This is a genomic window from Mesorhizobium norvegicum (assembly GCF_004919685.1).
GTDB classification, from domain to species: domain Bacteria; phylum Pseudomonadota; class Alphaproteobacteria; order Rhizobiales; family Rhizobiaceae; genus Mesorhizobium; species Mesorhizobium norvegicum.
The window spans coordinates 1-50416 of record NZ_SMYZ01000149.1; the positions used below are offsets into that span (position 1 = coordinate 1).

The following is a 50416-nucleotide window of genomic DNA, read 5'->3' on the forward strand; positions in this document are numbered from 1 at the left end:
GTGACGGGGAGAAAGACGCTTTCATCGATGGTTTCGCCAATCGCCAGCGTTGCAAGAAATGCCCCGAGGGTGCGGCTCTCCCTTCTCCCCGTCACTATACGGGGAGAAGGTGCCGGCAGGCGGATGAGGGGCAGCGCCAAGGTCGACAATTGGTCCGAAGCGATTACCTTGGGGCCGAAATCGCATGCAGGACTTCTGCACTTGAAACATAGCCGGTGATCATGACCCAAACTGAAACCCACGCAGACCTCTCCCGCCGTCTCGCCGCCGGCGCCGAAAACGCTCCGGCGATTTCGGCGCCCGACAGGGCGACACTCACCCATGGCGGATTGCGCGGCCTGATTGCCGACACGGCAAAACAGCTGCATGCGCGCGGCATCGGCCGGGGCGACAGGGTGGCGATCGTGCTGCCGAACGGGCCCGAGATGGCCACCGCCTTCGTCGCGGTAGCGGCCGCCGCCTCGACGGCGCCGCTCAATCCCGCCTACCGGGCCGACGAACTCGACTTCTACCTGACCGACATCGGCGCCAAGGCGATCCTTGTCGCGGAGGGCGAGACCGGACCAGCGGTGACGGTGGCCGAACGCCTCGGCATCGGCGTGCTGCGGCTTGTCGTGCAGCCGGACACACCGGCCGGCAGCTTCACGATCGAGGGCGCGGCGATCGGACCGCCGGCAGCGCCTGATATAGCGCAGGACAGCGACATCGCGCTGTTGCTGCACACTTCGGGCACGACATCGCGGCCAAAACTGGTGCCGCTCAGCCATGCCAACATCGCGGCCTCATCAGCCCATATCGGCGCGACGCTTGGCCTGACGGCCGATGACCGCTGCCTCAACATCATGCCGCTGTTCCACATTCACGGCCTGATCGCGGCCGTGCTCTCCTCGCTGGCATCAGGCGGCAGCATCTACTGTACGCCCGGCTTCAACGCGCTGCGCTTCTTCCAGTGGCTGAGCGAGGCGCAACCAAGCTGGTACACGGCGGTGCCGACCATGCATCAGGCGATCCTGCCCAGGGCCGCGCGCAACACCGAGACGCTGGCGGCAGCGCGCCTGCGCTTCATCCGCTCGTCCTCGGCGTCGCTGCCGGCGCAGGTGATGGCCGAACTGGAGGCGACCTTCGGCTGCCCGGTGATCGAATCCTACGGGATGACCGAGGCCGCGCACCAGATGGCGTCGAACCGGCTGCCGCCGGGCCTGCGCAAGCCGGGCAGCGTCGGTGCCTCCGCCGGACCGGAGGTCGCTGTCATGGCGCCTGACGGGCGGCTGCTGACAGCCGGCGAGACCGGCGAGATCGTCATTCGCGGGCCCAACGTCACGGTGGGCTACGAAAAGAACCCGGATGCCAACGCGACGGCTTTCGCGCATGGCTGGTTCCACACCGGCGATCAGGGCGTGCTGGACGAGGACGGCTATCTCAGGGTCACCGGGCGGCTCAAGGAGATCATCAACCGCGGCGGCGAAAAGATCTCGCCGCTCGAGGTCGACGACGTGCTGATGGATCATCCGGCGGTGGCGCAGGTCGTCACCTTTGCCATGCCGCATGACAAGCTTGGCGAGGAGGTGGCGGCGGCAGTGGTGCTGCGCGAAGGCATCAGCGCCACTGAGGGCGACATCCGCCTCTATGCCGCGACGCGGCTTGCCGACTTCAAGGTGCCGCGCAAGATCCTGATCCTGGACGAGATCCCCAAGGGCGCGACCGGCAAATTGCAACGCATCGGCCTTGCCGCCAAACTCGGACTTTGACGATGAAGATCACCATCTTCGGCGCCGGCGCGATCGGCGGCTATCTCGCTGCCAAGCTGGCGATCACTGGGCGGACCGATCTTTCGATCGTCGCGCGCGGCGCGCATCTGGACGCGATCAAGGCAAATGGCCTGCGCCTGATCGAGGATGGCCAGGAAATGTCGGTCCCCGTCAGGGCCGCGGCCAAGGCCGAGGCGCTTGGCGCCCAGGATTATGTTGTGCTGGCGCTGAAGGCCCATTCCCTCACATCCGCCCTCGACCAGGTCGCGCCGCTGCTCGGGGACCACACATCAGTCGTCACCATGCAGAACGGCGTGCCGTGGTGGTATTTCCACGGCGTCGGCGGGCCGCTCGAAGGCACCAGGCTGAGCGCGGTCGATCCCGGTGGCGCCATCTGGCAGCGGATCGGGCCGCAGCGCGTCATCGGCTCGGTCGTCTATCCCGCCGTCGAAGTCGATGCGCCAGGCCTCATCCGCCATGTCGAGGGCAAGCGTTTCTCGCTCGGCGAACCCTCCGGCGAGCGCAGCGAACGGGTGACGCTTCTGGCCGAGGAAATGGTCAAGGCCGGCCTGCAGGTGCCGGTGCGCGACGACATCCGCAGCGAGATCTGGGTGAAGCTGTGGGGCAATCTCTCCTTCAACCCGATCTCGGCGCTGACCGGCAGCACTCTGGCGGGAATCGTTGCCGACGAGGGCACCCGCACGCTGGCCCGCACCATGATGCTGGAGGCGCAGGCGATCGGCGAAAGCCTCGGCGTGCGTTTTCCCATAGCGGTCGACCGGCGCATCAAGGGCGCCGGCGATGTCGGCGAACACAAGACCTCGATGCTGCAGGACCTCGAGCGCGGCCGGCCGATGGAGATCGACGCGCTGGTGAGCGCGGTGCAGGAACTTGGCCGGCTAACGGACAAGCCGACGCCCACCATCGACGCCGTGCTGGCGCTAGTGCGGCGGTTGGCTGTGGAGCGCGGGTGTTATGGGTGAAGGGGCTCAGGCGCAATCAGAGCCGTGGTATGAGGGCGCGACGTTCTTCTCGCGCCACAGTCGATGACGGGCTGCGACGCCCTACTCGTGGAGCAGGGGGCCACCTGACGCGCCCCGGTCACTTCACGGAAAAGTCGACCGCTTCCTTCACCGTGCCGTCAACGGCGATCTGCACCTGATAGGTGCCGACCGGCCAGCCGGCATCCGGCTTGCTCACCGAGGAGTCGACATGGTTGTCGATCATGCCGATTTCGAAGCTGACCTCGTCGATTTTGTAGTTCGCCGGCGCGACACCGCCCGAATCCACCGAAATCCAGCTCACGGTGAGCTTCGATCCCGAGGCCACCGCGTCGGTCAGATCGGCGGAGAGGAAGATGTTGGCCGTATCCGGCGCAAATGTCGCCTGAGTCTCTTTCGCGTCCTTGCTTGCGGACAGCACGATGTTTTCGAACCCTTCGGCCTGCGCGTACACTGCGAACGTCCCAACCGCCACCAGGGCGGCTGCCCCTATCATCATCGACCGAATGCGCATGCTCTTCCCTTTGGAATGAAACCGCCGCCCGCGTCCGACTCATGTGGTGCGTGCCCGCAGCCGCCTTCTAGGATGCGAGGGCAAGGGTTGTCCATGGAGCCACGGCGCCATGATCTGCCTTTTGACGTGATCCTCCATGTCAGTCGACAGGGATATTGAGACGAATGGCAGCCTGACTTATGCCAGGAGCCATGGGGTGCCTGGCGTCTCCTTCACGCAAAGCGTTCGCCGCGGAATGTCTCAAAGATCCGACCTCGATACGCAACAGCCACCCGGTCGCCCGCCATTGCGCATGGTTGCAGAGCCTCGCCCTCTTCGCCGGCGCCCCCGCTCAAAGCCACGGCATCAGCCGGCGGCCTTGCCGAGGCCGACAAGCTCCAGAAGATCGCCGCTGTCTCTTGCCCGCCGGAAGCCAGCCGATGGTGCTGGATCGGTTCGGCGACGATCGCATCGACGCGCATGCGCGGATTGAGCGAGGAATAGGGATCCTGGAAGATCATCTGGATCTGCCGGCGAATGGCCTGCCGCCGCGACCGGTCTTTTAGCGAAAACACCTCGGTTCCCTCGAAGGCGACGGTGCCGGACGAGGGCTCGCTTGCGCGGGCCGATCAACCGCGTCCGATCGATCTGGAGCTGATCAGTCCGGCGGGACGTGTCTCAGTCAGTTGCCGGCGGCGACGAGATGGCCGTTGCCGACATCCCTCAGCGCCAGTTTCAGCGGCGCCTCGCCGATCCTGCGGGTGGCGCTTGGGATCTCCTGGTCGAGGCGGGCGAAGCGGCTTCTTCGCTTGCCCGGATCGGGCACCGGCACGGCTTCGATCAGCCGTCTGGTGTAGGGATGGCGCGGGTTGGAAAAGACCTGGTCGCGGGTGCCCATCTCGACGATCTGGCCGAGATACATGACGGCGACTCGGTCGGAAATATTCTCGACCACCGCCATGTCGTGCGAGATGAAGAGATAGGCGACGCCGAATTCGCGCTGCAATTCCTTCAGCAGGTCAAGCACGCGCGCCTGCACCGAGACATCGAGCGCCGACACACTTTCATCGGCGATGATCAGTTTTGGCCGCAAGGCCAGCGCGCGCGCGATGCAGACGCGCTGGCGCTGGCCGCCGGAGAATTCATGCGGGTAAAGCTCCATCTGGTCGGCCGATAGGCCGACCCGCTCGAACAGTGCGGCCACACGCTCGCTGCGCTCTTCCTTCGAGGCGATGCCGTGGATGACGAGCGGCTCGGCGACGAGATCACCGACGCGCATGCGTGGGTCGAGCGAGGCGAAGGGGTCTTGGAAGATCATTTGCACGTCGCGGCGCACCGCCTTGCGCTCGTCGCGGCCAAGGCCGGACAGGTTGCGCCCGCCAATGACGATGTCGCCGCTGTAGGGCACCAGTCCGGCCAGCGCCTTGGCAGTGGTCGACTTGCCGCAGCCGGACTCGCCGACCAGCGCCAGCGTCTCGTTGGGCGCGATCGAAAAACTGACACCCTCGACGGCGTGGACGCGACGATTGACCCGGCCGAAGAAACCGCCATGCAGGTCGAAGCGGACATGCAGGTCCTTGACCTCGGCGACATTGGCCGGCGTCGTTGCCGTCTCGACATCCCTGGATTTCTGGCGGCCGACGCCGCTGCCGATACGCGGCACCGCGGCAAGCAGCTCGCGCGTGTAATCGGCTTGCGGCCGGGCGAAGATGTCCGCTGTCTTTCCCTCTTCGACCATGCGGCCATGCCGCATGATGATGACGCGGTCGGCCATTTCGGCGACGACGCCCATGTCGTGGGTGATCAGGATGACGCTGGTGCCATGCTGGCGCTGCAGGTCGCGCAGCAGCTCCAGCACCTCGCCTTGCACGGTGACGTCGAGCGCCGTCGTCGGCTCGTCGGCGATCAGCACGTCGGGCTCGAGCGCCAGGGCCATTGCGATCATCACCCGCTGGCGCATGCCGCCGGACAGCTCGTGCGGAAACTGCATTAGCCGGCTTTCAGCTTCCGAAATGCGCACCGCCTTCAACGCTTCGATGGCGCGCTGACGGGCCTGCGCTTGCGACAGGCTGGTATGCGCCTCGATGGATTCGGTCAGTTGCCGGCCGATCGACAGCACCGGGTTGAGCGAGGTCATCGGCTCCTGGAAGATCATGGCGATGCGGTCGCCGCGAATGCGCCGCATTTGGCGCTCGTCGAGCGCTGTGAGTTCGGTCTCACCAAGGCGGATCGTGCCGGCCGAAATACGGGCCGCAGGTTGCGGCAGAAGCTGCATGATCGCCAACGCCGTCATCGATTTGCCGGAGCCGGACTCGCCGGCAATGCACAGCGTCTCGCCGCGCGAAAGCGCCAGCGACAGGTTGGAGACGACCTCGCGCTCGCCGTCCTCGCCGCGCACGCTGACGGAGAGGTTGGCGATGTCTAGGATGGATTTGCTGGCAGGGGTCATTGCGCGTGTGACCCGGAGAGGGATTTACTCCGGCACACCCCCCTCTGTCCTGCCGGACATCTCCCCCGCAAGGGGGGAGATTGGCGGTTTTGCCGCAGCGTCCATTTCTCACCGTTGAAAAGTGGCGAAGCCCGTCGTGACATCCGATCTCCCCCCTTGCGGGGGAGATGCCCGGCAGGGCAGAGGGGGGTGCCTTGGCGCCTACCTCTCATTCAAACACGCAGCGCGGGAAGTAGAACGACACCACCCAGTTCGGCATGTCGACGATCTCACTGATGCGGAGATCGCCGCACACCGAGGCCAGCATATAGGCCTCGACGGGGTCTATTCTGTAACGGCCGGCGAGCAGGTCGACCATCTGGGCGACCGCCTCTTTGGCGCCGGTCATCAGGTCCGGGCCGATGCCGGTCGTCACCTCGTAGCCCTTGGCGTCGAGATGGCGTGTCACCGGACCGGAGGTGGTGAAGCGCGGCGTCTTCAGCCTGGCGTCCTTGACCAGGTCGAGCTTGAGCACGACATCCATCGGGCTTTCGATCGCCGTGCCGCAGACCTCGCCGTCACCTTGCGCGGCATGGGTGTCGCCGACCGAAAATAGCGCGCCCGCCACTTCCACCGGCAGATAGAGCGTGGTGCCGGCGGCGAGATCGCGGATGTCGAGATTGCCGCCGACGCGCCTTGGCGGCACCACAGAGTGGTGGCCCTTTTCGGCCGGCGCGTTGCCTATGGTGCCGGCAAAGGGTTTCAGCGGTACGCGGGCGTGTCTGCCGAACAGCGCCGGCTCGAGCGAGGCGGCGTCGTATTTCCAGATGTTCAGCGCCGGCTCCTTGAAATCATCGGCGAGCAGGCCGAAACCGGGAATGTTGGCCGTCCAGCCGAAGCCGGACGGTTTGAACATCTCGATCGTCACCTTCAGCGCGTCGCCCGGCTCGGCACCCTCGACGAAGATCGGCCCGGTCACCGGGTTGATCTGGCCGAAGTCGAGCTTGGCGATGTCGGCGACCGTGCTGTCGGCCTGAAGCTGACCGCCGCCGGCATCGAGGCACTGGAACTCGATGGTCGAGCCGGGCGCCACCCGCTCGACCGGGGCAAACGAATTGTCCCAGCCGAAATGATGATGGCGCCCGTGGATGGTGTAGTCGCAGTTATTGCACATCTTTTACGTACACATTGTCGTAGTTGATCGGAATATGGACCGGGTCGACATAGAGGTTGTCGGCGCCGCCCATGCGCGCCGATTTCATGGTGAAGCGCTGCTCGTTGAAGACCGGCGCCCAGGGCGCGTCTTCCATCACCTTGTCGTAGATGGCGCTCCACATCTTGTCGCGCTCGCCGGCCTTGGCTGGATCGACCACCGAGTCGGCCTCGGCCGCCTTGGCGTCGAGATCCTTGTTGCAATACCACGACCAGTTCCAGCCGCCCGGAACCGCACCGGCGCAGCCGAGGATCGGGCCGTAGAAGTTCGACGGATCAGGGAAGTCCGCGATCCAGGCCATGCCGCCGGACCAGATCATCGGCGCGCCGGCCTTGTCACCGCCGGCGGCAATCACATTGGCCTGGGCGAGCGACTGGATGCTGGCCTTGATGCCGATGGCCGCCAGGTCCTGCTGGATCGCCTGGGCGATGCGCGGGTTGGGATCGGTGTTCATGGCAAACAATTGCGTGTCGAAACCGTCGGGATGACCGGCCTCGGCGAGCAGCGCCTTGGCCTTGGCGACGTCATAGGGATAGCCCTTGTATTCCTTGTCATAGCCCGGCATCGACGGCGGCAGCGGCTGGTTGGCCGGCACGGCGCGGCCGTTGATGATCTGGATGACGCGCGCCTTGTTGATCGCCATGTTGACCGCCTGGCGCACCTTCACATTGTCGAACGGCGCCATGGTGGTGTTCATGGTGACGTAGCCGGTGTGCAGCTGGCCGCCTTCGACGACGCGCGCCTTCTGCTCGGGATCGGCCATCACCTCCTGGAATTTTGCCGGCGGAATGCCGTCGCCGGGCACGTCGATCTCGCCCTTCTGCAGGCGCAGCAGCGCCACGATCGGCTCCTGGCCGATCTCGAAGGTGATCTTGTCCAGATGCGGCAGGCCCTTGTGCCAGTAGTCCGGGTTGCGCTCGAAGACAATGCGCTGGCCGAGTGTCCACTCGGCGAGCTTGAAGGCGCCGGTGCCGACCGGATGCTTGCCGAAATCGGCGCCGTATTTCTCGACCTCTTCCTTCGGCACGACATGCGAGAAGTTGATGGCCATGACATGCAGGAAGGTGGCGTCGGGGCGGGTCAGCTCGAACTTGACGGTGTAGGGATCGACGACGGTGACGCCGGAGAGGCTTTCCGCCTTGCCGGCGGCGACATCGTCATAGCCCTTGATCGAGCCGAAGAAGCCGGCGCCGGGGCTCTGGGTCTTCGGGTTGGTGACGCGGTCGAGAGAATATTTCACGTCGTCGGCGGTCATCTCGCGGCCATTGTGGAATTTCACGCCATGGCGGAGCTTGAAGGTGAAGGTCTTGCCGTCGGGCGCGATCTCGTAGCTTTCGGCAAGGTCGGGCTTCAGGTTGGTGGTGCCCGGCTCATAGTCCATCAGACCGTCGAACAGGCTCTTGATCATCGACCAGTTCTGCCAGTCATAGCCGATCGCCGGATCGAGCGTGGCGACGTCGTCCTTGTAGGTGATGGTGATGGCGCCGCCCTGCTTGGCGTTCGGATCGACGGCGTCCTCGGCGCGAACGCTTGTCATGCCGAGCATCAGCGCCAGCGCCGATGCCGCTACCGTGGATGCGAGAAACTTTTTCATTTTTATGTTCCCTTTCTCTGTTTGTTTTCAGTCATGTCCTGATTTCATCTGAGCTTGATGCGGGGGTCGATGAAGGGCGCGATGATGTCGGCAAGCAGATTGCCCAGCACGATGGCGAAGGCCGACACCAGCGTGACGCCCATGATGATCGGGATGTCGACGCGCTGGATGGCCTGCCAGGCGAGCTGGCCGATGCCGGGCCAGCCGAACACGCTTTCGACGACGACGATGCCGCCCATGAAGATGCCGATGTCGATGCCGATCATGGCGATGACCGGCAGGATGGCGTTGGGCAGCGCGTGGCGAAAGATGATGGCGCGCCGCGCCAGACCCTTGGCACGGGCAGTGCGCACGTAATCCTGGCGCAGCACATCGATCATCGACGAGCGCATCATGCGCGCGTACCAGCCGGCGCCGAGGATGCCCATGGTCAGCGACGGCAGCACGAGATGACGCCAGGTGCCGTAGCCGCCGATCGGAAACCAGCTGAGCCGCACGGCAAAGACGTAGAGCAGCAGCAGGCCGACGACGAATTGCGGCGCCGAGACGCCGACGAAGGAGGCGACCATCAGCGTCTGGTCGGTGGCGGTACCGCGCTTGACGGCGGCGATCAGGCCCATGCTCAGGCCGAGCAACAGCTCGCACAGGATGGCGCCGACCATCAGCAGCAAGCTGGCGGGCAGCCGCGAGACGATCAGCTCGGTAACCTCGGAGCGCTGGATGTAGGAGCGGCCGAGATCGCCGCTGATGAGCTTCACCAGATAGCGCCAGTACTGGATGACGAAGGGCTGGTCGAGGCCGAGCTGCTGGCGGATGTTCTCGACCGTCTGCGGCGTCGCGCTGCGGCCGGCGATCTGGCGCACCGGGTCGGCCGGCAGGAGATAGAGCAGCGCGAAGGTGATCAGCGAGACGCCGAGCAGGATGAGCAGCGACTGGATGAGGCGGCGGCCGAGATAGGCGATCATGCCCGGCCCCTTTGCGTCGGATCGAGGATGTCGCGCAGCGCGTCGCCGATCAGGTTGAAGGCCAGCGCCAGCGCCAGGATCGCCGCACCGGGGAAGAACACCAGCCAGGGTGCGGCCTGGAAATAGGTCTGGTTCTCGAAGATGATGTTGCCCCACGACGCCGTCGGCGGCTGCACGCCGATGCCGAGGAAGGAGAGCGTCGCCTCCAACAGCACCGTAGTCGAGATGCCGAGCGTGCCCCAGACGATGATGGTCGGCAGCAGATGCGGCAAGATGTGGCGAAACAGGATGCGCGGTGCGCTGGCGCCGATGGTGCGTTCGGCATCGATGAACTCGCGTTCGGCGAGCGATGAGGTCTCGGTGTAGATGACGCGCGCGGTCTGCACCCAGTTGACCAGCGCGATGACCATGGCGACGATCCACAGGCTGGGCTCGAACACCGCCGCCAGGCAAATGGCGAGCAGCAATGCGGGAAACGCCATCATCAGGTCGGTGAAGCGCATCAGCGCGCTGCCGACCCAGCCGCGAAAATAGCCGGCAACAACGCCGACCAGCGTGCCGATCAAAAGCGCCACGCCATTGGCGACGATGCCGATGATCAGCGAGGTGCGGGCGCCATAGAGGATACGGGTCAACAGATCGCGGCCGAGCAGGTCGGTGCCCAGCCAAAATTTTGCATCCGGCGGCAAGGGCGAGCCCTCGATGGTCAGGCCGTCGAACATCTGCTCGTTGGGATCATAGCCGGTCAGCCAGGGCGCCAGCACGGCGCCGGCAACGACAATGGCGACGATCACCAGCCCGAGCAGCGCCAGACGGCGCTTGACCAGCCGGCGCCAGACGCCGGCGCGCGGCTTGACCGGCATGCGCCCTGGCGCGGTGAGATCAGGCGCGATGGGACTGGTCATCGCCGCCTTCTTCTTCCGTCATGGCCACGATCCGGCGCGCGGCATCCTCGACGCTGATCTGCCAGCTCATCGCCAGCGAGCGCAGCTGCGCATAGGCGCGGCCGTCGTCAGTGCCCTTCGAGAGTGCGGTCACCGCGCGCACGATGGTCTGGCGCTCGGCGACGCGCTGGCGAAGCGAGGCGATCTCGCTGGCCAAGTGTTTTCGCGCCTCGAAGCTCTGCCGCGCAATCAGCAGCGCGCTGTAGACGCCGGCAGTGCCGACCGGCTTCAGCAGCTGGGCATCGGCCTTGTGCGACAGTGCCCATTCGATGCGGCCCGGCGCCTCGGAGCCGATCAGCGCCACCAGCGGCATCGGCGCTTCGCCCGGCTTCCACGGGAATTGCTCGTCAAAGCCGAGATCGGCGTCGAAGAAGACGAAATCGGCGGCCAGCGCCTCGGGCGGCAGTTCCGGCCAGCAGTCCAGCGTGATCAGGCCGATGGCCGACAATTGCCTGGTGATCGCCTGCACCGTCGGATGCGGGCGATGCAGGATGAAGGCCCTGGCGCCACCGAGATTGGGGATGCGCGGCGTCCTGGTCACGACACCACCCTCAGGCGCGGCCGGCCGAATGTTTTTGCGGGGTCGTAGCGCGACAGATAGGGATCCGGCGCGACCTCGTCCTCACGGCTGACGACCTCGAAGTAGCCGTCCGCGATGCGCCCGATGATCACCGGCAACGTCGCGTGCTGGGAGTGGGCGTCGATGGCGATCGGCCCGAGCCGGGTGGAGAAGCGCCGTTCGGCGAAGGCTTTGGAGAATTCCGCCGGACCGGCGTCTGGATCGCTGGAGAGCACGTCGGCCATAACTTGCACCGACGCATAGGCGGCGGCCTCGAAGGACGAGGCGAAGGCGGCCGGGCGCGACGCGAAATACGGCCCGACCGACAAATGCCCCTTGCCGGATTCGCCGATCGCCGGCAGTTCACCCTCGGTGAGGTTGCAGGAGATGACGGGGCAGGATTCGGGGCTGAAGGCCGCATCTTCGTCGCCCAAATCGCGATAGGCCGCCAGGAAGGCGTAGGACGAGGTGCCGATCAGATTGTTGAGGATGAAGTTCGGCCGGGTGGCCCGGATTTCCGCGATCAGACGCGACACGTCGGTCTCGCCAATGCGCAGATAGCGTTCGCCCAGAACCTTGCCGCCCGCATCGGCGATCAGGTCGCGGGCGACGCGGTTCATCTCCCAGCCCCAGATGTAGTTCGAGCCGAGCAGGAAGCCGTTGGCGCCGAAGCGCGGCACGACATGGGCCATCAGCGGCACCAGATGCTGGTTGGGGCAAGCGTGCATGTAGACGACGTGCTCGTTGGCCTCGAAGCCCTCATAGGGGCAGGCGTACCAGAGCATGCCGCCCGCCTTCTCCAAAACCGGGATCGTCTCCTTGCGGCTCCAGGAGGTGACGCAGCCGACCACATGGCGCGCGCTGCTGGTCCTGAAAATATCCTCGCAAAGCGTCGCGTAGCGATCCGCATTGCTTTGCGGATCGCGCTCGACCGGCACCAGCTCGATGCCATGCTGGCGGTCGGCGTTGACGTCGGCGACCGCGCGCATCGCGCCCATGCGGCACGCATCGGAGATGAGCTGGTAGCTCCCCGAGCGGGAATAGAGGATGCCGATCTCGATACGCCGTTTCAAACACAACCCCAGAAATGACAATGCCCCGCAGCCAGCGCCGGAAGGGCGAGGCATACGAGGCATTCTTGCCGCCCGGCGATCAGAGCCGGTATTTTGCGCTAGCGTATTCGGTCCGGCGGGTCAGTCAAGCGGGAAAGTGGGGCGCTCAACTCAACCCTGTTGCAACTGCTTCCTCCGCCAGGCAGCGGGCGCGTCACCGACCCGTTCGCGAAAGAACCGTGAAAAATAGGCCGGGTCGTCGAAGCCGATCTCGTAGGCGATGTCCTCGACGGTGCGCACGGTGAACAGCAGCAGCCGCTTGGCCTCCAGCAGCCGGCGCTCGCTGACGACCCGCTTGACGCCGCTGCCCAGCACCGCGCGGCTGGCCTTGTCGAGAAGATGCGACGTCGTGGCCAGCGCCTCGACGTAGCGGTCGACCGGCCAGTTGTCGCGGAAATGCGCATCGACGAGACGGCGCAGGCCCAACGCCAGCGAAGCATCGGAAGAGAAGGTGGCGTCCTTTGTCTCAGGACTGAGGCGCGCGATGTGGGAGAGCGCGACGGCGATCAGCGCCGGCAGGACCCTGTCATTACCGGCCTGTGCCTCGGCATATTCGGCGGCGATCATCTCCAGCACCGCCGCCAGCCTCGCCCATGCTGCGTGTTGCGGCAAACCGTCGGCAAAGACCGGCCTGTCCAGCGGCAGCAGGCTGTGACCTGCGATTGCCGCGAGCGCGCCGTCGGCGACCGAGATGACGATGGCGTCGGTGCCGGGACCGATCGAGAAGCCATGCACGACAGTGCTCGGCACGAAGCTGACGGCGGGTGCCGAAAAGTCCCAGGACCGGTCTTCTATGCGGTAGGTGCCGGAGCCGCTGGTCCAGAAGGTGATCTGGCCCATCTGCGGGTGTTTGTGCGCCGCGACTTGACCAAGATGGATGTTGCTGCGGGCGAGCACCGTCTCGACATGCAGGAAACCGACATCGAGCGGCCGCACCGGCTCGCCATAGACGAAGAAATCGGGGATGGAACTCTGGCTCATGGCGCCGGAAAAAGTCCAATCGGTTTTGCCGTTCCGTCCATAACCGATCCCTGGTCCAAGCGCTACACTTGTCGCCGCAAGAGGAGGACCATCATGCGATCAGAAGACTTCCGCGCCGACAAGGGACGCCCGTTCACCGGTGCCGAGTATCTGGAGAGCCTGCGCGACGGCCGCGAGGTCTATATCAACGGCGAACGCATTGCCGACGTCACCACGCACCCTTCGATGCGCAATTCGGCGCGGTCGCTGGCGCGCCTCTACGACGCCCTGCATGACGCCAAGCGGCGAGACACGCTGACCTCGCCGACGGACACCGGCTCAGGCGGCTACACGCACAAATATTTCCGCGTTGCCAAGTCTTCCGCCGAGCTTGTCGCCCAGCAGACGGCGATCGCCGACTGGTCGCGCATGTCCTATGGCTGGATGGGGCGCACGCCCGACTACAAGGCGGCGCTGATGAACACGCTCGGCGCCAATGCCGACTGGTACGGGCCGTTCAAGGACAATGCCCTGTCCTGGCACAGACGTGCCCAGGAAGCCGCGCTATTCATGAACCATGCCATCGTCAACCCGCCGATCGACCGCCACAAGCCGGCCGAGCAGGTGAAGGACGTCTTCGTCCACATCACCAAAGAGACCGACGCCGGCATCTACGTCTCCGGCGCCAAGGTGGTGGCGACGTCCTCGGCGCTGACCCACTACAATTTCCTCGCACAGGGATCAGCGACGGTGACCGAGGATCCGTCGCTGTCGGTGATGTTCATCGTGCCGATGAATGCGCCTGGGATAAAGATGTTCTGCCGCGTCTCCTACGAGCAGACGGCCAATACGGTGGCGGCGCCCTTCGACTATCCGCTGTCGTCGCGCTTCGACGAGAACGACGCGATCCTGGTGCTCGACAATGTCTTCATCCCCTGGGAGGACGTGCTGGTGCTGCGCGATGCGCAGAAAATCCTTTCCTTCCACCCGGCGTCCGGCTTCATGCACGGCTACTGTTTTCAGGGCTGCACGCGCTTCGCCGTCAAGCTCGACTTCCTCGCCGGCCTGCTGGCCAAGGCGCTGCGCGCCACAGGGGGCGATGCCTTTCGCGGCAACCAGGCGGCACTTGGCGAGGTCATCGCACTGCGGCACATGTTCTGGAGCTTTTCCAACGCCATGGCCTACAACCCGATCCCGTGGGCGAATGGCGCGGTGCTGCCCAATCTGGAAGCCGCACTCGCCTACCGGACCTTCATGTCGGAAGCCTATCCGCGCGTCATCGACACCGTGCGCCGGGTGATCGCCTCGGGGCTGATCTACCTGCCGTCGTCGGTGCGCGACTTCAACAATCCCGAGATCGACAGGTACCTAGCGCAATATGTGCGCGGCTCCAACGACATGGGCCATATCGAGCGCATCAAGATCATGAAGCTGTTGTGGGACGCGACCGGCACCGAGTTCGGCGGCCGCCACGCGCTCTATGAGCTCAACTATGCCGGCGCACCGGAAGAGGTGCGGCTGCAGGTGCTGAAGGGGGCCGAGCGCGGCGGACGGCTGAAGGCGATGGAAGAGCTCGTCGACACCTGCATGGCCGACTATGACGAGAACGGCTGGACGGGCGACACCTGGCTCAATCCGCTTGCCTCAATGGCTGAGTGAAATCAAATGGCCACGCAGATTTCGAAAGCCGATTTCCGCGACGCCATGGCGAGGGTCTGCGCGCCGGTCAACATAGTCACCACCGACGGGCCGGCAGGACGCGGCGGCTTCACCGCCACCGCCATGTGCAGCGTCTCCGACGAGCCGCCAACGCTGCTCGTCTGCATGAACGGGCGCTCGACGCAGGCTGCCATGTTCCTGTCCAACCGGCGCTTCTGCGTCAACGTGCTGACGCATGACCATATGCACCTGGCGGGAAAGTTCGCCGGCGCGACCAGGGACATGGAAGCGCGCTACTCGGCGGCGCGCTGGCAGACGCTGACCTCCGGCACGCCGGCGCTGTCGGATGCGATCGTCAACTTCGATTGCGAAATCGAGACTGTGCATGTCGTCGGCACGCACAATGTCATGATCGGCCGCGTCATCGATGTCCGGCACGGCAGCGGTGGCTCGGCCCTGCTTTACGTCGACCGCAATTACACGCAGCCGACGCGGCTTGGCAGCTTTGGCGGGTAAGGGCAATTGATGGCGCTGACAGGGTATGGAGGCGAAGCCTTCCCAACGTCGTCATCCACGGGCGAAGCAGGAGCGAAGCTCCGTCGCGGAGACCCGAGGATCCATGCCGCGACCTCCGTCATAGAGCGCAGCGGTGCAGAATTCCGAACCGTGGCGGCGCTCAGGAGTCCCGGCATGGATCCTATGGTCTGCGCCGCGTCGCTTCGCTCCTTGCTCCGCCATAGGATGACGAAGTGATCGATGTTTCCGCCAATCTCCAAGGCATGCGGTCAGTCAACGCAGACAACCAGTCAAAACCTTCGCGCCGAGGATCGAAAAGCCTCAGCTCTCGCCATCAATCAGCGTCTCCAGGAGATCGAGCAACTGCTCAAGCTTCTCGTGGCCAAAACGCTGTTCGATGTCGTCATAAATCACGCGACGCTCTGGCGAAAGCGCGTCGATCAGGGCGGAACCGGCAGGCGCAATGGTCAGCACGACGCGGCGGCCGTCGCCTTCCGCCTTGTTGCGGGTGATGAACTTGCGTCCCTCGAGCGCCTTGATGATGCGCGTCAGGCTGGGCGGCAAAACCGAGGCGCGATCGGCAAGTTCGGTCGCCTCGACCGGGCCGGCTTCGCTCAGCACACGCAGCACGCGCCATTGCTGCTCGGTGACGTCATGCGCCGCAAGCATCGGGCGAAACCGCGCCATCACCACTTCGCGGGCATGAAGAAGCGCCATTGGCAGGGAACGACGGGTGTTTTCAGGCAGCAAGAAAAAGAGCCTCCCACGCTGGCTTGCGATCGAAACCAGGCCTTCCCTCAGCTGAATCCACCTGCCAAAGCCCGTTCCTGCCATCCCGTATCGTTGCGCCAAGCCCGATGCAAGACTTGACTTCGCGGGTACTGCATGTAATTAACGCGTTAACTACAACAAAGCAATAACCCAGGGAACGAAGCGCCGTGCCTCACTTCTCCATCGAGTATTCGGCCAATCTCGATGCCAAGGTCGATATGGGCGAATTGTGCGCGCTGGTGTTGCGCACCGTGCTGGACACCGGGCTGTTCGAGACCGGCGCCGTGCGGGTGCGGGCCTTTCGCGCCGAGGCCTATGCCATGGCCGACAGACTGCCGGAAAACGCCTTTCTCGACATGTCGTTTCGCATCGGGACCGGCCGCAGCCCTGACGAAAAGAAGCGGACCGGCGAGGCCGTCTTCGCGGCGGTGAGCGACTATCTGGCCACCCTGTTCGAGACCCCGCATTTCGCTTTGTCGCTCGAGATCCGGGAAATCGACCCGGTGCTGAGCTGGAAGAAAAACGCAATCCACCCGCGACTGCGCGGCAAGTGACGGAAGCTGATATGTCCGACCTGCAAGGCAATCTGAACAAGGCCGAGGCCTATCTGGCCCGCTTCAAGCGCGACGGCGTGTTGAACCAGATCGGCGGCGAGGCGGTGCCGGCGCTCGACGGCGCGACCTTCGAAACGCTGTCGCCGGTCGACCTCAAGCCGCTGGCACGCGTCGCGCGCGGCGGAGCCGCCGACATCGACCGCGCCGCCAAGGCGGCCAAGGCAGCGTTCCCGGCCTGGGCAGCCATGCCAGGCGAAGCACGCAAGAAGCTGCTGCACAAAATCGCCGACGCGATCGAAGCGCGCGCCGAGGAGATCGCCTTCGTCGAATGCATGGACACCGGCCAGGCGCTGAAATTCATGGCCAAGGCGGCGTTGCGCGGCGCCGAGAATTTCCGCTTCTTCGCCGACCGGGCTCCCGAAGCGCGCGACGGCGAGACGCTGCGCACGACAGGCCAGGTCAACCTGACGACGCGGGTGCCGATCGGCCCGGTCGGCATCATCACGCCGTGGAACACGCCGTTCATGCTGTCGACCTGGAAGATCGCGCCGGCGCTGGCGGCCGGCTGTACCGTGGTTCATAAGCCGGCTGAATTCTCGCCGCTGACCGCCCGCCTGCTGGTCGAGATCGCCGAGGAGGCCGGCCTGCCGAAGGGCGTGTGGAACCTGGTCAACGGTCTTGGCGAAGACGCCGGCAAGGCGCTGACCGAGCATCCCGCTATCAAGGCGATCGGCTTTGTCGGCGAAAGCCGCACCGGCTCGATGATCATGAGACAAGGCGCCGACACGCTGAAGCGCGTGCATTTCGAACTTGGCGGCAAGAACCCGGTGATCGTCTTTGCCGACGCCGATCTCGAGCGCGCCGCCGACGCCGCCGTGTTCATGATCTATTCGCTGAATGGCGAACGCTGCACCTCGTCCTCGCGCCTGCTGGTCGAAGCCTCGGTCTATGAGCGCTTCACCGCCAAAGTCGCGGAGAGGGCGAAGCGCATCGTTGTCGGCCACCCGCTCGATCCGAAAACGGTGGTCGGGCCGCTGATCCATCCGGTGCATGAAAAGAAGGTGCTGTCCTATATCGACATCGGCAGGTCCGAAGGTGCCATCCTCGCCGTCGGCGGCGGCAAGGTCGATGGGCCGGGCGGCGGCTGCTATGTCGGCCCGACGCTGTTCACAAACGTGACCAACGGCATGCGCATCGCGCAGGAGGAGATTTTCGGGCCGGTGCTGAGCGCCATTCCCTTTAGCGACGAAGCCGAGGCGCTGGCGCTGGCCAACGACACGCAATACGGCCTGACCGGCTATCTCTGGACCTCGGACGTCACCCGCGCGTTTCGCTTCACCGACGCGCTGGACGCCGGCATGATCTGGGTCAATTCGGAGAATGTGCGCCATTTGCCGACCCCGTTCGGCGGCGTCAAGAATTCCGGCATCGGCCGCGACGGCGGCGACCATTCCTTCGATTTCTACATGGAGACGAAGAACGTAGCCTTCGCGACGACGGCGCACGCGATCCAGAAACTCGGCGGCTGACCGGAGGAAATCATATGCCCTTGCCCAAGCCCAATCTCTACCCCGCCTTCAACATCGTGCGCCTCAGCCATGTCGAGTTGGCGGTCACCGACCTCGCCAGATCCCGCGCCTTCTATGTCGATACGCTCGGCCTGCAGGTCACCGACGAGACGTCAGACACCATCTATCTCAGGGCGCTGGAGGAGCGCGGGCACCATTGCATCGTGCTGAAGAAAGCCGGCGCCGCCGAGGCGCGCGACCTCGGCTTCAAGGTCTTTTCGGATGAAGATCTCGACAAGGCGGTGCATTTCTTCAAGGGCAAAGGCCAGCCGGTGGAATGGGTCGAGCGACCCTACCAGTCGCGCACCTTCCGCACGCGTGATCCGCACGGCATACCGCTGGAATTCTATTCGAAGATGGATCGGCTGCCGCCGATCCACCAGAAATACGCGCTCTACAAGGGCGTCAAACCGCTGCGTATCGACCACTTCAACTGCTTCTCGCCCAATGTCGACGAGTCCGTCGCCTTCTACAACGAGCTCGGCTTCCGCGTCACCGAATACACCGAGGATGCCAGCAGCGGAAAGCTGTGGGCGGCGTGGACACACCGCAAGGGCGGCGTGCACGACATCGCCTTCACCAACGGCATCGGACCGCGCCTGCACCACGTCGCCTTCTGGGTGCCGACGCCGCTCAACATCATCGACCTGCTCGATCTGATGGCGACGACCGGCTATCTGCCGAACATCGAGCGCGGCCCCGGCCGGCACGGCATCTCCAACGCCTTCTTCCTGTATGTCCGCGACCCGGACAACCATCGCATCGAGATTTACTGTTCGGACTACCAGACGGTCGATCCGGACCTCGAGCCGATCAAATGGGATCTCAAGGATCCGCAGCGCCAGACGCTGTGGGGCGCGCCTGCGCCGAAAAGCTGGTTCGAGGAGGGCAGTGTGTTTGCCGGCGCCAAGGCACGCCAACCGGATTTGACGGCGTCGCCGATCATTGCGCCGTGACGATGGACGAGGAGACCCGGATGATTGCACATGGGCGGCTCGCCACCTTCACCGTCGGCGGCAAGGCGCGCTATGGCGCGGTCACCAGCAAGGGCGTTGTCGACCTGTCGGCGCGCCACGGCCAGTGGCCGACGCTGCGCGAAGTGATCGAGGCCGGCGCCTTGCGGCGGCTGGCGGAAGAGGCCGGGGCCTTCGCCGCCGATTTCCCGCTCGACGCCATCGCCTACGAAATCCCGATCCCGTCGCCGGAAAAGATCATCTGCGTCGGCGTCAACTACCCGGACCGCAACGAGGAGTACAAGGACGGCCAGGCGGCACCCTCGAATCCGTCGCTGTTCATCCGTTTTCCCCGCTCGTTCGTCGGCCATGGCGCGCCGCTGGTGCGACCGCCGGAATCACCGCAGCTCGACTATGAGGGCGAGGTCGTCATCGTCATCGGCAAAGCCGGCCGGCGCATTGCCGAGACCGACGCGCTCGGCCATATCGCGGCGTTGTCGCTGTGTAACGAGGGCACCATCCGCGACTGGGTGCGGCATGCCAAGTTCAACGTCACGCAAGGCAAGAATTTCGACCGCAGCGGCTCGATCGGCCCGTGGCTGGTGCCGTTCACCGACGAGGCGCAGATCGCCGACATAGCGCTGACCACCCGCGTCAACGGCGAGCTGCGCCAGCAGGACCGCACCAGCCGGATGATCTTCTCGTTCCGCAAGATTATCGCCTATGTCTCGACCTTCACCACGCTGGTGCCGGGCGATATCATCGTCACCGGCACGCCGACGGGCGCCGGTGCCCGCTTCGATCCGCCGATCTGGCTGAAGCCCGGCGATGTGATCGAAGTGGAGGCCGATGGCATCGGCGTGCTCAGAAACGGCGTCGTCGACGAGGCAGCCCAATGACCCCGGAGCAGGTGGAAGACGCCGCGGCACGGCTGTTCGAGGCCGAGCGGTCGCGCCGCCAGATCCGTCTGCTCAGCCTCGATTTTCCCGAGGCGACGATGGAAGATGCCTATCGGGTGCAGGCGGCGCTGGTGACGCGCAAGATCGATGCCGGACTGAAGCCGAAAGGCTGGAAGATCGGGTTGACCTCCAAGGCGATGCAGTACGCGCTGGCCATCGACACGCCGGATTCCGGCGTGCTGTTCGACGACATGTTCTTCAACGACGGCGCGACGGTTCCGGCCGGCCGCTTCATCCAGCCGCGCGTCGAGGCCGAGATCGCCTTCGTCATGAAGGCGCCGCTGAAGGGCCCCGGCGTGACGATCTTCGACGTGCTCAACGCCACCGACTACATCACGCCGGCGCTCGAAATCCTCGATACGCGCATCGAGCGCGTCAATGCAGAGACGAAGAAAGTGCGCACCTTCTTCGACACTATCTCCGACAATGCCGCCAATGCCGGCATCGTCATCGGCGGCCGCCAGCAACGGCCTGATGAGGCCGACATGCGCTGGATCGGCGCCATCGTTTCACGCAATGCAGAGGTCGAGGAAACCGGGCTCGGCGCCGGCGTGCTCAACCATCCGGCGATGGGCATCGCCTGGCTGGCGGACAGGCTTGCCCGCTACGGCATGTCGATCGCGGTGGGCGAAGTGGTGCTGTCGGGGTCGTTCGTGCGCCCGGTCGAGGCGCGGCCCGGCGACATGATCGTCGCCGATTTCGGCAGCTCGGGCACGGTCAGCATTCACTTCGCGAAGGGCTGACGGTTCCGTCGTCGGCCCGCACAGCAGTCCTCATTCGCCACGCAGATAGGCAATCACCACATCGGCTGCGATGGCCGACATGCGCATGCCAACCTCCCTGGTGATGTCGCCCTCGACGCGGCTCTGCACCCAGCCGAGGAAGGCGAAGGCGCGCAAGGCCGAAAACAGCGGCAATGCGGCGATGTCCTGCGCCGTCAGCGCCCGCTCCTGCCGATAGCCGTCGAGCAGTGCGGCCTCTATCAGCGGATACATAGCCTCCTCGCGGTTCTGGTACAGGGCAACGGCAAGGTCGTACATGTGCCAGCCATGGCCGCAATCGTCGAAGTCGATGATGCGGATCGCACCCTCATGGACAAGCACGTTTTCGCGCACCAGATCGGCGTGGATGATACCGAAATTGCGGGCGCTGCGTTCATGCTCCGACAGCGCCTTCACCGCCTTTTCGCGTCCCTGTAGAACCAGCTCGCGACGGGAGCCGTCGAGGAAGGGCGAGGTCTCGAAACGGCCCCATGTCGGGTTCGCACCGAAGAAGCCGTCGAAATCCCAGGCATGGCGGGCGAAGCCCGCGGGTGGTGTCCAGGCCGATGTGACATTGTGCATATGAGCGATGGTTCGCCCTATCGCCGTGAAGACCTGTCTTGCCTGCTCAGGCGTGTAATCCAGCGGCACGCCTCGCGCTCCGACAGCGCGGCCTTCCAGCCAGCTCAGGCAATCGGCCTGCCGGAGCTGCTTCGACGTGGCGGTGCTGACGAGCACGAACAGATCGCCGGCCGGCGTGGCGACCGGAGACGGTGTGGCGATGCCGGCGGATTGCAGAAAGCCCATCCATTGCAGTTCCGAACGCAGCGCGGCGTCCGAGTGATAGCCAAGCCGGTGAATGCGCATGGCGGCAGGCTGGCCGTCGGGCAGGCGGACCCGGAAGACCGCGTTCTCGCGATATTTCAGCAGCTCCGGCTCACCCTCACGAATGCCCCAATGGTCGAGCGCGCGCCTGGCAAGCGCCGTGACATCGGCTGCCGCCTCGGGCTCGGATTGCGTGGAGACAGAGTTCACGCCGACACTCCGCCGACTTCACCCAGCACCTCGTCGAGTACGCCGATCAGGAAGGCGGCATTGTCGCGGGAGAATGGCATCGGCGGGCGGATCTTGAGCACATTGCCGTGGATGCCGGTCTTGCCCATCAGCACGCCGCGATGGCGCATGCGGTTGGCGACTTGCTCGGCAATGTCGGGTGCCGGCTCGCGCGTCTCGCGGTCGTGAACCAGTTCGGCACCGAAGAACAGGCCGGCGCCCCTGACCTCGCCGATGCATTCATGGCGCTCGGCCAGCGGGCGCAGCAGGCCGAGTGCATAAGCGCCAACATCGCCTGCGTTGGCGACGAGATTTTCCTGCTCGATGACATCGAGAACGGCATTCGCCACCGCGCAGGAAACCGGATTGCCGCCAAAGGTGTTGAAGTAGCGGAAGGCGTTGCGGAAGGTCGCCAAAATATCCCTGGTGGTGACCACGGCGGCAACTGGATGGCCGTTGCCCATCGGCTTGCCCATGGTGACGATGTCGGGAACGAAACCGGCGCGCTGATGACCCCAGAAATTGCTGCCGGTGCGGCCAAAGCCGGGCTGAACCTCATCGGCTATGACCAGGCCGCCGGCTTCGCGCACCGCCGCCACGGCGTCGTCGAAGAAGCCGCTGGGCAGCGTCGGAAAGCCTTCATTGGCAAGCAGCGGACAGAGGATCATGCCGGACAGGCCGATGCCGTCCTGCTCCAGCGAGGCGATGGCTTCGCGCACCGCATCGCCAAACGCCTTGCCGTTGGCCATCGCGTCGGGATGGCGATAACTGTCGGGCGCCGGCACCAGCCTGACATTGCGGGCGCGGCCGCCGACCGGCGGCATGCGGGTGCTGAGCTGCGAAACCGCCGTGGTGTTGCCGTGATAGGTGGCGTCGGTGGCGATGATGCCCATGCGGCCGGTCGCGGCCTGCGCCATGCGCATTGCGATGTCATTGGCCTCGCTGCCGGTGCAGGTCAGGATGGCGGTGGACAGGCTGGCGTCGAAGGTCGCCGTCAGCCGCTCGACATAGTCGAGGATGGCGGTGTGCAGATAGCGCGTGTGGGTGTTGAGCAGGCTTGCCTGCCGGCACATTGCCTCGACCACCTGCGGATGGCAGTGGCCGACATGAGCGACATTGTTGTAGGCGTCGAGATATTTGCGGCCGTCGGCATCGTAGAGCCAGACGCCTTCGCCGCGCACCAGATGTACGGGCTCGTCATAGAACAATTGCGATTTCGCGCCGAGCAGGCGGGAACGCCGGTTAACCAGCGCCTCTTGCGATTGAGTCATTTGAGTCTCGAAACTCCGTTCCATGCACTAAACCGTCAGACCTTCGACAGGCCGGCATCCAGCGCTTCGCCGATCTTCGCGACATCGGCGGCGCTGATGATCAGCGGCGGCGACAGGATGATGGTGTTGCCGGACACGCGCAGCATGACGCCAGCCTCGTAGGCCGCCTCCGAAACCACGGCCATGGTCTTCTTGTCGACCGGCTTTTTCGTCGCGCGATCCGAGACCAGTTCCAACGCCGCCATCAGGCCCTTGTACCTGACATCACCGACAATCGCATGCTTGGCCTTCAGCCCTTCCAGCACGGCCACGAGTTCGATACCCCGCGCGGCCGCGTTCTCGTTCAGGCGCAGCCGTTTGGTCTCGGCAAGCGCCGCCAGCCCCGCCGCGCAGCCGACCGGATGGCCGGAATAGGTATAGCCGTGACCGATCGCGCCGAAGCTGGTTTTGTCCCCCTCGAAAACATCGGCCACCTTGGCGCCGATCAAGGTCGCGCCAAGCGGGAAGTAGCCCGAGGTGATCGCCTTGGCGATGGTCATGAAATCCGGCTTCACGCCGGTCAGCCGTGAGCCCGACCAGGCGCCGGTGCGGCCGAAGCCGGTGACCACCTCGTCGGCGATCAGCAGGATCTCGTGGCGGTCGCAGATCTCGCGCACCAGCGGCATGAAGCTTTCATGCGGAACGATGACGCCGCCGGCGCCGAGAACCGGCTCCATGATGAAAGCGGCGATGGTGTCGCCACCCTGGAAGGCGATCTCGTCCTCCAGCGCCCTGGCGCAGAGTTTTGCCAGCCGCGCCGGATCGGTCTCGTCGAAGGGGTTGCGGAAGGTCCAGGGTGCGGGAATGTGGAAGATTCCGGGCAGCAGCGGCTCGTAGTTGCGGCGGAAATTGGCGTTGCCGTTGACCGAGGCGCCGCCGAAATGCGTGCCGTGGTAGCCCTTCTTCAAGGCAAGGAACTTGGTGCGATCGGCCTGGCCGCGGATCTTCCAATATTGCCTGGCCAGCCGAAGTGCTGTTTCGACCGAATCCGAACCGCCAGAGGTGAAGAAAGTCCGCACCATGCCTTCCGGCTCGAACCATTCAGCGAGCTCGTAGGCGAGCTCGATCGACGGTCCGGTCGAGGTGCCGCGAAAGCCGGAATAATAGGGCAGCGCCGAAAGCTGGTCGGCGATCGCCTTTTTGATCGGGTCGCTGCTGTAGCCGAGATTGACGTTCCACAGGCCACCAACGGCATCGAGCACCGTGTTGCCGGCGATGTCGGTGACCATCACGCCCTCACCCTTCATGATCACCTTTGGCGGGTTGGCCCGCATCTCGGCCGGATGCGCCATCGGGTGCCAGATCGGCTTGGCGTTTGTCTCGGTGAGGAAATTGATGTCGCGCATGGCAGGCTCCGCAAATGGTCTCAGGCAACAGGGACGAGGTCGAAATGGCCGAGGGCTTCGGCGCAGGAATGTGCTGGCCGGGCAACGTCGAAATGGACCGTGCGCATGCCCGCCGCACGGCCGCCATCGACATTGCGCTGCTGGTCGTCGACGAAGACGCAAGCACCGGCCGGCAGGCCGAGCGCCTCGGTGACAAAGGCATAGGCACGCGGGTCGGGCTTGAGGATGCCGGTATAGGTGGCGTCGACGATCGTTTCGAACAGGTCGAGCAGCGGCAGCCGCTGGCGGAAGTCGGCGCCATAGAACAGGTCGAGTTCGTTGGACAGGATCGCCAACCGAAAACCGGCCGCATGCACAGTGCGGATGGCACGATCGGCCTCGGGCCGCACCACTTTTTCCGGTTCAGCACCCCGCGCGCGCCGGACGAAGGTCTCCATCGCCTGCCAGTCCTCGCCGACGAGATGCCCGACCTCGCTTGTGCGGGTGCGCCAGTAGTCGCGCTCGCTGATCTCGTCGGCCTGCATCGACCGCCACAGCGGATCGCTGTCGGGATCGAACGGCCCGCGCCATTGCAGCGTTCCCGGCGCAAGGCCGAGCGCCTGTTCGGTCAAGGCATGCGTCTCGAACAGCGTCCGGGTGACGACGCCGCCGAAATCAAGGACCAGGGCTTGGGCCGGAAGTGCGCTCACGCGGCCACTCCCTCGACCGGTACGCCGCGTGGGACGATGCCCTCCTCGACCCAGCGGTCGAAGATCTCGAGCGCCTTGCCGACGAAATCGTCGCTGTTGATGTGGGCGTCGATCTCGTGGAACTCGACCCCAGCGGGAATGGTCTTGCGCATTTCATCGACGAAGGCGGCCAGGGCTTCGGGTTCATAGAGCGGCTCACCCTGCGTGTCCCATTCCTGGATGCCCTGGGAAGGCAGGATGAAAGCGGAACGCCCTTTGGCCGCGCCGAGCTTGGCGGCGATGGTCCTGGCGACCTGGCGGCGATCATCGGCATCGACGGTGACCGACCCGATCAGCCTGTTGTGGGCATGAAATGGCCGCGCAGAGAACTTAGCCGGCAAATCTTGCCATGTCGGCAGGTCGACCATGTCGACCGCGCCGGGTGCCGCGATCTGCGGAGTGCCCCACGCGCCGGCGTTCTCCAGCCGGTCGGCGCCGGAACTGACGACGGAGCCTGCGAGATGATTGGTGATTTCCTGCAGGCTGAAATCGAACACGGCGCAGAAGTGCCCCTGTCCGGCGATCGATTCGAAGGCGCGGCCGCCCATTCCGGTGGTGTGGAAGACGGCAACGTCATAGCCGCGCTGTTCCAGTGCGGGCTTCAGCGTCTTCATGTAGCGGAGGCAGCTGCTGCCGAGCGAGGTCATGCCGATGGTCGGCCCGATGGCAGGAGTCGTGGCGCGAGACGCAAGCACGATCCTGGCTGCGCCGACAACCGCGCCGCAGGCCTGCGACAGAACCAGCTTGCAGATGCTGTTGAGGCCGTACAGTCCGCCCGCCCACAGGATCATCATCAGGTCGGGCGCGACGCGCTCGGGCGGGATGAGGTGCGAATAGGCAATGGTCGAGACGACGAATTTCGGTACGCCGAGCGGCAGGCAAAGCGCCACGTCGAGCGCCAGATCGGTCCCCATCGAGCCGCCGATGGCGATGAAGGCGTCGATCTCACCGTTCTGGTGGAGCTTGCGCGCCAGCTGCACGGCGCCGCCGGCCATCAGCGTCATGGCGGTGTTCTCGTCACCGCTCGAGACGATTTCTTCGATCGTCACATCCACGGCGCGGGCAACGGCATGCTTGTCGTGATCCGGGCTGTAGGGCGGGTCGCCCAGCACGCTGACATCCATCATCACGGCGCTGCCACCCGATGCCTCGATGCACTCTCTCATGAACTTGAGCTCGTCAGCCTTGGTGTCGCCGGTGCCGATGACCAGGATCCGGGGCGCCATCGCGGCGATTGCATCTGCAGACATCACGCCTGCCTCCTCAGGGTTTGCAAATTGTCGCCGTTGAGGCGCATCGAAATCTCCCGTGCCGCCGCCATCACCGCAAGCCCCCGTTCCGTGATCGCCGCGGCCGTTGTCCTGGCCTTCGGCGCGGCTACCGCGATGGTGCCGAGCGCACAGCCGTCCGCCGCGCGGATTGCCGCCGCGACGCTGATGACACCCTCCTCGAAACCCTGGTCGCAGATCGAATAGCCGCGATCGCGCGTCTCGCCGATGGATCTGGAAATGGCAGCCGGCTCGATCAGCGTGTGCGCCGTGAAGGCGTTGAGCGCACCCGCCAGGCATGCCCTGACGGTCTCGTCGCGGGCGAAGGCCAGATAGGCGATGCCGGAGGCGGTCGAATGCAGGGGCAGAAGCTGGCCGATATCGACATTGACCCGGTTTGCCCGCGCCGGATGCTCGACATGGACGGTGACCAGCGTGTCGACGCCGAATTCCGACAGGTGCACGGTCTCGGCCGTCGATGCCGCCAGGTCCCGCACCAGGGGAACAGCCGTCTGCAAGAAGGGAAAGCGGGCCTCGCGAATACGCGCCAGCCGCGACAGGCCGGCGCCGAGGCGATAGTGCCGCGTGCCCGCATCCTGCTCGACGAAACCATGGCCGGTCAACGCCATCAGCAGCCGCCGCGTCGTCGCCTTGTCGAAGCCCGAACGGCGCGCCAGATCGGACAGTCCGAGCTCGGGCTCGTCGATGGTGAACAGCTCCAGAAGTGAGATCGCTTTTCCGACCGTACCCAAATTTGCCTCCCAGCTCGGGCCAATCAATTAACGTGTGAATTAACTTGACAGGCATCGGCTTTGTTTGCAAGTCTATATTCAAAATAATGGTTCAAATAATGAACCAACCACCAGAGTGCATGGGACAGGCCATTCGGCCAGTAAATAGGAGGGACCAATGTCAGCAGTTTCGGAACAGGCGCCGGCCAACAGGCTGCGCAAGAACAGTCTTGGCGTCGGCGCCATCACCTTCATGGTGATTTCGGCGGCGGCACCCCTTACCGCGGTCGCCGGCGGCACGCCGCTCGGCATGCTGATGGGCAATGGCGCCGGCTTTGCCGGAACCTATCTCATCGTCACCATCCTGCTGCTTCTGTTCGCGGTCGGCTATGTCACCATGTCGCGCCATGTCGGCAATGCCGGTGCTTTCTATGCCTATGCCGCGCGCGGGCTCGGCGGCCTGGCCGGCGGCGCCACGGCACTGATCGCCATCCTATCCTACAATGCCATGCAGATCGGCGTCATGGGCCTGCTCGGTGCCGCAACCGCCGGCCTGTTCGCCGGCTGGGGCATCAATTTGCCGTGGTGGGTGTGGAGCTTCATCGCCATCGCGCTCGTCGCCGTGCTCGGCTACCGGCAGGTCGATCTGTCGGCCAAGATCCTGACGGTGCTGGTGCTGTGCGAGTATCTGGTGGTGCTGGTCCTCGACATCGCCATCCTCAAGACCGGCGGCGACAGCGGCCTGTCGGCGGCGCCGTTCAGTTGGAGCCAGATCACGTCGGGCGCACCGGCCATCGCCATCCTGTTCTGCTTTGCCGCCTTCATCGGTTTCGAGGCGACGGCCATCTATGCCGAGGAAGCCCGCGAGCCCGAGGTCACGGTTCCGCGCGCGACCTATTTCTCCGTGCTGCTGATCGGCGTCTTCTACATGCTCACGGCATGGCTGATGGCGGTCGGCGCCGGTGTCGACAAGCTGCTACCGACGCTCCAGGGGCTGCAGGATCCGACGACCTTCCTGTTCGGCCTGTCCGACCGCTACGCCGGAACGATGCTGTCGCAAGCGATGAGCATCCTGTTCGTGTCGAGCCTGTTTGCCGGCGTGCTGGCGTTTCATAACGCGGTTGCGCGCTACATCTACGTCTCGGGCCGCGAGAAGCTGTTGCCGCAGACGATCGGCGTGACACATTCCGTACACCAGAGCCCGCATGTCGCTTCCGTCATCCAGAGCGTGCTGGCGGCTGTTGTCGTCGGGCTGTTCGCCGTGCTCGGCCTCGATCCGGTGCTGGCGCTGTTTTCGTGGCTGACCAATGTCGCGACGCTCGGCGTCATCGTGATGATGGCGGTGGCGTCGCTGGCCGTGGTGATGTTCTTTCGCGCCAACCCGGCCCAGGAGAACGCGTTGAAGACCACCATCCTGCCCGGCCTGACCTTCATCGCTTTCGTCATCATCATCTATCTGATCGTCATCAATTTCGGCGGCCTGTCAGGCGCCAGCGGCTTCCTCGGCGTGTTGCTGCCGGGGCTGGTGCTGATTGCGGCTGTCGTCGGCCTGCTGCTGGCCAGCGCGCTGAAGGGCCGCGATCCCACAGCCTTCGAAAACCTCGGCCAGCCGTTGAAAGATTGAGAAAAGCAAAGGGGCGGCGTGCCATGCCGTCCCCTTCCACCGCAAAGGGAGTGGCGGGCTTGAGCTTTGCCGAAAACATCACCGTCGAGGCGCTGGAGGCCGATCCATACCCTATCTACGCCGAACTCAGGCGCAGCGCGCCGGTGGCTTTCGTGCCGGCGGTCAATCTGTGGTTCGTCACCCGCTGGAAGGATGTCGAGAGCGTCGCCAAGTCTCCCGACATCTTCTCCGCCGTCGTCGGCTCATCGCCGGTCGAGCGGTCCTTCGGCAAGCCGACCATCCTGACCACCGATGGCGAGACGCACAAACAGCTACGCCAAGGCGTCGACCCGAAATACCGGCCGCGCACCGTCGCCGCCTATGCGGGCGACCTCGTGCGGTCGATCGCCGAGCCCTATCTCGACCGGATCGCTAACCAAGGCTCCGCCGAGCTGATGGCCGATTATTTCGAGCCGGTATCGACGCTCAGCCTGGCGCGCTCGCTCGGCCTTGCCGACATCGACATGCCGACGCTGCGCCGCTGGTTCTACGGCCTCGCCCAGGGCGCCATCAATTTCGAGAACGACCCAAAACGGCAGCAAATAGCCGACGCGATCAGTGCCGAGGTCGGTGACGCCATCCTGCCGACGCTGGAAAGGCTTGTCCGCGCACCGGATGACTCGGCGCTGTCGCATATGCTGCATGACGGCATGCCGGCAGGCACGACGCGGCCGATCGACTTCCTGATGCCGAGCATCAAGGTCATCCTGCTTGGCGGCATGCAGGAGCCCGGACATGGCGCCGGCTCGATCCTCGCCGGCCTGCTTTCGCATCCCGAACAATTGCAGCAGGTGCTCGCCGATCCCGAGACCTTCGTGCCCAGGGCTGTCGATGAGGGCTTGCGCTGGGTGGCGCCGATCGGCACGCAGACGCGGCAGACGACGCGGGCGGTCGAGCTTGGCGGCGTGACGATCCCTGCCGGCGCGCCGGTCGCTGCACTTGTCTCCTCGGCAAGCCGCGACGAGAGCCGCTTTGCCGATCCCGACTGCTTCGACATCAACCGCGACGAAGGCAACCACGCCGCCTTCGGCTTCGGTCATCATTTCTGTTCGGGCCGGTTTTTCGCGCGCGAGCAGATGTGCCTTGCGGTAAGGCTGCTGCTGCTTCGCTTTCCCGACCTCAGCCTGTTGCCGGGCAAGGCGCCGGTGTTTCGCGGCTGGGAATTTCGGGCGCCAACCACATTGCATGTTTCCCTGGGAGTCCGTCACCAATGATCAGTCAGAATGCCATCGACACGCTGCGCAAGACGGAGATCGGCGCGCGGGGCCTGTTCATCGATGGCGCACAGACCGATGGCACGGAAGGCGCGAACCTGACGGTGACATCGCCGATCGACGGCCGGCCTTTCGCCAGCATCACCGACGGCAACGCCGCCGACATCGACCGCGCGGTCAGGTCGGCGCGCAAGACGTTCGAGAAGGGTTCGTGGTCGCGCGCAGCACCGGCGTTTCGCAAGAAGGTGCTGACGAGGTTCGCCGAGTTGGTCGAAAGGCATGCCGACGAGCTGGCCGTGCTCGGCGTGCGCGACAACGGCACCGAAATCGGCATGGCCTACAAGGCCGAACCGCTCTCGGCGGCCGGCACCATCCGCTACTATGCCGAGGCGATCGACAAGGTCTATGGCGAGATCGCGCCGACGGCCGACAATGTGCTCGGGCTGATCCACAAGGAGCCGCTCGGCGTGATCGGCGTCATCGTGCCGTGGAATTTTCCGCTGATGATCGGCGCCTGGAAGATCGCGCCGGCGCTTGCCGCCGGCAATTGCGTGGTGGTCAAGCCGCCGGAAATCGCTTCGCTCACGCTGCTGCGGCTGGCTGAACTCGCCAGCGAGGCCGGGCTTCCCGCCGGCGTGCTCAATGTCGTCACCGGCCGTGGTTCGGTCACCGGCGAGGCGCTCGGCCTGCATATGGATGTCGACGCCATCGCCTTCACCGGCTCGGGGCCGGTTGGCCGGCGGCTGCTCGAATATTCCGCTCGCTCCAATCTCAAGCGCATCTTTCTCGAACTCGGCGGCAAATCGCCCAACATCGTCTTTGCCGACGCCCCCGACCTGAAACAGGCCGCAATCGTCTCGGCCAACGGCATCTTCCGCAATTCCGGCCAGGTCTGCGTCGCCGGCTCGCGCCTGCTCGTCCAGGCGGCGGTCTATGACCGCTTCATGGATGACCTGCTCGCGGCGACCACGCGGCTGAAGGTCGGCGATCCGCTCGATCTCACCAGCGATGTCGGCGCGGTGTCGAGCGCCGAACAGTTGAACAAGAATCTCGGTTTCGTGGCCAGGGCCACCGAAGAAGGTGCCCGTCTGGTCACCGGCGGCGAGCGGATTCTGACCGAGACCGGCGGCAGCTACATGGCGCCGACGATCTTCGAGAATGTCACTCAGGACATGCAGCTTGCGCGCGAGGAGGTGTTCGGCCCGGTGCTCGGCGTGATGCGCTTCGAGACCGAGGAGGAGGCGATGCGGCTTGCCAATTCGACCGTCTACGGGCTCGCCTCGGCGGTGTGGACCGCCAACCTCTCCACAGCGCACCGCATGGTGCGCGCCATCAATGCCGGCGTCGTCCACGTCAACACCTATGGCGGCGCCGACATCACCGTGCCGCTCGGCGGCGTCAAGCAGTCCGGCTTCGGCCGCGACAAGTCGCTGCACGCTTTGGAGAAGTATCTGGAACTCAAGACGGCCTGGATCGCGCTTTGAGAACCCGCCGGGAGAACCCGCCGGCTGCCTTGAGAATCTGACTGCCCTCCCGAGACCACCGGATCGCAGCGCAGCCCGCCGCGGTCGATCCGATGGCGTCTTGTGCTCCTGTGCTCGAAATTTTTGAGAGAATATTCCCGGCTTGGACGAGAACGGCGAAACGCGTTCTTTGATATAATCGATAGAATTTCTGAGGATGTGACCAAGGCTAGGCAATCCGCCTGGCTGCCATGACTTCACAACCGCAGAGATCAATCATGTCCGACTTCAAGAACACTTTGCCATCTTCCCTTTGGTCAACCGTCAACCGGCGCAGCGGCTTGGCTCTGCTGTTCGCATCGGCCGTCGCGATCGGCAGCCTGATGGCGCCCAGCGCGTCGTTCGCCGAAGACAAGAAGGCGATCAAGGTCGGTATCATCAGCGGCGAGGACGAGGACGTCTGGCGCGTCGTCGTCGCCCAGGCGGCCGAAAAGGGCCTCGCCATCGAGACCGTGGTGTTCAACGACTACACCCAGCCCAACGAGGCGCTGGAGCGTGGCGAGATCGACGCCAACGCCTTCCAGCATCAGCCCTATCTCGACAACCAGATCAAGACGCAGGGCTACCACATCGTGCGCGTCGGCTATACCGGCGTCTGGCCGATCGGCCTCTATTCGAAGAAGTACACGAAAGTCGCCGACCTGCCCGAGGGTGCGGTGATCGGCGTGCCGAACGATCCTTCCAACGAAGGCCGGGCGCTGCGCGTGCTGCAGAATGAGGGCGTGATCAAGCTGAAGGACGGCACCGGCATTCTGGCCACCACCGCCGACATCGCCGAGAATGCCAAGAAGGTGGTGATCAAGGAGCTCGACGCCGGCATTGTCGGCCGCTCGGTCGAGGATCTCGACGCGGCCGTGGTCAACACCGACTGGGCGCTGAAGAGCGGCCTGACGCCGGAAAACCGCATCGCGCAGGAACCGATCGCCGACAATCCCTACCGCAACTTCATCGCGGTGAAGGTCGGCAATGAGAACGAAGCCTGGGTGAAGACGCTGGTGGCGTCCTATCAGAACGAGGCGGTGAAGGCCGAGTTCGACAAGGTCTACAAGGGCACCGGCCTTAGCGCTTATTGAGAACATCCGGAAGCCCGGTTCGAGAGCAACAGCGGTCCGCGCTCAGGCGCGGGCCGCGATTGCGTTTTCGGATGCGAGAACAGGAACATTCATGAACCAGCATATCAAGGCATCCGGGGACACCGCCGATCCGACCCACGCCCGAACCGAGGCGTCTCAGGACGTCGTGCGCCTTGTCGACCTGAAGCGCCGCTTCGGTGTGACGGCGGCGCTCGACGGCATCTCGCTGACCGTGCGCAAGGGCGAGATTCTCGGCATTATCGGCCGCAGCGGCGCCGGCAAATCGACGCTGATCCGTTGCCTGAACGGGTTGGAACGGCCCGATTCCGGCGAGGTGTTCATCGAAGGCCGCGAGATCAGCCGGCTTGGCGAGCGCGACCTGCAGCCGCTGCGGCGGCGCATCGGCATGATCTTCCAGCATTTCAACCTGCTGTCGGCCAAGACCGTCGAGGACAATGTGGCGCTGCCGCTGAAGATCGAAGGGCGCCCCAAGGCCGAACGGCTGGCACGTGCGGCCGAACTGCTCGATCTCGTCGGCCTGTCGGAGAAAGCAAGAGCCTATCCGGCGTCGCTGTCGGGTGGCCAGAAGCAGCGCGTCGGCATCGCCAGGGCGCTTGCGGCACGCCCGGCGCTGTTGCTGTCGGATGAAGCGACATCGGCGCTCGACCCGGAGACGACGCGGTCGATCCTTGCACTGCTCAGAGACATCAACCGGCAGCTTGGCCTGACCATCCTGCTGATCACCCATGAAATGGAGGTGATCCGTTCGATCGCCGACCGCGTTGCGGTGATCGACGCCGGGCGCATCGTCGAGCAAGGACCGGTGTGGTCGGTGTTCGCCGATCCGCGCTCGGACATCACGAGAAGCCTGCTAGGCGCCATCCGGCCGCAACTGCCGGCCGAGCTGGCAGCCCGGCTGCTGCCGGCGGCCGGCGCGCAGACGATCCTGCGCGTGGACGTGGCCGGCGAGGCGGCAAGCGGCCCGCTGCTGTCCGACCTTGCGGTGGCTGTTCCAGGCTCCTTCCGCCTCGTCCATGGCGGCATCGACCATATCCAGCAGCAGCCGGTCGGGACGCTGTTCCTGTCTGTTCCCGGCAGCGATGCAAATCATCTCGCTGACATCATCGCGTTCCTGAAAGCCCGCCAGGCGCGGGTGGAGGTGCTTGGCCATGTCGCCAATCCTGTTTGAGCTTCTGCTGCGTTCGATCTGGGAGACGGTGCTGATGACGGCCGCCTCCGGCCTCATCTCGCTGGTGTTCGGCCTGCCGCTCGGCCTGGCGTTGATTGCCACCGAACGCGGCGGCATTGCCGAGAGCCTATGGGTCAACCGCGCGCTCGGCGCCGTCATCAACGGCTTCCGCTCGGTGCCCTTCATCATCCTTCTGGTGGCACTGATCCCGGTGACGCGGCTGATCGTCGGCACCTCGATCGGTACCTGGGCGGCCATCGTGCCGCTGTCGATCGCCGCCACGCCCTATTACGCGCGCATTGCCGAAGTGTCGCTGCGCGAGGTCGACCGCGGCTTGATCGAGGCGGCGCGCGCCATGGGTGGCAACCGCTGGACGATCATCCGCGAGGTGCTGGTGCCCGAAGCCCTGCCCGGCATCGTCGCCGGCTTCACCGTGACGCTGGTGACGCTGATCGGCGCCTCGGCGATGGCCGGCGCGATCGGTGCCGGCGGCCTCGGCGACCTCGCCATCCGCTACGGCTATCAGCGTTTTGAGACGTCGGTGATGGTGGCGGTGGTTATCGTGCTGATCATCCTGGTTTGCGGCATCCAGTGGGTGGGTGATCGATTGGTGGCGAGGCTGGATCGGCGAGGGTGAGCCGGCTGAACATTCGGATCGGGCCGCAACTTCGTCATCGACGGGCGGAGCAGCCGCGAAGCGGCGTCGCGGAGACCCGAGGATCCATGCCGCGACCTGAGCCGTGGCGTGCAGCGGAGCAGAATTCGGCACCGTTGCGACGCGTTGGAGTCCCGGCATGGATCCTCGGGTCTACGCCGCGTCGCTACGCTCCTTGCTCCGCCCGTGGATGACGAAGTGAAGGGCGTTTCGGCCAGTCGCCAAGGCATGCCGTCCATCGGCGCAAGCGTCTAAGCCCTCAACCTAGCCCCTTCCGGATCGAAGAACGGGATCGGCGAAACGACCGCCTGTGTCGGCTTGCCATCGATATCGATGCTCAGTTCTGTGCCGACAGCGGTAAAAGGCAGCCGCAGATGCGCGGTGGCCAGCACCTTGCCGAGGGAATAGCCGTGGTCGCTGTAGGTAACGACACCGGCATCCTCGCCGTCGGCCAGAACCCTGGCGTCGGTCGCGGCCGGCTTGTCGCCGTCGAGGATCAGCCCGGCCCATTGTTCGTCGAGGCCCGTGTCGCGGACCTTGAGCAGCGCCTCGCGGCCGACGAAATCACCCTTGTCGAACTTGATCCAGCGGTCGAGGCCGACATGGAACGGCGTGCGACTCTCGTCCATGTCGATGCCATGCGCCGGATAGGCTTTTTCCAGCCCCAGCGTGAACATCGCCAGCACGCCATAGGGTTTCAGGCCAAAGTCCCGGCCGGTCCGCATCAGCGCCTCCCAGACGGAGGCTGCCTCGTCGGCGGGCACGAACAGTTCGAAACCGAGTTCGCCAGTCACGCCGGTGCGCGAGATCAGCACCCGCGTGCCGTTGATATGGCCTGACGTGAACGACCAGCGTTTCAGTCCATCCAGATCGGCATCAGCAATCAACGCTTTCAGCAGTTCGCGCGAGCGCGGACCCTGGATGGTCGGGAAGGCGATGGCTGCCGTGATATCGGTGACGTAGGCCTTGCGCCCCTGCGCATGATGCAACAGCCAGGGCAGCATCTTCAGGCGGTTGACCGAGCCGGTCACCAGCATGAAATGCTCCGCCGCCAGCCGGAACACGGTGAGGTCGTCCATGATGCCGCCATCGTCGCGGCAGACCGTGGAATAGCGGACCTGGCCCGGCTTCATCGCAGCGGCGTCATTGACGATGACATGGTTGACCAGCGCCTCGGCATCCGGCCCCTTGATGTCCATCTTGCCCATCGTGCTGAGATCCTGCACGCCGACATTCTTGCGGGTGTTCAGGTGTTCGTCGGCAATGCCGGAATAATATTTGGCCGAGATGAAATCGCCGCCGACACGACCCATGGTCGCGCCCAGCCCGACGATGCTGCTGTAGAAGGGGGAGCGCCGCTCAGCCAAGGAAGTCTCCATCGCTTGCCGACGGCAAAAATACGAGCTTTTGCACCTCCGGCAGAGACGGAAACGACACGCCTTGCGCGGATCACGGCGGATCGAACGCAGTCGCGATCGGCGGTGCGTTAGCCGGCGCGCTGCTTGTCCGTCGCTTTCCGGTCAATGGCGAGTTCGCCTGCCGACAGGACAACGCCGAATTTTTCACTGGCTTCTTCAGCCGTATAGTAACCTAGGGCCACGTCGCGCAGCACCAGATCGGGATTGCGCTGCAGCGGATCGCCATAGCCGCCGCCGCCCGGCGTGCCGACGCGCACGCGGTCGCCGGCCTTCAGCGCGATATCCTGCTCCTTGGACAGATGCAGCGGCACATGTTCCTCACCGCCGCGAAACACGGTCACCGTGTTGACCGCGCCGTCCTTGCCGCCGAGCGCACCTTGCGGGCCAAAACGGCCATGGTCCATGACGAAGGAGGCACGGGCGTCGCCACGCAGGATTTCGACCTCATAGGCGAGGCCAAAGCCGCCGCGATGCTTGCCGGCGCCGCCCGAGCCTTCGCGCAGGGCGTAGTGGCGGTAGAGCACCGGAAACGCCTGCTCCATGATCTCGACCGGTGGCGACTTCGAGATGCCGATGGTCGAGCAGCCATTGGTCAGGCCGTCATGGCCTGAATTGCCGCCATAGCCGCCGCCGGAGATCTGGTACATGACGTAATCGCGTCCGCGTGCCGGGTCGTTGCCGCCGAGCGCGAAATTGCCGCTGGAGCCGGCGGGCGCCGCCGTCACCTTCTCCGGCAGCGCTTGCACCATCGCCGCGAACACCGCCTCGGCGATGCGCTGCGACACCTCGGCCGCGCAGCCCGATACGGGGCGCGGATATTTGGCGTCGAGGAAGGTTCCTTCCGGCCGCTTGACTTCAAGCGGTTCGAAAGCGCCGGCGCTGATCGGCACATCGGGGAAAATGTGACGCATGGCGAGATAGACCGAGGACAGGGTCGTCGCCAGCACGCTGTTCATCGGTCCGGCGCAAGGTTTGGACGAACCGGTGAAATCGAAGGTCAGCGTGTCGCCGTTCTTCTCGACGGCGAGCGCGATGATCAGCGGCTGGTTGACCACCCCGTCGGAATCGACAAAGGCCTTCGAGCGGTAGGTGCCGTCGGGGATGGCCGCTATGTTGGCGCGCATCTGCTCGGCGGCACGGCGGCGCAGTTCGGCGATCGCCTCGACAACCGTTTCGTCACCATAACGATCCAGGATCCCGTTGAGCCGGTCCTGGCCGATCAGCAATGCGGCGGCCTGGGCTCTGATGTCACCGATGCGCTGGTCGGCGACGCGGATGTTGGAGCAGATGATGGCGTAGATCTCGGGATCGAGCACGCCCTTCTTGAACAGTTTCACCGGCGGGAGCCGCAGCCCTTCCTGCTCGACGGCAGTCGCCGAGGCTGAAAAACCGCCAGGCACCGAACCGCCAATGTCGGGCCAATGGCCGGTGTTCGACAGCCAGCAGAAAATCTTGCCGTCCCGGTAGACCGGCATGGCGAAGCGCACATCCATCAGATGGGTGCCGCCGAGATAGGGATCGTTGACGATGTAGATGTCGCCCGGCTCGGGCGGCAGGCAGCGGCCATCGGCGATCATCTCGATCACCGTCCTGGTCGAATACTGCATGACGCCGACGAAGACCGGCAGGCCCTGGCTGCCTTGCGCGATCAGCGAGCCGTCGACGGCGGAGTAGATGCCGTCGGAACGGTCGTTGGCCTCGGCGATCACAGGCGAGAACGCCGCGCGCGAAAAGGTCAGGTCCATCTCGTCGCAGACCTGCTGAAGTGCTGCCTGGAGGACCGAGAGGGTGATGGCGTCGAGCTTCATATCAGGCCTCGCCAATGTCGATGATGATGTTGCCGTCGGCGTCGCAGCGCGCGCGGTCGCCGGGTTCGAGCACGGTGGTCGCGTCCATTTGTTCGAGGATCGCCGGCCCTTCGATGACGGCGTCGAGCGGCAGTTTTTCGCGCGCATACACCGGCGTGTCGTGCCAGCGTCCGCCATACCAGACCGGCCGGATTTCGCGCCGCGCCTCGTCGAGCGTTTTCGCGCGTCCCGCCGGGTCAATCAGGCGCGACAGATCGATCGCCGGGCGAACGCCGGTCACCGAGGTGTTGAGATTGACGAGATTGGCGCGGATTTCCGGCAGCTCGACCTTGAAGCGGGCGAAATAGGCCTTTTCGAACAGAAGCTGCAGCGTCGCCCGCGTCACCGATGACGACGGCAGCGCCACGTTGATGATGTGGGTCTGGCCGACGAACTGCATGTCGGCGGAGTGGGTGACGCGGATCGTCTCCGGCTTCACCGCTTCCTTGCCGATCAGCTCCTCGCCTTCGTTTCGGTGCCGTTCCAATACAGCGTGAAGCTGGGTTTCGTCGAGCACCGCCACTGGCTGGTTGATGGTGTTGACGAAGTCGTGGCGCAGATCGGCGACGACGCAGCCGAGCGCGTTGGTGATGCCTGGACGCGCCGGCACCAGCACCCGAGGCAGGCCGAGTTCGCGCGCCAGGGCAGTCGCATGCAGCGGCCCGGCGCCGCCAAAGGCGAACAGCGCGAAATCGCGCGGATCATGGCCGCGTGATACCGAGACCATGCGGATGGCGCCGGCCATCTTCATGTTGCCGAGCCGCAGCACGGCCCCGGCCGCCTCGACACCGGACAGGCCGGTCGCCTTGCCGATCTTCTCCTCGAAGATGCCGGTGACGCGCTCTGATGTGACCGGATTGTCGACCGCAAGCAATTTCTTCGGCGCCAGCCGGCCAAGCACCAGATTGGCGTCGGTGATGGTCGGCTCGAGGCCGCCGCGCCCGTAGCAGATCGGGCCGGGATTGGCGCCAGCACTTTCCGGGCCGATCTGGATCAGGCCGGCCGCATCGACACGGGCGATCGAGCCGCCACCGGCGCCGACCGTGTGCACCGCCACCATCGGCACGTGGATCGGCATCGCATATTCGATCTCGATCTCGTTCGACACAGCCGGCTCGGCATTGCGGATCAGCGCCACGTCGGTCGAGGTGCCGCCCATGTCGTAGGTGACGAGGTTTTCGAAGCCGGCGCGTTTTCCGGTATAGGCGGCGGCGATGACGCCCGAGGCCGGTCCCGACATCACAGTCTTGGCTGACTCACGTGTGACGAAGCGGGCCGAGATCATGCCGCCATTGCCGTTCATGATCAGGAAGTCGCGGGCATAGCCTTTTGCAGCCAGTTCCTTGCGCAGCCGCTCGACATAGCGCTCGAGGATCGGCTGCACGGAGGCGTTGACCGAGGCGGTGACGCCGCGCTCGAATTCGCGCGCTTCCGACAGCAGCGCATGGCCCACCGTGATGTAGCCGTTCGGCCAGAGCTCGGCGGCGATTTCGGCGGCGCGCCGCTCATGCGTTGGGTTGGCGTAGGAATGCAGGAAATGGATGACGAGAGATTCGCAGCCGGCCGCGATCAGCGTCTTCACCGCCTCGCGCATTTCGGCCTCGTCGAGCGGCATGCGTATCGCGCCCGACGCCTCGACGCGCTCCGACACTTCGAGCCTGAGATTGCGCGGGATGATCGGCACGAAGCTGCCGGTCATGCCATAGGCCTGCGGCCGCGTGCGCCGGCCAAGCTCGATCACGTCGCGAAAGCCGCGCGTCGTGATCATGCCGGTTTTCGCCAGCCGCCGTTCGAGCACCGCATTGGTGGTGGTGGTCGTGCCATGCACGATGAGGTCGATGCCGTCGATCGGAAATCCGGTGGCGCCGAGTGCCGAAACGACGCCGAAAGCCTGGTTGTCGACCGTGGTCGGAGTCTTGGCGATATGCACCCTGCCGCCGTCGCGTCCGTCGATCAGGAGCAGGTCGGTGAAGGTGCCGCCGACATCGATACCGGCGACGACATTTCCCAGGGAATCGCGCGCTTGCGCCGAAATATTCTCTTTCATCGTCGAAACCCGAAATGCCCGGACTACGGATATGTGCCAGTTTGGAAAGGTGTTTTACGGTAGCACCTTGACGCAAATATCGTTTGTATACTAATAAATTCCCGACACAAGAGCTTACCGCTTTGGAGTGTGCGAACAGCACGCCGGAACCTGAATGGTTCGGGCGCGCAGGTGAAGGTTTGGCGCCCGCGCCAGAAGGTTGGATTTGATGAACACCACATCCGCTCTCAACACCGTCGGCGCCCGCCCGCTGCAATTCCCGATTCCGGCCAACGTCTATGCCGAGACCGTCGTCTCGGTGAAGCACTATACCGACCGGCTGTTCTCGTTCCGCATCACTCGTCCGCAGTCGCTGCGCTTCCGCTCCGGCGAGTTCGTCATGATCGGCCTGCCCAATGCCGAGAAGCCGGTGTACCGCGCCTATTCGGTGGCGAGCCCGGCCTGGGACGAAGAGCTGGAATTCTTCTCGATCAAGGTGCCGGACGGCCCGCTGACCTCGGAACTGCAGAAGATCCAGGTCGGCGACACCGTCATTATGCGCCAGAAGTCGACCGGCACTTTGGTGGTCGACGCGCTGACCCCCGCCAAGCGCCTGTTCATGGTCTCGACCGGCACCGGCATCGCGCCCTTCGCCAGCCTGCTGCGCGACCCCGACACCTACGAGAAATTCGATCAGCTGATCCTGACCCATACCTGCCGCGACAATGCCGAACTGACCTATGGCCAGGAATTGGTGGCGGCGCTGGAAAGCGACCCGCTGATCGGCGAGCTGACCGCCGGCCGCGTCACGCTCTACAATTCGACGACCCGCGAAGAGTCGGCCTGCATGGGCCGCATCACCGCGCTGATCGGCTCCGGCAAGTTCTACAACGATCTCGGCATCGAGAAGCTCAACCCGGAAACCGACCGCATCATGATCTGCGGCTCGATGCATATGCTCAAGGACGTCAAGGAGCTGGCCGAGAGCCTCGGCTTCGTGGAAGGCTCGCTGAGCCATCCGGCGACTTTTGTGGTTGAGCGCGCCTTCGTCGGCTAGAGCCGGGCTTCAGCGCCCTCAAAATCAGCTTTTGACCGTACGGTCAAAAATTAGCTGCTTTCGCAGCCTTTTTCAGCTATCCCTCGCTTGAGGACTCGTGAAGCGTGACTTCACGGGCTATCTTCGTGCGTGTCGCCCAAAAGTGTCGAGCGGTTTTGGGAAACGAGGACATAAGCGCACGTCGCTGAATGAAAGGGCAGGAGATGAGCAGCACAATCCGCGAAGCCGATGTTGGCTCGTCCAAGGTGACGCCGCTACCGGCGCGCGCGGCCGCCAATACCCCCCTCCCGCACGACCATCGTATCGCGCGCAATCCAGGCATGAAGCTCGACCTCGGCTTCATGGAATCGGTGCGCAGCGTCAATCGCTCGGCGCTGGAACGCCGTGTTGCCAGCCTGACCAAGCGGCGCTCGATCAAGGCCGACAACCAGGCGGCCTGGCTGCTAAAGGCCGTCGCCTGCATGGATTTGACGACGCTGAATTCCAACGACACCGAGGAGCGCGTGCGCCGGCTCTGCGCCAAGGCGATCAATCCGTTCCGCCGCGACATCGTCGAGGGCCTCGGCATTTCTGGCGAGACCATCCGCCCGGCCGCCGTCTGCGTCTACCATCCCTTCGTCGCCACCGCCGTCGATGCCGTGCGCGGCACCGGCATCCATGTCGCCGCCGTCTCCACTGCCTTTCCGCATGGCCTTGCGCCGCTGTCGACCCGCCTGCAGGAAATCGAAGCCTCGGTCCGCGACGGCGCCGACGAGATCGACGTCGTCATTCCGCGCGGGCTGGTGTTCGGCGCCAAGTGGCGGGAGCTTTACAATGAGATCGTCTCGATGCGCGCCGCCTGCGGTGACGCGCATCTGAAGGTCATCCTCGGCACCGGCGACCTCGCCACGCTGCGCAATGTCATGCTGGCCTCGATGGTGGCGATGATGGCAGGCGCCGACTTCATCAAGACCTCGACCGGCAAGGAAAGCGTCAACGCGACGCTGCCCGTCGGCCTCGCCATGGTGCGCGCCATCAGGGCCTATTTCGAGGAAACCGGCTATCTCATCGGCTTCAAGCCGGCCGGTGGCATTTCCACGGCCAAGGCCTCGCTCGACTGGCTGGTGCTGATGAAGGAAGAACTCGGCCGCCCATGGCTGGAGCCCGAGCTGTTCCGCTTCGGCGCCTCGAGCCTGCTGACCGACATCGAGCGCCAGCTCGAGCACCATCTGACCGGACACTATTCGGCCAATCATCGCCACGCGATGGCTTGAGCGCACCACCCCCCACCCCGATCGGCTTTGCCGATCGACCCTCCCAGGCGGGAGGGTGAAGGAGGCACCTGATGAACATCCTCGATCGCTATCACGCCATGGAGTACGGCCCGGCGCCGGAAGCCCGCAACGAGGCCGATGCGTGGCTTGCCGCGCGGGATTTCTCCAAGGCGCTGTTCATCGGCGGCGACTGGAAAGCCGCCTCTGGCGGCAAGACTTTCGACACCAGCGAGCCCTCTTCCGGCAAGCTGCTGGCCAAGGTATCCGACGCCAGTGCCGCCGACATCGACGCGGCGGTTGCGGCGGCCACCAAGGCGCTGCCGAAGTGGAGCGCCAGTTCGGGCTATGTCAGGGCAAAAGTGCTCTATGCCATTGGCCGTGCCATGCAGCGCCACCAGCGTCTGTTCGCGGTGCTTGAGACAATCGACAACGGCAAGCCGATCCGCGAAAGCCGCGACATCGACATACCGCTGGCGATCCGCCATTTCATCCACCATGCCGGCTGGGCACAGGCGCTGGACAGGGATTTCCCCGGCCAAAAGGGTGTCGGCGTCGTCGGCCAGATCATCCCGTGGAATTTTCCGCTGCTGATGCTGGCCTGGAAGATCGCGCCGGCGCTAGCCGCCGGCTGCACCGTCGTGCTGAAGCCGGCCGAATTCACGCCGCTGACATCAATCCTGTTTGCCGAGATCTGCGAACGCGCCGGCGTGCCGAAGGGTGTCGTCAACATCGTCCAGGGCGGGCCGGAGGCGGGCGCGGCCATCGTCAACCATCCCGGCATCCAGAAGATCGCCTTCACCGGCTCGTCCGAAGTCGGCAAGATCATCCGCAAGGCAACCGCCGGCTCGGGCAAGAAACTGTCGCTGGAGCTCGGCGGCAAATCGGCCTTCATCGTCTTCGAGGATGCCGATCTCGACAGCGCGGTCGAAGGCCTGGTCGACGGCATCTGGTTCAACCAGGGCCAGGTCTGCTGCGCCGGCTCGCGCCTGCTGGTCCAGGAAGGCATAGCGGACGCCCTGATCGCCAAGGTCAAGACACGGATGAGCCGGTTGCGCGTCGGCAGCCCGCTGGACAAGAACACCGATATCGGCCCGCTGGTCGACGCCACACAGCTCGACCGCGTCAAGGGTCTGGTCGCCGAGGGCGCCAGGCAAGGCGCCGTCTGCTGGCAGCCGGATGCGGCGCTGCCGCCCTCCGGTTACTACTATCTGCCGACGCTCGCCACCGGTGTTTCGCCGGCTAACATCTTGGCTCAGGAAGAAGTGTTCGGGCCGGTTCTGGCCACCATGACCTTCCGCAACACCGAGGAAGCGATCGAGCTGGCCAACAACACGCGCTACGGGCTGGCCGCCTCGGTGTGGAGCGAAAATGTCAACCTTGCCTTGCACGTCGCGCCGCAATTGAAGGCTGGCGTCGTCTGGGTCAACGGCACCAACATGTTTGACGCCGCCTGTGGTTTCGGCGGCTACCGTGAAAGCGGATTCGGCCGCGAAGGCGGGCGTGAAGGCATGTTCGAATATCTCGCGACGAAACTGCCGCTTGGCGCGGTCATCAAGCCGGCGACGATCTCGGCGCAGCCTGCCGAGCAGCCGGACGGCGACACGATCGATCGCACGGCAAAGCTGTTCATCGGCGGCAAACAGGTTCGGCCGGACGGCAATTATTCGCTGGCGGTCGCCACCGCCAAGGGCAAGCTTGCCGGCGAGGTCGGGCTCGGTAGCCGCAAGGATATCCGCGATGCCGTCTCCGCGGCCCGCGCTTGCAAGGGCTGGCCCGAGGCGACCGCCTATAACAGGTCCCAGGTGCTCTACTATCTGGCCGAGAACCTTTCCGGTCGCGCCAGCGAATTCGCCGCTCGCCTGACCGAGCTTACGGGTGCGGCCGCCAAGGCGGCGCGCGAGGAGGTCGACCAGTCCATCGAGCGGCTGTTCCTCTATGCCGGCCTTGCCGACAAGTTCGAGGGGCGCGTGCACCAGCCACCGGCGCGCGCCGTGACATTGGCGCTGCATGAGCCGGTCGGTGTCGTTGGCATCGTCGCGCCTGATACCTCGCCGTTGCTTGGCCTGATCTCGCTGATCGCACCCGCGCTGGCCATGGGCAACACGGTGGTGGCGGTGCCTTCGGAGCGCTATCCGCTGCTGGCGACCGATCTCTACCAGGTCATCGAATATTCCGACGTCCCAGCCGGCGCCATCAACATCGTCACCGGCCGCACCGCCGAACTTGCCGGCGTACTGGCCAAGCATGACGATGTCGACGGGCTCTGGGTGTTCGCCGATGCCGACACCTGCGCCAAGGCGGAAGCCGAGTCCATCGGCAACCTCAAGCGGGTCTGGAGCGGCAATGGCCGCGGCCTCGACTGGGCGTCCGACGAGGCTGCCGGCGACGCCTTCCTGCGCCGCGCCGTCGAGGTGAAGAACGTCTGGGTGCCATACGGCGATTGAGCCCACGTGGCTATCGCGATGGTGATCGCGTTCGGGCTTGACGCCCGGACGCTTGTTCTTTAACGAGAAAAAACATCTTTATCTGTGGGCTGACAGGCGCGCAGGCCGCATAATGGCGTCCGACTGGCACATGACGCCCTGGCCGACTGCCGATAAACCCGGACGATCCCTAGAGGAGAACAGCATGGCGGATCTGGCAGGCAAGATCGTTGTCGTCACGGCAGCGGCACAAGGCATCGGCAAGGCGAGCGCGCTGGCTTTCGCCAAGGCAGGTGCCGTGGTCCACGCCACCGACATCAACGAGACGCTTCTCGCTGAGCTCGCCAAGACGCCAGGGATCAAGACCCGCAAGCTGGACGTGCTCAACGACGAGGCCGTCAACGCCGCTTTTGCCGAGATCGGTGTCGTCGACGTGCTGTTCAACTGCGCCGGTTTCGTCCATTCCGGCTCGATCCTCGAGATGAAGGACGCCGATCTCGATTTCGCGCTGAACCTCAATGTCCGCGCCATGATCCGCACCAGCCGCGCCGTGCTGCCCGGTATGCTGGAACGCGGCGACGGATCGATCATCAACATGGCCTCGCTGGCCAGTTCGACCAAGGGCGTGCCCAACCGCTTCGTTTACGGCCTGACCAAGGCCGCCGTCATCGGCCTGACCAAGGCAATCGCCGCCGACTATGTCGGCAAGGGCATACGCTGCAACGCCATCTGCCCCGGCACGGTCGAGAGCCCGTCGCTGCAGGACCGCATGCATGCGCAAGGCGACTACGATGCCGCCCGCGCCGCCTTCATCGCGCGTCAGCCGATGGGCCGGCTCGGCACCCCGGAGGAAATCGCCGATCTCGCCGTCTATCTGGCCGGCGCCACCTATACGTCCGGGCAGGCCTACAATATCGACGGCGGCTGGTCGATCTGAACCATTTTTACTGAGGAGAGCATGACATGAAGCTGCTGCGCTATGGCGAGGTCGGGAGCGAACGCCCCGGCCTGCTCGATGCGGATGGAACGATCCGTGATCTCACTGGCCATGTCACCGATATCGGCGGCAAGGCACTCGATCCGGCATCGCTGGCTGATCTCGCCAAGCTCGATCCGAAGTCGCTGCCGGTGGTTTCCGGCAGCCCGCGCCTCGGCGCCTGCGTTGCCGGCACCGGCAAGTTCATCTGCATCGGCCTCAACTATTCCGACCATGCCGCCGAAACCGGCGCCACCGTGCCGCCGGAGCCGATCATCTTCATGAAGGCAAGCTCGGCCATTGTCGGGCCGGATGACGACGTGCTGATCCCGCGCGGCTCTGTGAAGACCGACTGGGAAGTCGAGCTGGCCGTGGTCATCGGCAAAACCGCCAAATATGTCAGCGAGGCCGACGCGCTCGACTATGTTGCCGGCTATTGCGTCGCCCACGATGTCTCCGAGCGCGCCTTCCAGGCCGAGCGTCAAGGCCAGTGGACCAAGGGCAAGAGCTGCGACACGTTCGGCCCGACCGGCCCATGGCTGGTGACCAAGGACGAGGTATCGGATCCGCAGAACCTCAAAATGTGGCTGACCGTCAACGGCAAGACGATGCAGAACGGCTCGACCAAGACCATGGTCTACGGCGTCAAGTATCTGGTTTCCTATCTCAGCCAGTTCATGTCGCTGCACCCCGGCGACATCATCTCCACCGGCACGCCGCCCGGCGTTGGCCTCGGCATGAAGCCGCCGGTGTTCCTGAAGGCGGGTGATGTGGTGGAGCTGGGCATTGAAGGCCTGGGGCAGCAGAAGCAGACGTTCAGGGCGGACGTGTAGATCTGCAAGGTTGCGCTGCCCCCCTCATCCGGCCGCTTCGCGGCCACCTTCTCCCCGCTGGGGAGAAGAGGTGAGCGACGGCGCTGACAATCTCCTCTCCCCTCGGGGAGAGGTCAGCCGAGCGAAGCGGAGGCTGGGTGAGGGGGCTGCGCCGGCCCTACTTCAGCACCTTCCCATCAGCCCCAAACCGATAGGTCTTCGCCGGATCCGGCGTCGCATACAGCGTCGCACCCGGCTCCGCATCATAGACACCAAAAATGCGTACGGTGATCAGTCCGGCCTTCTCGCAGTCGAGATAGAGATTGGTGTCGGCGCCGAGATGCTCGGCATGCACCACCGTACCCTTCCAGGCGCCTGACTTCGGATCGACGGTCAGGTGCTCCGGTCGCACGCCGATGGTCTTGGCTGTTTCGCCGAGGCGAGCGCCGTCGACGAAATTCATCTTCGGCGAGCCGATGAAGCCGGCGACGAACTCATTTGCCGGCGAATTGTAGAGCTCCATCGGGCCGCCGATCTGCTCGATCCGGCCGGCATTGAGCACGACGATCTTGTCGGCCAGCGTCATCGCCTCGACCTGGTCGTGGGTGACGTAGATCATGGTCGCCTTCAACCGACGGTGCAGCTGCGCGATTTCCAGCCTTGTGTTGACGCGCAGAGCCGCGTCGAGGTTCGACAACGGCTCGTCGAACAGGAACAATTTTGGCTCGCGCACCACGGCGCGGCCGATGGCGACACGCTGGCGCTGGCCGCCGGAGAGTTCGGCCGGCCGCCGCTCGAGATAGGGTTCCAGCGACAGCATCGACGAGGCTATGCCGATGCGGCGCTCGATCTCGGCCGCCGGCGTGCCGGCCTGCTTGAGGCCGAGACCCATATTGTTCTTCACCGTGAGATGCGGGTAGAGCGCATAGGTCTGGAACACCATGGCGATGCCGCGCTTGGCCGGCGGCGTGGCAGAGACGTCCGCGCCGTCGATCACCACACGGCCCGAGGTCGAATCCTCCAGTCCGGCAATGACTCTGAGCAAGGTCGACTTGCCGCAGCCGGACGGGCCGACGAAGACGACGAATTCGCCATCAGTCACTTCGAGGTTGATGCCCTTCAGCACCTCGACCGGCCCGAAGGCCTTCTTCACGTTCTCGATGTTCAGCGAGCCCACGGCTTCGTCCCTGTTCTAGAGTTTGACGGCGGCGCCGCTGCGCACGCTCTCGTCCGCGGCAAGGCAGACGGCGAGCGACTTGACCGCGTCGTCCATGTGTTTGGTGAGATCCAGATCCTCGCGGATCGCCTTCAGCACAAAGGCCTGTTCGAGATCGCAGAGGTCCTGGTGGCCGGGTTCGCCTTCCATCGACAGCATTTCGTCCGGCCTAGCGAATTTGCCGTCCGCCCCGGTCGCGGCGCTGTGCAGGCGGATGGTCGAGGTCTTGGTGTGGGTGTCGATGTCGGCGGACTTCACACCCTCCTTCATGACGATCGACACGCAGCCATTCGGCGAGATCACGTCCTTAACGAAGAAGGCCGTTTCCGAAATCATCGGCCCCCAACCGGCTTCGTACCAGCCGACGGAACCGTCATCGAACAGCACCTGCAGGTGGCCGTAATTGTACATCGACGGCGCAACCTCCTCGGTCAGCCGCACGCCCATGCCACGCACTTCCACAGGCTTCGCATCGGTGATTTGCAGCATGACGTCGAGATAGTGCACGCCGCAATCGACGATCGGCGACGTCGTCTGCATCAACTGCTTGTGCGTCTCCCAGGTATGGCCCGAAGACTGCTGGTTAAGGTTCATGCGGAAGACGTAGGGGCCGCCGAGCTTGCGCGCTTCGGCGATCAGCCTGATCCAGGACGGGTGATGGCGCAGGATATAGCCGATCACCAGTTTCTTGCCATTGGCCTTGGCCGCCGCGACGACGCGCTTGGCGTCGGCCACGGTCGTTGCCAGCGGCTTTTCGACGAAGACATGGCAGCCGGCCTCGAACGCCTTCACCGCATAGTCGGCATGGCTGTCGGAATAGGTGGCGATGCAGGCGACGTCAGGTTTTTCGTCGCGCAAAGCCTCGTCGAAGGAACGCCTGATGCCATAGCCGGAAAGCCCATCCGGCAGCGGCACGTCGGAGCGGTTGACCAGTGCCGCGATCTGGAAGCCCGGATTGGTGTGATAGGCCAGCGCATGGCTGCGGCCCATATTGCCGAGGCCGGCGACGACGACGCGCAGGGGTGTTTCAGAACTCACTTCACCGCTCCCGACGTAATGCCGCGGATCAGCTGCCGCGAGAAGATGGCGTAGAGGATCAGCACCGGCATGATCGCCAGCGACAGCGCGGCCAGGATGGCGTTCCAGTTGGTGACGAACTGGCCGAGGAACAGCTGCGCGCCGAGCGTCACCGTCTTGGTTTCTTCCGACGGCGCCAGGATCAGCGGGAACCACAGATCGTTCCAGATCGGGATCATGGTGAAGACGGCAACGGTTGCCATCGATGGCCTGACCAGCGGCAGCACCAGCCGGAAGAAGATGGTGTATTCGGACAGGCCGTCGATGCGGCCGGCATTCTTCAGATCGTCGGACACCTGCTTCATGAATTCCGACAGGATGAAGACGGCAAGCGGCAGACCCTGCGCGGTGTAGACCAGGATCAGCGCCGTCAGCGTGTTGACCAGCCCGCTCGCCACCATCAATTGCAGGATGGCGACGGTGCCGAGGCGGATCGGGATCATGATGCCGAGCGCCAGATAGAGTCCCATCAGCGTGTTGCCGCGAAAGCGGTATTCCGACAGCGCAAACGCAGCCATGGCGCCGAACAAGAGCACGAAGAACAGCGAGGCGACGGTGACGACGAGACTGTTCTGGAAATAGTGGATGAAGTCGCCCTGGCCGATCACCGTGGTGTAGCCGATCAGGTCGAAAGTCTTCGGTGTCGGCGGCGTCAGCGGCGCGCCGAAGATGCCCGCGCGCGACTTGAACGAGTTCATGATGACGAGGATCACCGGAAACAGCGCGATCGCCGTGTAGGTCAACAGGATCGCGTGGGCGCCGATGGTGCGGGGCAGGGAACGGGTAGCGGTGCTCATCTCTTGCCCCTCAGAACTGGTAGCGACGCAGGCGCGTCTGCACGAGGAAGAGGTAGACGCAGACGCCGCCGAGGATGATCAGGAACATCATCGTGGCGATCGCCGCCCCCATATTGGGATCGCCGACCTGCAGCTGGAAGCCGAAGAAGGCGCGGTAGAGGAAGGTGCCTAGGATGTCGGTCGAATAATTCGGCCCGGCGAGTGCCCCTTGCGCGGTGTAGATCAGGTCGAAGGCGTTGAAATTGCCGACGAAGGTGAGGATCGAGATGATGCCGATCGACGGCAGGATCAGCGGCAGCTTGATCTTCCAGAATTGCGACAGGCCGGTGATGCCGTCGCATTCGGCCGCCTCGATCACCTCTTCGGGGATCGACAGCAGCGCGGCATAGATCAGCATCATCGGAATGCCGACGAACTGCCACACCGAGATCAGGCTGAGCGCCGTCAGCGCGTATTCTTCCTTGCCCAGCCATGGCGTGAACAGGCTTTTCAGGCCGACGAGGTCGAGCAGATGCGGCGCCACGCCCCATAGTGGCGACAGGATAAGCTTCCAGGCGAAGCCGACGATGACGAAGGACAGGATGGTCGGCACGAAGATCGCCGTGCGGTAGAAGGCCGCAAATCTGAGCCTGGGGCTGGACAGCAACGCCGCAAGCATGACGCCGATCGGGTTCTGCACCAGCATGTGGATGATGAAGAACCAGGTGTTGTTCCTCAGCGCGTTCCAGAAATTCACCGACCAGTTGGGGTCGCCGAACAGGGTGAGGAAGTTTTCCAGCCCGACGAAGACCTGGTGCTGCTCGATATTGCGGAACAGCGACAGCTGCAGCGTGCCGGCGAGCGGCAGGATCATGATCGCCGTGTAGACAAGCACTGCCGGCGCCAGGAAGACGCCAATGTGCCAGCGGAACGGTCTTTTCGGTCTGATATCTGCGGCCATGAGTTCGGTCCCCGCCGTTCAGGTCTCGGCAAATGCCGCCAGAGGTGCGGCGCCCCCCTCCCC

Annotated in this window: 44 protein-coding genes; 20 read left to right on the top strand and 24 right to left on the bottom strand. The window is 64.7% G+C overall.

The window, feature by feature from the left end; all coding sequences use genetic code 11:
* The first annotated feature begins 221 nt into the window (after positions 1-221).
* The gene (locus tag FCU66_RS39295; RefSeq protein WP_136619506.1) at positions 222-1748 is read left to right on the top strand and encodes an acyl--CoA ligase; all 1527 of its coding nucleotides are present in this window, start codon (positions 222-224) and stop codon (positions 1746-1748) included.
* Positions 1749-1750: 2 nt separating this feature from the next.
* Positions 1751-2731, top strand: a complete 981-nt coding sequence (locus FCU66_RS39300) for a 2-dehydropantoate 2-reductase (protein WP_136619507.1) — start codon at positions 1751-1753, stop codon at positions 2729-2731.
* Between the two features lie 118 nt (positions 2732-2849).
* On the opposite strand, the gene FCU66_RS39305 is transcribed toward FCU66_RS39300, so the two are convergent.
* The 10 genes from FCU66_RS39305 to FCU66_RS39350 form a co-directional block, all read right to left on the bottom strand.
* Positions 2850-3263, bottom strand: coding sequence for a hypothetical protein (locus FCU66_RS39305; RefSeq protein ID WP_168991972.1), 414 nt, complete (start codon positions 3261-3263; stop codon positions 2850-2852).
* Between the two features lie 212 nt (positions 3264-3475).
* Positions 3476-3817: a hypothetical protein gene (locus FCU66_RS42615; RefSeq protein WP_181956594.1), complete on the bottom strand. Its 342-nt coding sequence runs from the start codon at positions 3815-3817 to the stop codon at positions 3476-3478.
* Positions 3818-3924: 107 nt separating this feature from the next.
* On the bottom strand, positions 3925-5691 hold the full coding sequence (locus FCU66_RS39315; RefSeq protein WP_136619508.1) for an ABC transporter ATP-binding protein: 1767 nt from the start codon (positions 5689-5691) through the stop codon (positions 3925-3927).
* A gap of 208 nt (positions 5692-5899) precedes the next feature.
* Positions 5900-6844 (bottom strand): acetamidase/formamidase family protein, encoded by a 945-nt coding sequence (locus FCU66_RS39320; protein ID WP_136619509.1) that lies wholly within the window; start codon positions 6842-6844, stop codon positions 5900-5902.
* Positions 6834-8477: an ABC transporter substrate-binding protein gene (locus tag FCU66_RS39325; RefSeq protein ID WP_136619510.1), complete on the bottom strand. Its 1644-nt coding sequence runs from the start codon at positions 8475-8477 to the stop codon at positions 6834-6836. The genes FCU66_RS39320 and FCU66_RS39325 overlap by 11 nt, the downstream gene beginning before the upstream one ends.
* Positions 8478-8521: 44 nt before the next feature.
* Entirely contained in the window at positions 8522-9442 is a 921-nt protein-coding gene (locus FCU66_RS39330; protein WP_136619511.1) for an ABC transporter permease, read from the bottom strand.
* Positions 9439-10305 (bottom strand): ABC transporter permease, encoded by an 867-nt coding sequence (locus FCU66_RS39335; protein WP_206077152.1) that lies wholly within the window; start codon positions 10303-10305, stop codon positions 9439-9441. The genes FCU66_RS39330 and FCU66_RS39335 overlap by 4 nt, the downstream gene beginning before the upstream one ends.
* A 19-nt stretch (positions 10306-10324) precedes the next feature.
* On the bottom strand, positions 10325-10927 hold the full coding sequence (locus tag FCU66_RS39340; RefSeq protein ID WP_136619513.1) for an ANTAR domain-containing response regulator: 603 nt from the start codon (positions 10925-10927) through the stop codon (positions 10325-10327).
* The gene (locus FCU66_RS39345) at positions 10924-12018 is read right to left on the bottom strand and encodes a transporter substrate-binding protein (protein ID WP_136619514.1); all 1095 of its coding nucleotides are present in this window, start codon (positions 12016-12018) and stop codon (positions 10924-10926) included. Before FCU66_RS39345 ends, FCU66_RS39340 begins: the two co-directional genes overlap by 4 nt.
* Positions 12019-12168: 150 nt before the next feature.
* A complete protein-coding gene (locus FCU66_RS39350; RefSeq protein ID WP_136619515.1) occupies positions 12169-13038 on the bottom strand; it encodes a helix-turn-helix domain-containing protein in 870 nt (289 codons plus the stop codon).
* Positions 13039-13131: 93 nt separating this feature from the next.
* Between FCU66_RS39350 and FCU66_RS39355 the strand changes: the two genes are divergently transcribed.
* Together FCU66_RS39355 and FCU66_RS39360 are read left to right on the top strand one after the other, a co-directional pair.
* Positions 13132-14676 (top strand): 4-hydroxyphenylacetate 3-hydroxylase N-terminal domain-containing protein, encoded by a 1545-nt coding sequence (locus FCU66_RS39355; protein ID WP_136619516.1) that lies wholly within the window; start codon positions 13132-13134, stop codon positions 14674-14676.
* A 6-nt stretch (positions 14677-14682) separates the two neighbouring features.
* A complete protein-coding gene (locus tag FCU66_RS39360) occupies positions 14683-15192 on the top strand; it encodes a flavin reductase (RefSeq protein ID WP_027040156.1) in 510 nt (169 codons plus the stop codon).
* Positions 15193-15513: 321 nt separating this feature from the next.
* Here FCU66_RS39360 and hpaR read toward each other — a convergent pair whose 3' ends face one another.
* The gene (gene hpaR / locus FCU66_RS39370) at positions 15514-15909 is read right to left on the bottom strand and encodes a homoprotocatechuate degradation operon regulator HpaR (protein ID WP_246094202.1); all 396 of its coding nucleotides are present in this window, start codon (positions 15907-15909) and stop codon (positions 15514-15516) included.
* A 221-nt stretch (positions 15910-16130) separates the two neighbouring features.
* On the opposite strand from hpaR, the gene FCU66_RS39375 reads away from it, so the two are divergent.
* From FCU66_RS39375 to hpaH, 5 genes are read left to right on the top strand one after another with little or no spacing between them, the layout of a single operon-like run.
* On the top strand, positions 16131-16517 hold the full coding sequence (locus FCU66_RS39375) for a 5-carboxymethyl-2-hydroxymuconate Delta-isomerase (protein ID WP_136619519.1): 387 nt from the start codon (positions 16131-16133) through the stop codon (positions 16515-16517).
* A gap of 11 nt (positions 16518-16528) precedes the next feature.
* Entirely contained in the window at positions 16529-18046 is a 1518-nt protein-coding gene (gene hpaE / locus FCU66_RS39380) for a 5-carboxymethyl-2-hydroxymuconate semialdehyde dehydrogenase (protein ID WP_136619520.1), read from the top strand.
* Positions 18047-18060: 14 nt separating this feature from the next.
* Positions 18061-19041, top strand: coding sequence for a 3,4-dihydroxyphenylacetate 2,3-dioxygenase (gene hpaD / locus FCU66_RS39385; RefSeq protein WP_136619521.1), 981 nt, complete (start codon positions 18061-18063; stop codon positions 19039-19041).
* A gap of 23 nt (positions 19042-19064) precedes the next feature.
* On the top strand, positions 19065-19937 hold the full coding sequence (locus tag FCU66_RS39390; RefSeq protein ID WP_136619583.1) for a fumarylacetoacetate hydrolase family protein: 873 nt from the start codon (positions 19065-19067) through the stop codon (positions 19935-19937).
* Positions 19934-20740, top strand: a complete 807-nt coding sequence (hpaH, locus tag FCU66_RS39395; protein ID WP_136619522.1) for a 2-oxo-hept-4-ene-1,7-dioate hydratase — start codon at positions 19934-19936, stop codon at positions 20738-20740. The genes FCU66_RS39390 and hpaH overlap by 4 nt, the downstream gene beginning before the upstream one ends.
* A gap of 30 nt (positions 20741-20770) precedes the next feature.
* On the opposite strand, the gene FCU66_RS39400 is transcribed toward hpaH, so the two are convergent.
* Genes FCU66_RS39400 through FCU66_RS39425 form a run of 6 tightly spaced genes read right to left on the bottom strand, consistent with a single transcriptional unit; the run spans position 20771 to position 27215 of the window.
* Positions 20771-21793 (bottom strand): phosphotransferase enzyme family protein, encoded by a 1023-nt coding sequence (locus tag FCU66_RS39400; RefSeq protein ID WP_136619523.1) that lies wholly within the window; start codon positions 21791-21793, stop codon positions 20771-20773.
* Positions 21790-23082: an aminotransferase class III-fold pyridoxal phosphate-dependent enzyme gene (locus FCU66_RS39405; RefSeq protein WP_136619524.1), complete on the bottom strand. Its 1293-nt coding sequence runs from the start codon at positions 23080-23082 to the stop codon at positions 21790-21792. Before FCU66_RS39405 ends, FCU66_RS39400 begins: the two co-directional genes overlap by 4 nt.
* A gap of 35 nt (positions 23083-23117) precedes the next feature.
* On the bottom strand, positions 23118-24467 hold the full coding sequence (locus tag FCU66_RS39410; protein WP_136619525.1) for an aminotransferase class III-fold pyridoxal phosphate-dependent enzyme: 1350 nt from the start codon (positions 24465-24467) through the stop codon (positions 23118-23120).
* Positions 24468-24487: 20 nt separating this feature from the next.
* Complete coding sequence (locus FCU66_RS39415) at positions 24488-25156, bottom strand: HAD family hydrolase (RefSeq protein WP_136619526.1); 669 nt, start codon at positions 25154-25156, stop codon at positions 24488-24490.
* Positions 25153-26445 carry a Tm-1-like ATP-binding domain-containing protein gene (locus tag FCU66_RS39420; RefSeq protein WP_246094203.1) on the bottom strand — a complete coding sequence of 431 codons (1293 nt, stop codon included), beginning with the start codon at positions 26443-26445 and terminating at the stop codon, positions 25153-25155. The genes FCU66_RS39415 and FCU66_RS39420 overlap by 4 nt, the downstream gene beginning before the upstream one ends.
* Entirely contained in the window at positions 26445-27215 is a 771-nt protein-coding gene (locus FCU66_RS39425) for an IclR family transcriptional regulator (RefSeq protein WP_136619527.1), read from the bottom strand. The genes FCU66_RS39420 and FCU66_RS39425 overlap by 1 nt, the downstream gene beginning before the upstream one ends.
* 157 nt (positions 27216-27372) lie before the next feature.
* Here FCU66_RS39425 and FCU66_RS39430 point away from each other — a divergent pair, with 157 nt between their 5' ends.
* The 6 genes from FCU66_RS39430 to FCU66_RS39455 all read left to right on the top strand — a co-directional run bounded on the left by FCU66_RS39430 (position 27373) and on the right by FCU66_RS39455 (position 34493).
* Entirely contained in the window at positions 27373-28818 is a 1446-nt protein-coding gene (locus FCU66_RS39430; RefSeq protein WP_136619528.1) for an APC family permease, read from the top strand.
* A gap of 50 nt (positions 28819-28868) precedes the next feature.
* The gene (locus FCU66_RS39435; protein WP_246094205.1) at positions 28869-30071 is read left to right on the top strand and encodes a cytochrome P450; all 1203 of its coding nucleotides are present in this window, start codon (positions 28869-28871) and stop codon (positions 30069-30071) included.
* Positions 30068-31555 (top strand): aldehyde dehydrogenase, encoded by a 1488-nt coding sequence (locus tag FCU66_RS39440; RefSeq protein ID WP_136619530.1) that lies wholly within the window; start codon positions 30068-30070, stop codon positions 31553-31555. The genes FCU66_RS39435 and FCU66_RS39440 overlap by 4 nt, the downstream gene beginning before the upstream one ends.
* Positions 31556-31812: 257 nt before the next feature.
* Positions 31813-32667: a MetQ/NlpA family lipoprotein gene (locus FCU66_RS39445; protein WP_136619531.1), complete on the top strand. Its 855-nt coding sequence runs from the start codon at positions 31813-31815 to the stop codon at positions 32665-32667.
* 91 nt (positions 32668-32758) lie between these two features.
* The gene (locus FCU66_RS39450; protein WP_136619532.1) at positions 32759-33856 is read left to right on the top strand and encodes a methionine ABC transporter ATP-binding protein; all 1098 of its coding nucleotides are present in this window, start codon (positions 32759-32761) and stop codon (positions 33854-33856) included.
* Positions 33837-34493 (top strand): methionine ABC transporter permease, encoded by a 657-nt coding sequence (locus FCU66_RS39455; protein WP_136619533.1) that lies wholly within the window; start codon positions 33837-33839, stop codon positions 34491-34493. Before FCU66_RS39450 ends, FCU66_RS39455 begins: the two co-directional genes overlap by 20 nt.
* A gap of 269 nt (positions 34494-34762) precedes the next feature.
* Here FCU66_RS39455 and FCU66_RS39460 read toward each other — a convergent pair whose 3' ends face one another.
* From FCU66_RS39460 to FCU66_RS39470, 3 genes are all read right to left on the bottom strand, one after another.
* Positions 34763-35878 carry an aminomethyl transferase family protein gene (locus FCU66_RS39460; RefSeq protein ID WP_246094204.1) on the bottom strand — a complete coding sequence of 372 codons (1116 nt, stop codon included), beginning with the start codon at positions 35876-35878 and terminating at the stop codon, positions 34763-34765.
* Between the two features lie 119 nt (positions 35879-35997).
* Positions 35998-37737, bottom strand: coding sequence for a hydantoinase B/oxoprolinase family protein (locus tag FCU66_RS39465; RefSeq protein ID WP_136619535.1), 1740 nt, complete (start codon positions 37735-37737; stop codon positions 35998-36000).
* A 1-nt stretch (position 37738) separates the two neighbouring features.
* Positions 37739-39823 carry a hydantoinase/oxoprolinase family protein gene (locus FCU66_RS39470; RefSeq protein ID WP_136619536.1) on the bottom strand — a complete coding sequence of 695 codons (2085 nt, stop codon included), beginning with the start codon at positions 39821-39823 and terminating at the stop codon, positions 37739-37741.
* Between the two features lie 208 nt (positions 39824-40031).
* On the opposite strand from FCU66_RS39470, the gene FCU66_RS39475 reads away from it, so the two are divergent.
* The 5 genes from FCU66_RS39475 to FCU66_RS39495 all read left to right on the top strand — a co-directional run bounded on the left by FCU66_RS39475 (position 40032) and on the right by FCU66_RS39495 (position 46344).
* On the top strand, positions 40032-40859 hold the full coding sequence (locus FCU66_RS39475) for a ferredoxin--NADP reductase (protein ID WP_136619537.1): 828 nt from the start codon (positions 40032-40034) through the stop codon (positions 40857-40859).
* A 203-nt stretch (positions 40860-41062) separates the two neighbouring features.
* Positions 41063-42112, top strand: coding sequence for a deoxyribose-phosphate aldolase (gene deoC / locus FCU66_RS39480; RefSeq protein WP_136619538.1), 1050 nt, complete (start codon positions 41063-41065; stop codon positions 42110-42112).
* A gap of 71 nt (positions 42113-42183) precedes the next feature.
* Positions 42184-44556, top strand: a complete 2373-nt coding sequence (locus FCU66_RS39485; RefSeq protein ID WP_136619539.1) for an aldehyde dehydrogenase family protein — start codon at positions 42184-42186, stop codon at positions 44554-44556.
* Positions 44557-44740: 184 nt separating this feature from the next.
* Positions 44741-45472 carry an SDR family oxidoreductase gene (locus FCU66_RS39490; RefSeq protein ID WP_136619540.1) on the top strand — a complete coding sequence of 244 codons (732 nt, stop codon included), beginning with the start codon at positions 44741-44743 and terminating at the stop codon, positions 45470-45472.
* 26 nt (positions 45473-45498) lie between these two features.
* Positions 45499-46344, top strand: a complete 846-nt coding sequence (locus FCU66_RS39495) for a fumarylacetoacetate hydrolase family protein (protein ID WP_136619541.1) — start codon at positions 45499-45501, stop codon at positions 46342-46344.
* A 157-nt stretch (positions 46345-46501) separates the two neighbouring features.
* On the opposite strand, the gene FCU66_RS39500 is transcribed toward FCU66_RS39495, so the two are convergent.
* The 4 genes from FCU66_RS39500 to FCU66_RS39515 are packed head-to-tail and all read right to left on the bottom strand — an operon-like array spanning position 46502 to position 50353.
* A complete protein-coding gene (locus FCU66_RS39500) occupies positions 46502-47500 on the bottom strand; it encodes an ABC transporter ATP-binding protein (RefSeq protein ID WP_136619542.1) in 999 nt (332 codons plus the stop codon).
* A 15-nt stretch (positions 47501-47515) separates the two neighbouring features.
* Positions 47516-48577 carry a Gfo/Idh/MocA family protein gene (locus tag FCU66_RS39505; RefSeq protein ID WP_136619543.1) on the bottom strand — a complete coding sequence of 354 codons (1062 nt, stop codon included), beginning with the start codon at positions 48575-48577 and terminating at the stop codon, positions 47516-47518.
* A complete protein-coding gene (locus FCU66_RS39510; protein WP_136619544.1) occupies positions 48574-49413 on the bottom strand; it encodes a carbohydrate ABC transporter permease in 840 nt (279 codons plus the stop codon). The genes FCU66_RS39505 and FCU66_RS39510 overlap by 4 nt, the downstream gene beginning before the upstream one ends.
* 10 nt (positions 49414-49423) lie before the next feature.
* Positions 49424-50353: a carbohydrate ABC transporter permease gene (locus tag FCU66_RS39515; RefSeq protein WP_136619545.1), complete on the bottom strand. Its 930-nt coding sequence runs from the start codon at positions 50351-50353 to the stop codon at positions 49424-49426.
* Positions 50354-50416: the final 63 nt, after the last annotated feature.

What these genes read in the sequence shown, in the direction of transcription:
- FCU66_RS39465 (WP_136619535.1), bottom strand. Translation starts at nt 37,737, where the DNA reads ATGAAGCTCGACGCCATCACCCTCTCGGTCCTCCAGGCAGCACTTCAG.
- FCU66_RS39430 (WP_136619528.1), top strand. Translation starts at nt 27,373, where the DNA reads ATGTCAGCAGTTTCGGAACAGGCGCCGGCCAACAGGCTGCGCAAGAAC.
- FCU66_RS39470 (WP_136619536.1), bottom strand. Translation starts at nt 39,823, where the DNA reads ATGAAAGAGAATATTTCGGCGCAAGCGCGCGATTCCCTGGGAAATGTC.
- FCU66_RS39495 (WP_136619541.1), top strand. Translation starts at nt 45,499, where the DNA reads ATGAAGCTGCTGCGCTATGGCGAGGTCGGGAGCGAACGCCCCGGCCTG.
- FCU66_RS39305 (WP_168991972.1), bottom strand. Translation starts at nt 3,263, where the DNA reads ATGCGCATTCGGTCGATGATGATAGGGGCAGCCGCCCTGGTGGCGGTT.
- FCU66_RS39295 (WP_136619506.1), top strand. Translation starts at nt 222, where the DNA reads ATGACCCAAACTGAAACCCACGCAGACCTCTCCCGCCGTCTCGCCGCC.
- FCU66_RS39475 (WP_136619537.1), top strand. Translation starts at nt 40,032, where the DNA reads ATGAACACCACATCCGCTCTCAACACCGTCGGCGCCCGCCCGCTGCAA.
- FCU66_RS39335 (WP_206077152.1), bottom strand. Translation starts at nt 10,305, where the DNA reads ATGCCGGTCAAGCCGCGCGCCGGCGTCTGGCGCCGGCTGGTCAAGCGC.
- FCU66_RS39450 (WP_136619532.1), top strand. Translation starts at nt 32,759, where the DNA reads ATGAACCAGCATATCAAGGCATCCGGGGACACCGCCGATCCGACCCAC.
- FCU66_RS39440 (WP_136619530.1), top strand. Translation starts at nt 30,068, where the DNA reads ATGATCAGTCAGAATGCCATCGACACGCTGCGCAAGACGGAGATCGGC.
- deoC (WP_136619538.1), top strand. Translation starts at nt 41,063, where the DNA reads ATGAGCAGCACAATCCGCGAAGCCGATGTTGGCTCGTCCAAGGTGACG.
- FCU66_RS39515 (WP_136619545.1), bottom strand. Translation starts at nt 50,353, where the DNA reads ATGGCCGCAGATATCAGACCGAAAAGACCGTTCCGCTGGCACATTGGC.
- hpaR (WP_246094202.1), bottom strand. Translation starts at nt 15,909, where the DNA reads ATGGCGCTTCTTCATGCCCGCGAAGTGGTGATGGCGCGGTTTCGCCCG.
- FCU66_RS39360 (WP_027040156.1), top strand. Translation starts at nt 14,683, where the DNA reads ATGGCCACGCAGATTTCGAAAGCCGATTTCCGCGACGCCATGGCGAGG.
- FCU66_RS39320 (WP_136619509.1), bottom strand. Translation starts at nt 6,844, where the DNA reads ATGTGCAATAACTGCGACTACACCATCCACGGGCGCCATCATCATTTC.
- hpaD (WP_136619521.1), top strand. Translation starts at nt 18,061, where the DNA reads ATGCCCTTGCCCAAGCCCAATCTCTACCCCGCCTTCAACATCGTGCGC.
- FCU66_RS39300 (WP_136619507.1), top strand. Translation starts at nt 1,751, where the DNA reads ATGAAGATCACCATCTTCGGCGCCGGCGCGATCGGCGGCTATCTCGCT.
- FCU66_RS39485 (WP_136619539.1), top strand. Translation starts at nt 42,184, where the DNA reads ATGAACATCCTCGATCGCTATCACGCCATGGAGTACGGCCCGGCGCCG.
- FCU66_RS39490 (WP_136619540.1), top strand. Translation starts at nt 44,741, where the DNA reads ATGGCGGATCTGGCAGGCAAGATCGTTGTCGTCACGGCAGCGGCACAA.
- FCU66_RS39315 (WP_136619508.1), bottom strand. Translation starts at nt 5,691, where the DNA reads ATGACCCCTGCCAGCAAATCCATCCTAGACATCGCCAACCTCTCCGTC.
- FCU66_RS39420 (WP_246094203.1), bottom strand. Translation starts at nt 26,445, where the DNA reads ATGTCTGCAGATGCAATCGCCGCGATGGCGCCCCGGATCCTGGTCATC.
- FCU66_RS39455 (WP_136619533.1), top strand. Translation starts at nt 33,837, where the DNA reads ATGTCGCCAATCCTGTTTGAGCTTCTGCTGCGTTCGATCTGGGAGACG.
- FCU66_RS39410 (WP_136619525.1), bottom strand. Translation starts at nt 24,467, where the DNA reads ATGCGCGACATCAATTTCCTCACCGAGACAAACGCCAAGCCGATCTGG.
- FCU66_RS39325 (WP_136619510.1), bottom strand. Translation starts at nt 8,477, where the DNA reads ATGAAAAAGTTTCTCGCATCCACGGTAGCGGCATCGGCGCTGGCGCTG.
- FCU66_RS39355 (WP_136619516.1), top strand. Translation starts at nt 13,132, where the DNA reads ATGCGATCAGAAGACTTCCGCGCCGACAAGGGACGCCCGTTCACCGGT.
- FCU66_RS39510 (WP_136619544.1), bottom strand. Translation starts at nt 49,413, where the DNA reads ATGAGCACCGCTACCCGTTCCCTGCCCCGCACCATCGGCGCCCACGCG.
- FCU66_RS39445 (WP_136619531.1), top strand. Translation starts at nt 31,813, where the DNA reads ATGTCCGACTTCAAGAACACTTTGCCATCTTCCCTTTGGTCAACCGTC.
- FCU66_RS39350 (WP_136619515.1), bottom strand. Translation starts at nt 13,038, where the DNA reads ATGAGCCAGAGTTCCATCCCCGATTTCTTCGTCTATGGCGAGCCGGTG.
- hpaH (WP_136619522.1), top strand. Translation starts at nt 19,934, where the DNA reads ATGACCCCGGAGCAGGTGGAAGACGCCGCGGCACGGCTGTTCGAGGCC.
- FCU66_RS39330 (WP_136619511.1), bottom strand. Translation starts at nt 9,442, where the DNA reads ATGATCGCCTATCTCGGCCGCCGCCTCATCCAGTCGCTGCTCATCCTG.
- FCU66_RS39405 (WP_136619524.1), bottom strand. Translation starts at nt 23,082, where the DNA reads ATGACTCAATCGCAAGAGGCGCTGGTTAACCGGCGTTCCCGCCTGCTC.
- hpaE (WP_136619520.1), top strand. Translation starts at nt 16,529, where the DNA reads ATGTCCGACCTGCAAGGCAATCTGAACAAGGCCGAGGCCTATCTGGCC.